Here is a 54,637-nt window from a genome sequence, read left to right as displayed (position 1 = left end):
GTAGCGCGGGTGCGGCTCTTATGCTCGCCGCGTGTGCTGGGCTATGTTTTCAACCCGATATCGCTCTACCTCGCCGACGATGCGGACGGGAACACACTTGCCGTCATCTATCAGGTTCACAACACGTTCGGCGATGCCCATGCCTATGTAGCGCCGCTCACTGGCCGGATGCCGGCGCGCCACTGCGCGCAGAAACGTTTTCACGTCTCACCCTTCTTTCCCGTTACCGGGCGCTACGACTTCACCTTGCGCGATGGCGATGACCAGCTATCGCTCGTGATCAACAAGGTCGAGGCCTCCGGCAAGGACTTTCTGGCGACCATGCAGCTTCAGGCCCGTCCGGTGACCTCGGACAATCTACTCAGGCTCTTTGCGGCACAGCCCTTTTCCACGTTGAAGACGATTTCGGCGATTCACTGGGAAGCGCTGCGTCTGGTGTTCAAAGGCGCGCGATATCATCGCCGCCCCAAAGCGCCGCAGGACGATACAATTATCGACTCCGCCATGCATCCGGACCGGCAGTTTGAGCGTAAGCAGTAATAGGCGTAGAATTGGACCGGCAGTCAGCCGGAAGGATGGTTTTCCGAATGACCGACGCAGCTCTTTCCAGTTTCGACGCATCGCGGCCGCTGCGGGCGTGCCGCGAAACGATCGCGCGGCTGCAGGGCGTACCCCGCCTGTTCAAGGCCGGACTGACCCTGCTTTTGAAATTCGGCACCGGATCGCTGACCGTCGTGCTGCCTGATGGCAGAAGCCTGCGCTTTCAGGGCAAGGAGCCGGGCGCTGACGCCGTGATGGAGGTGCGCGACTACGCCATGGTCCGACGCGTCTTTGCGGGCGGCGATGTCGGTTTCGCGGAATCCTACATGGCGGGCCAGTGGACGACGCCGAACCTTGCCAAGGTGCTGGAGGTATTCTCCGCAAACCTCGATAGAATAAATGATATCGAGAAAGGCGGCCCCCTCACCCGGATGGCGCACTGGATATGGCATCGCCTGCGCGCCAACACGAAGACACAGGCCCGCAAGAATATCGAGGCGCACTACGATCTCGGCAATGCCTTCTACGAGCTGTGGCTCGACCCGTCCATGACCTACTCTGCCGCGCGCTTTACCGCGCCGGATCTGGGTCTGGAGGCCGCGCAGAAAGAAAAATACGCCAGTCTTGCCCGCCTGATCGGTTTGAAGCGGGACATGCATGTTCTGGAGATTGGTTGCGGCTGGGGCGGGTTTGCCGAATACGCGGCAGGCGAGATCGGCGCAAAGGTCACCTGCCTCACCTTGTCGCCTGCACAGCGGGAATACGCCCTTGAACGGATGGAGCGTGCGGGGCTGTCGGACAAGGTCGAGATCAAGCTGCAGGACTATCGCGACGAGACCGGAAGCTATGATGCGGTCGCATCGATCGAGATGTTCGAGGCGGTCGGTGAGGAATACTGGCCGTCCTACTTTGCCAAGGTGCGCGACAGCCTGAAGCCCGGCGGCAAGGCCGGCTTGCAGATCATTACCATCCGAGACGATCTGTTCGACAGCTACCGCAAGCGTACCGACTTCATCCAGCGTTACATCTTCCCCGGCGGCATCCTGCCGAGCGTGGAGCGCCTTAACGGCGAGTTTTCCAAGGCTGAACTGAAGCCCGTAACGGCCGAGATGTTCGGCGTCGATTACGCTGATACGCTGGCACAATGGATGGAGCGCTTCCAGGCCGCCTGGCCACAGATCGAGCCGATGGGCTTTGATCTGCGCTTCCGGCGCATGTGGGAGTTTTACCTCGCCTATTGCGAGGCGGGCTTCCGCACCGGCCGCATCGATGTTGGCCAGTTCGTGCTCGAGCGGTAACGGGGTTGCGTTATCAGACCGGCTTGTCCCAGCCGGTCTGCTTTCTCACCAGTCCCAGCGACCAGCTGTATGGCAGGGCGTAGATGCCTTTCAGCGCCCAGGTGAAGCGGCGCGGGAAGGTGATCTCGAACCGTTTCGATTTCAGCCCGGACGCGATGCGCTTCGCGGCTGTTTCTGCGCTCACCATGAAGGGTTTGGGGAAGGCATTGTCGTCCTGTGCGGGCGTTTCCACAAAGCCCGGCGTGATGACCTGGCACAACACACCATAGCGGTGCAGTTCGATGCGCAGGCACCCCGCCATATTGACCAGAGCCGCCTTGCTGGCCCCGTAGGCGGACGATGTTGGCATGCCGCCAAAGGCCGTGGCGGATGAGACGATGGCGATCTGGCCTGATCGGCGATCGCTCATACGCGGTGTCAGCGCGCACAGGCACGCCGCAGTGCCCGACAGGTTCACATCAAATGTCTTTTTATAGTCCTCAAAGGACGGGTTCTCGGCATTGACCGAGAGGTATATGCCGGCATTCAGCACGGCGAGAGCAATGGCGCCGTGCGCCTCTTCAATTGCCGTCACGGCGTCTTCCACGCCTTGGCCGTCTGTCAGGTCAACCGCGTGCGCAATGATCCGGCCCCTGCCCGTGTAAGCCTTGGCGATGTCTTCCAGCTTCCCGGCGCTTCTGGCAGAGATCACGACGGTCCAGCCCTCGCCGGCGAGACGCCTTGCCAGCGCCTCCCCGATGCCGGAGCTGCCGCCTGTTACCCAGGCGATGCCGTCTGACGGTTTCATGGCGCGCGGCTTCATGATGCTTTCTTTCGTGGCTGGGAGATACCGATGGATTCGAAGAAGCGGCTGGCATCCTCGCGGATTTCGCGGCGGCGCTCATCGCTGAAACGGTTGAGGTTGGACAGGATCGGGCCGAGGCGGCGATTGCCCTTCAGCCTCACCTCATTCTCCATCATGAAATTCCAGTAGAGATAGTTGAACGGGCAGGCCTTTTCACCCGCCTTGGCCTTCACATCATAGCGGCAGCCCGCACAATGATCGCTCATCCGGTCAATATAGGCGCCGCTGGCCGCATAGGGCTTGGTCGCCATGATGCCGCCATCGGCGTAGAGCGCCATGCCATGCGTGTTGGGCGCTTCGACCCACTCATAGGCATCGGCGTAGACGGCCAGATACCACTCATTGACGGCTTTGGGATCAATCCCCGCCAGAAGCGCGAAATTGCCGGTAACCATCAGGCGCTGGATATGGTGAGCATAGGCATGCTTTCGCGTGGTGCTGACCACATCGGCGATGCAGGCCATTTCGGTATCTGCGGTCCAGTAGAAGTCCGGCAGCGGCCGCCTGCCCTCAAGAGCATTGCGCTCCAGATAGTCCGGCATGAAGTGCCAGTAGATACCCCGTACGTATTCGCGCCAGCCAATGATCTGGCGGATGAAACCTTCAACAGCGTTCAGCGGCGCCTTGCCATCGCGAAAGGCCGCTTCTGCCTCCCGGCACACCTCCATCGGGTCCAGCAGGCCACAATTGAGATAGAGCGACAGGACGGAGTGAAAGAGAAACGCCTCTCCGTCCTTCAGCGCATCCTGATAGTCACCGAACTTTGGAAGGGCGTGTTTGATGAACCAGCCCAGCTGTTCGAGCGCGCCTTGGCGGGTTACCGCATACCCGAATGGCTCAATATCGCCGAACCCGTCCGGGAAGCGCTCTCCGACTAGATCCATGACCTCTCGTGTGATCGCATCGGGCTGGACCCAGGCACGCTCCGGGATCGATACGTCATCCGGCAGTGCCTTGCGGTTCTGCGCATCGAAATTCCACTGGCCGCCTTCAGGCTCGTCCCCGTCCATCAGAAGGCCGGTCTCCCGGCGTATCTCACGGTAGAAATACTCCATGGTCAGACGCTGCTTGCCACTGGCCCAGCTTGCAAAGCGCTCATGGGAACAGATGAAGCGGTCATCACTACGCATCTCCACCGGCACGCCATAGCGGTCCGGCCATTCGCGCATGATCTCCAGCAGCCGGTATTCGCCGGGTTCTGTATGCACGATGCGCTCAAGGCCTGGCTCGTCCGCCAGCGCCCGTTCCACCTCGCCTTCCAGGCTGTGGGTGTTGCTCTCATCGTCCAGCCGGACATAGCGGACAGTCAGCCCTTCCTCGCGCAGGTCTTCGGCGAAATGGCGCATGGCCGAGAAGAGGAACGCAATCTTCTTGCGATGATGAGGCACATAGCTTGCCTCATCGTTCACTTCGGCAAGCAGCACGATGTCGCCGGGCTGCACGCCACGCAAGGCAGACAGTTTGCGGTTCAACTGGTCACCAAGGACGAGCCGCAGCGTGCGCATCAGGCGGCCGGATTGGCCTGACGGACATAGCGGATGCTCTGGCCGCGCGCCTCGAACTCACACCCCGCCCAGAAGCCGTTCTCGTCATACCAGAGGTCGACCGTGAGCGTGGCTTCAAGCCGTATGCGGCGCGCCTGGATCGTGCCGCCATCGGCCTCGATCTCCTCCATCCCCATATCGGTAATGGTAACCGGCATGGCATCGCCATGTTCGGTGTTCAGGATCCGGCCAAGGTCTTCCTCATAGCCACGCCAGTGGGAGGACGGGATGATATCACGCGGCAATTCCTCGGTATGGCGCTCGCCCTCGGGCAGAACACCTTCACTGACGATGCCCGATCCGTTGCGCGCGGCCTGGACCGGGAAGCGGTTTCCGTCTTTCAGTGTTTCGCCTTCGAGCGCGACAAGCTGCCCGTCACGCCAGCGCTCCACAGAGTCATGTTCATACCGGAATACGGTGACCGGCCCGAAGCCGGCGCGCAGACGCACGGACACTTCAGCGACAAGTTCCTCGCCATCGCGCTGGAAGCGGACCTCGTGCGTGCCGAACTCGGAATTGCCGCGATAGACGTTGAACTGGATCGTCTCTCCGCCACGCGGCTCGGCAGGAATGGCCGCATCAGCCAGGCCCGAAAACGCAATCAGCGAGCAGGTAGCAGCGAGGACAAGGCTTTTCATCGGTTTGCTCCATTGGCAGGCAATCGGGATACGCTGTTCAATGTTGGCGGCGGCGGGGACGCGTCAGCCATTCGACCACTGCATAAAGCGGATTGAGCGGCTTCCACTGCCCCATATTGACCGTCAGGCAGATGCAGGGTGTGCCGCCCTTCACGACGGGACGGTGACGCTTGCCCGGAACGGCGACACACACATCACCCGGCCCGTATAACGCGTGACCGTCGTGAAACGCTCCGCTGAGAACCAGCGTCAGCTCCTCCCCGCCATGATCATGGTGGGGAATGCCGCCGCCCGGCATGAGGCGAACAAGGCTTGCCTCGGCGTTTTCCTCACTGACGGCCTCAAGAAGGATTTCCTGCGAGCCGCCAATCCGGCGCGACCAGTCCAGCTCGCCAGACGCAGTCCGCTCAAGATAAGGGCTGAGCGGCCGGGGAAGACCGGTGACAGGGTCTATGCCGTCGAGAGCTTCATCCTGTGCCTCTCCGGCGCGGAGCATGACAGCCTGCAGGGCGTCTGCGGGCATTGCTGCTGGCGGAAGGCCAGCCAGCATGCCGCCATAACCGGCCTCTGCGCTCTGTACGCAGGTGTGTGCCTGCGCGTTGAGGACCGACTGACACTCAGTCAGCAGGCGCACGGCTGCGGGGCCCGCACCAGCGGCATAATCATACAGGTATGCGTCGTCCAGAGCAGGCACGGGGCAAAATCTCCATGAGGCGTTGTGAAAATCTATACGTCCGGCACACTTGACCGGATCATCCAGCACGCTAGCCAGAACACTGGCCTTTGCTGTCAGGAGATACGCCCATGCCTGCCTACACCCCTGCCCGTTCGGTTATTGATCTGATCGGCCATACCCCGCTGGTCCGGCTGAATGCGGCCAGTGATGCCACGGGCTGCGAAATCCTCGGCAAGGCAGAATTCCTGAACCCTGGCGGATCGGTGAAGGACCGGGCGGCGCTGGGCATTGTGCGGGCTGCTGAAAAGAGCGGCGCGCTGAAACCAGGCGGGACCATCGTTGAAGGCACGGCCGGCAATACCGGCATCGGACTGGCCATGGTGGCTTCGGCGCTCGGCTATCGGACGGTAATCGTCTTTCCGCGCACCCAGTCGAAGGAAAAGCGTGATGCGATCCTTCTGGCGGGCGCCGAGCTGATCGAGGTTGATGCCGTTCCTTACGCCAATCCAAACCATTATGCGCGCTATTCGGGACGCCTTGCCGAAGAGCTGAACGCCAGCGAGCCGAACGGTGCCATCTGGGCCAACCAGTTCGACAATGTCGCCAACCGGCAGGCCCATTTCAACACTACGGGTCCGGAGATATGGGAGCAGACCGGCGGGAAGGTCGATGGCTTTGTCGCGGCTGTGGGGTCGGGCGGCACGCTGGCGGGTGTCGGCATGTACCTCAAGTCAAAGAGCGACAAGGTGCAGATTGCGCTGGCGGATCCAGGCGGCGCGGCGCTGTACGGTTATTACGCCCATGGCGAGCTGAAGGCCGAGGGCAACTCCATCACCGAAGGCATCGGCCAGAGCCGGATCACGGCCAATCTGGAAGGTGCACCGGTAGACCACGCCTTCCGCATTCCCGACGAGGAAGCACTGGAAATCCTGTATGCGCTGATCGAGCATGAGGGGCTATGCCTTGGCGGCTCTGCGGGTATCAATATCGCCGGTGCCATACGCCTGGCCCGCAAGCTGGGCCCGGGCCACACAATCGTGACCATTCTGTGCGATCACGGCGCGCGCTATCAATCCAAGCTCTACAACCCGGAATTCCTGAAGCAGAAGGGTCTGCCCGTCCCGCCCTGGGCGAAGGGTTAGCGGAAAGGCCTGAGTGTAATATCTCAGGACGTTTTTTCATCCGGTCTGACTGCCGGGGCGCCAAAAGTGAGTGCGGCGTGCGCCTATGGCGTTGCGGTCCGCTCACTGTTCCTGCGAACCGTTGTGCTTACTGTAAAAACATGATTGGTAGGTAACCAACCAACTTTTGCAGTTGAGGTGATCCACATGAGTGTTCTCGTTATTGGCGGATATGGCCATGTTGGCGGTCAGGTGGCCGAAATTCTGGCCGAAGCGGGATATGATGTCCGGATCGGAGGCCGCAGCCTTGAAAAGGCAAAGCGGTTTGCCGCCAGGATCGGCGCAGAGGGCGTCTGTCTCGATGTGCATGACCCTACTGGTTGGGACGCGGCACTGGACGGAACCGGGATGGTCGTGGTTTGCATTGACCTGCCCGGCGACGCGCTGCCGCGCCGCGTATTGGCATCCGGTCTGCGCTATGTGGACATTTCCGCCGACGACCGGATCCTGGCTGCAATTGAACGCCTCGGCCCGGTAGCGCAGGAGCATGGTGGACGGGCGCTTCTTTCGGTCGGCCTCGCGCCGGGCCTGACCAATATGATGGCGAATGCCGTTGCACAAAGGGTTGGCGTTCCGCAGGAAATCTGTATCGCCGTCATGCTCGGCGCAGGAGATTCACATGGGGCAGCGGCTACAGACTGGATGATTGCCGAACTCGCGCAGCTAAACGGCCAGCCGCGCGTTTTCAAGTTCGCCCGCGACCAGCACCCGCGTAAAACGTGGCCCATGGGCTTCGCCGATCAACACGTACTGACGCGCGCAATGCCCGGCGTGCGAGTGCGAACCTATTTTGCGCTGGACAATCGTCTTCTCACCACCTGTCTCATGTCTGCCGGCGCGGCACTTGCCCGGCTGGTCTGGCTGCGGCCAGTTCTGCGGCGGGCGCTGATGACGGTCCGTATCGGTTCGCCGCGTACGGCAATCGCCGTAACGGCGACGGGCAGCGGAACGCAAGCCGTTGCTCGTTTCGAGGGCAGTGAGGAGGCGAAGCTGACGGCACTGATTGCCGCCCGGGCAGCCGTCCTTTTGATGACCGGAACGGTCGAACCCGGCGTTCACCACCTTGGGCCAGTGTTGGGACTTCATGATTTTGTGGATCTGTTCGAGCCGGGTGCGCTCAACCTTGAAATCCATGGGCAAGCGGAGACTACGGGATGAACCAAAAGGCGCGAAAAGTGGCTCGCCCTGACCGCCGCTCCGAAATACTGGGCGCAGCGCGCCGGATCGTACGCGACGAGGGCGCTGCCGCACTGACCCAGCCGCGGCTGGCCCGTTACACGGGACTGCGCCAGTCGCACATCACGTACTATTTCCCACGCAAGAGCGATCTCTATGCGGCGTTGCTGACGGAGTCGCACGAACAGGCGGGCTCACTCGCCGAACAGATGGATGACGATTGCTGCGAGGCGCTGGCGCGCATAACTTTCGATGCGGAATCGATGCGGTTTTATCTTTCCATGCTGTTGGCCAGCACCGGTTCAGAAGAGCTGCGCGCGGCGATCTCTATACACACACAGGCGGTCGAGGCCAAACTTGCCGTCTGGCTCGGGCGTGAGCCGGGGGACCGGTCTGTTTCGCACTTTGTCGACGAGTTGCGCGGGCTTGGGCTGCGGGCGCTCATCAAGCCGGACATCGCGCGGCCCGACATCCGGGAGTTGGCAACTCGGCACGGACTGGTTTTACCCCGGTAGCGGTCGAGTGAGAGAAGCTGCCTGTCGCGCCCTATGTGAAGGGTTAGGTGATCAAGCGCGCAGATCGCTCCGCATCGCGTCTACCAACCCAAAAAATGCTTTGTAACGTTCTGATCGCGGCCCTTCGTTCGTATCAACGACCATTTGGCCAAAAGTAATTACATCCTTCGGCCCAAGAAGCTGGCACTTCGTTTGCCATCGGGTTCACACTAGCGCCACCTACCTGAAAGGCGGTGCGTACATCAGCCCGCCCTCATTCCATTGCGCGTTGAGGCCCCGGCGGAGATTCAGGCCCGAGGTGGTGCCAAGATTGCGCTCGAACAATTCGCCATAATTGCCGCCAGCCTCGATCGCGCGCAGGGCAAATTGCGCATCGAGGAACAGGCCTTCGGCAAGGGGGCCGCCGGTGCCCAGCAAACGGCCGACTTCGGCGTTGGTGGAATTTTCTGCCAGTTCAGCCGCGTTTGCGGCCGTCACGCCGTACTCCTCGGCTGCAACCAGCGCATGGAGCACCCAGCGCACGGCATCGGCAAACTTCTGGTCGCGCGACGCAACAACGGCGCTCAGAGGCTCTTTCGAGATGACTTCCGGCAGGATCAGGTGCGCGTCTGGTTCCTCCAGTGTCATGCGCATGCCCGCAAGACCGGACAGATCATTGCTCAGCGCGTCGCACTGGCCCCGGCGGTAGGCGGTGATCCCGGCGCGGACCGTTGCCACCTCGACCAGCTGGAAGGTGAGATCATGGCTTTGTGCATAGTCAACGAGGTTCAGCGCGGTGGTGGTATTACGCAGCACGCAGATCCGGGCACCATCCAGTTCGCGCGCACTGGTGATGGCCAGATCGCGCGGCACGAGAAAGCCCTGCCCGTCATAGTAATATACACCCGCGAACGAGAAATCTGCCTGCGCGTCGCGTGTGAGCGTCCAGGTCGTGTTGCGCAGGAGGATGTCGACCTCTCCCTCACCTAGCGCTTCCAGCCTTTCCTGCGTAGTGAGCGGCACCAGTTGCATGCGATCCGGGCTGCCGAGGAAGGCTGCCGCGTAGGCCCGGCACAGATCAACTTCAAACCCGTTCCAGTTGCCGTCCTCGTCTTGCCGCGCAAACCCTTCCAGCCCGGTATCGACACCGCATCGCAGCGTGCCGCGTTCGCGCAACTCGTACATCTGCGTGCCAAGCTCGGCGGTCTGGCTTTGCGATACCGAGAAACCGAGTGCGAACGCAGTTGCAGCGCGCGCCAGGCGGCGCGGCATGAGAAAGTCGAAGAAAGCTGTTGGCGTCATGGTGCGGTCCGCCCTAAAGGCTGACAGAATGGTGGTTTAGCGAAGAGGAGCGCTGGCGTCGACATGAAACGCGATACGCGCATCATCCATTCCGGGCGCAGTGATGAGGGCGACGGCCTCGTCAACCCGGCAATCAAGCGCGCCTCCACCGTTCTGGCTCCTTCCACGTCGGAGCTATATGAACCCACAGGCTCGCGGCGTCATTATGGCCGCGGCGGCGTCGCTCCCAACAGGGAGCTTCGTGATGCGATTCGCGGGCTTTATGAGGCCGATCACTGTGCGTTGGCGCCCTCGGGGCTCGCCTCAGTGGTGCTGGCCATCCGCACTGCAATCAGGGGATCCGGCGAGGCGCTGATCAGCGATGGCGTGTACGGGCCGGTCCGGCGGTTCTGCGACGAGGAATTGCCGCGCCTCGGTGTGACGCCGGTCTATTACGACCCGCGCATCGGTGCGGGGATTGCGTCGCTCATTACCGCAAATACCGCCCTCATCGCGCTGGAATCACCCAGCTCCCTGACGTTTGAGCTTCAAGACGTGCCGGCAATCGCCAGCGCGGCCAAGGAGGCCGGGGTGCCGACCGTTGTCGACGATACCTGGACTGCCGGAATCCTCATGAACCCGCTGGAGATGGGTATCGACTACGCCGCGCAGGCCCTGACCAAATATGTCGGCGGCCATTCCGATTTCCTGATGGGGGCGGTTGCGGCCAGAGGCGATGCAGCCAAGCGGCTTGCTGACCGGGAAAAGCTATACGGGCTGCATGTCTCGCCCGACGATGCGTTTCTGGCACTGCGGGGGCTACGCACCCTGCCCTTGCGGCTGGAACGCGCTGAATCGGCATCGCTGGAGATCGCCCGGCGGCTTGAGGCGCACCCGAAGATCAGCCGCGTGCTGCACCCCGCTTTGCCCTCACACCCGGATCATGGGATCTACACCCGTGATTTCTCCGGTGCCGCAGGCTGTTTCTCGTTCATCCTGAAGGATATCAGCGCGCGCGAGGGTGAAGCGGTTGTGGACCGCCTCAAACTGTTCGGGATCGGATTCTCGTGGGGCGGGTACGAAAGCCTCGCGCTCTCCTGCGACCGCCAGATCAGGCGCACCGCCGTGCCGTGGAAGGCCGAAGGCGCGCTTTTGCGCCTGTCGATCGGGCTGGAGGATATCGAAGACCTCTGGGCCGACCTGGAGCAGGCGCTGATTACGCTATGACAAACATGTTCGCGAATCGGCTGATTGCATTTCTTGATATCCTTGGATTTTCGGCAATGCTCGAGAGTAGCCCTCTCGACGAAATTCATGAAAAATACTCAAAATTTATCGATTCAGCTAAACAAGAAACGTTCGGTGAGGCTATTGGCGACGGAGAAAAGAGGCCGAATTTTATATTTTCTCAATTCCTATTCGACTCAATAGTTCTTGTTTCAGGGGAAACTAATGATCCCTATAACATAGGCCACTTTATATTTGCAGTTTCTAATTTGTTGGAGCTGTCTGCAAAAGCAGGAATGCCACTGCGCGGCGCAGTAGCCTATGGCAACTTCCTCGCGGACGACGAAAGAAACATCTTCGTTAGTGAGGCATTCCCGCGCCTAGTGCGTTTTGAAGGCAGTCAGGAGTGGGCTGGATGCGTGATTATGAGTTGTGCCGAGGAAATAGTCGGCAATGGAGTAATTGGCGAAAAATTCAATGATCCAAAAAATCAAACACTAAACTCACCTATATTAAAGTTTAAAGTTCCACTAAAGAATGGCTTAGAGGAGGAATTATTTGCAATTAACTACTTGGTTTTTTTATCTAGCTCGGAGAGGGAAGCGCTATTTCAATATCTTTCGGGGCCAAAACGAGAAAATACGATCAAATTTTTTGAAAAAATAAAGGCATTGAATGCCAATTTCCAATACTTAGAGGACGCTTTTTATCCAGCAGTAAGGTTGCTACCTGTCGCCAGCAGGACGGGGGTTCGTCTTTTGTTCGCCGACGGCGATAATGAGCCTTGTTTGCCTGGAGTTTCTGACTTCACCATTAGAGCGGTTGGCCGTTGGTACTAACTCGTTAGATGTCGTCTACTTTCTTGATCAACGTATTTTGTGAATTGGTAGAAATTCCAATACCATGACAAAACGGGAAAGTGGTCGGAGCGGCGGGATTCGAACCCACGACCCCTTGTCCCCCAGACAAGTGCGCTACCGGGCTGCGCTACGCTCCGACTCTTTCGTGTTCCTTCGCAAGGGGGGTGGAGCAAAGGAGCGGTCTTATAGGCTGGCGATTACCGGCTTGGCAACACGGCTTTCCAGCCTGGACTAACCGCGTGCAGCCAGCGCGGCATCGAGCCGGGACTTGGCGTGCTCCACACGGGCAAGGGCCGCCTTCAGGGCGGAAAGAGAGCCCGCTGCGGGCTGTGAAGGTTCAGCCGAGGCACCCGTGCCGGTCTGGCCCGTGCCTTGGCTCTCGGCTACAGGGATTGCCACCTCTCCGCCCTCGCCCAGCGCCGCGACCGCCGCCACGCCGTTATCGCGCAGATATTTCTGCACGCCCTTGATGGTATAGCCTTCGGCATAGAGCAGACGGCGAAGCCCCTTGAGCAGGGTAACATCCTGCGGCCGGTAGAGCCTGCGCCCGCCCTTGTGCTTGACGGGTTTCAGCTGGGCGAACTTTGTTTCCCAGAAGCGCAAGACATGGGTGGGAAGGTCTACCTCGGCGGCAGCCTCAGAAATCGTCCGGTATGCGTCAGCGGACTTCGTCATTCCTGCCCTGCCTTATTTCGACAGCGCTGTATCGATGCGTTCTTTCAGAACCTGGGAAGGCTTGAATACCAGAACCCGGCGGGGGTCGATCGGCACCTCCTCGCCCGTCTTCGGATTGCGGCCGACACGGCCGTTCTTGTCACGCAGCTGGAATGAACCGAAGGAGGAGAGCTTGACGGTCTCTCCCTTGACGAGCGTGTCGGAAATCATGTCGAGCACTGCCTCGACCAGTTGCGCCGATTCCTGGCGCGAGACGCCGATATCCCGGTGGATGGCATCAGCCAGATCCGCGCGGGTAAGTGTCTTGCCCGTCATTGCATACTCCCCGGATTAAATTCGATAACAAACGTTATGCCCTAGCGGGCTCGGCGGTCAATGTTAACCATACGTTTACGGTCAATATCGCGCTAAGGCCGCACCCCATGTAAATCCGCCGCCCAGCGCCTCCATCAATACAAGATCGCCGCGCTTTATCCGGCCATCCTTCACGGCGGTGTCAAACGCCAGCGGGATTGAGGCCGCTGACGTGTTGCCGTGCTGGCCGACCGTGGAGATGACCTTCTCGACAGGTATGGAGAGGCGTTTGGCAACGCCTTCCAGAATGCGCTGGTTGGCCTGATGGGGCACAAACCAGTCGATATCGCTGATCGGAATACCCGCAAGCGCCGAGAGTTCCTCCATGGAACCGGCAATCTTGCCGACGGCATGGCGGAAAACCTGATTGCCCTGCATGCGCAAATGACCAACCGTTTTGGTGCGCGACGGGCCGCCATCCACGTAAAGCAGGTCGCAATACTGCCCGTCAGAGCGCAAATGCGTCTTGATGAGCCCTTCGCCTTCCGTGGCAGACGACAGAACCATTGCCCCAGCGCCATCGCCGAAGAGCACGCATGTGGTCCGGTCAGTCCAGTCCAGAATGCGCGAGAATGTCTCTGCGCCGATCACCAGGGCGTTTTTTGCCTGACCCGTTTTGATGAAATTGTCCGCTGTCGCGAGCGCGTAGAGAAATCCTGAGCACACGGCCTGGATGTCAAATGCCGCGCCCTGGCGGATACCCAGCTTTTCCTGCACCATCGTGGCCGTGGCCGGAAATGTCAGGTCCGGCGTCGCGGTTGCCAGGACGATCAGGTCGATCTCGCCTGCATCCATCCCGGCATGCGCCAGCGCTGCGCGCGAGGCATGGGTCGCCAGATCGGAGGTGAACTCACCGTCGGCCGCGATATGGCGCTGGCTGATCCCGGTGCGTTCACGGATCCATTCGTCGCTGGTCTCGACGAACCGGGCCATGTCCGCATTCAGCATGACGTGTTCTGGGAGATATGTGCCGATGCCGGCGATGCGGGATCTGATAGCGGTCACGCGGTCTCCTGCTGCCCTTCGGGCATTTGTGCCGCTGAGAGGCGCGCCTGAGCGGCCTCCAGCAATGTCAGGTTCTGCTCAATCTCATTCAAGAAGGCGCTGTCGGCCATTTCCAGCGCAATGCGCAGCGCGGTCGCATAACCGGCTGCATTTGTACCGCCATGGCTTTTGACCACCACACCGTTCAGGCCCAGAAACACCCCGCCATTGACATTATTGGGATCCATTTTCGACCGCAGCTGGTCGAGTGCTCCCAGCTGCAGAAGGCCGGCGGCGATCTTGGCAATGAAGGAGCTGGTCAGCGCCTCGCGCAGCCAGCCGGCAACCAGCCGGGCGGTCCCTTCCGCGGTTTTCAGGGCGACATTGCCCGTGAATCCGTCAGTCACGACCACATCAGTGGTGCCCAGGGAGATGTCATTGCCTTCGATATAGCCGCGATAGTCCATGTCGAGCCCGGCGGCGCGAATGAGCGCGTCTGCGTCGCGGACCACGTCATTACCCTTCAGCTCTTCCTGCCCCACATTGAGCAGCCCGACTGTGGGGCGCTCGCGGCGATGGACAGCCCGGTGGAAGGCCTCTCCCATGATCGCGAACTCAACGAGCTGGGCAGGTGAACATTCCACGTTCGCACCGACATCCAGGACAGTGCAGAAGCCCTTGGGCACAGGCCAGCTCGCCGCGATCGCCGGACGGTGCACACCGGGCTTCATGCGGAGGCACACCTTGGAGATCGCCATCAGCGCGCCGGTATTGCCGGCGGACACAGCGACTTGCGCCTCACCGTCACGCACGGACTGGACCGCATTCCACATGGATGAACCGCGCGATCTGCGCACTGCCTCTGACGGCTTGGCGGACATGTCCACCTCGCTGTCCGTGTGACGAATGTCGGCGATGGCGGCAAGCTCGGGGTGGGCTGCGATCAGCGGACGCAGCTGGACTTCGTCACCATGAAACAGCAGACGCACTTTTCTGCGCCGCCCCTTCAGGAAAGCGGCCGCGCCATCGACGACTATGCCCGGCGCGTGATCGCCGCCCATGGCATCAAGAGAAAGTACCAGCTCTGAACTCATAAAGGGATCCGGAAACGTAAATCCTGTCCCACTCCGGTTCCCAAAAAAGGTCCCAGCCGGAGCGAAGGCCCGCAACTTACCGATTGACCGGAGCGATGCAACATCGCCGCTCGGCTGTCAGGCGGCTGCGAGCGCCGTCAACCGGCCTTCGAGCAGTTCTTCTGCGGGCATGGCCTGAATCTGGCGGTCTGCCTCGAAGGCGTGCCCGGCGAGCGCTTCGGCGGCAGGTTCACCGTCCGGCGCGTCATCAAACAGGTTGCGCCAGAGGACGGCCTTCATCTGGCCGGAGTCCGCGGACTTTAGCGCAGCGTCATAGGCGGCCGCCCGGCCATAGAAGGCTTCAGCCATGGCCTTGATCTTCTTGCCAACGCTCATATCACCTATGCCCATTTCGCGCAGGGCCGCATCCATGTCGTCAAACAGCCTGCCGAACAGGGCCTGAGCCAGCTTCTGGCCGCTCTCGCCCTCGTCTCGCAGCCGGCGCATCACCAACGCAGCATGCAGAATGATCATGTCGAAACGGCCGTCGACAGTATCCGGCGCACCCAGATCCGCGTACAGGCGGGGCTTGCGCGCTTCGGTCAGAACGGCCTGGTAGAGCTGTGCTGCACGGGCCTTCACCGGATCGGGACGGAACAGATTCAGCGAAAATCGCATTTGGCACTCCCTGACGGCGGGACTAGACGCTAGGATGCGCGACAGTTAGGTCAAAAGGGACACGCGCGCCAGTAGGCGCTTGGACGCACCTGCAGGCAAGGCTATGGAGGCCAGAACGCTCATGAACCGCAAATCCATGCGAATGCTGACCGTCGCAGGCGTGACGCTCGGCGCGATCGTGCTGACGGCCTGCAATCCGACCCTGCGGACTCACGGCTATCGCTATACCGATGGCGAGGTCCCGGAAATCCAGGTCGGAGAAGACACCGAGGCCACGCTGCTGGCGACGCTCGGCAGCCCGTCCGTGCGCGGGACTTTTGAAGAGAATACCTGGTACTACATCACAGACACGCGCGAGTATCTCGCCTATCTGCGTCCCAACACGCTGGCCCGCCGGGTAATTGCGGTCCGGTTTGACGATGAAGGCACGGTGGCTGAAGTGACCGAGTACGACGTGTCCGATTCCCGGCAGGTGAATTATGTCGCCCGGACCACGCCAACACGTGGCCGCGAGCTGACGCTGCTGGAACAGGTGCTGGGCAATGTCGGCCGTCTGCCGACCGATCAGCTTGGCGGGCAGGAGAACCTGCCGGGCGGTGCCGGCGGACCGCGGCGCAACGACTAGACAGCAGACAGATTGTCAGGCTGCGCAGTATTTCCAACTCCATCGCGCACACAAAAAAGCCCCGGCATCGCTGCCGGGGCTTTTCATTTTCATGGGCTGATTTCCGTCAGGCTGCGCCTGCCAGAACGGCCAGGAGGAGCAAGGCCACGATGTTGGTGATCTTGATCATCGGGTTCACGGCAGGGCCTGCCGTGTCCTTGTAGGGATCGCCGACGGTATCACCGGTGACGGCCGCCTTGTGGGCCTCCGAGCCCTTGCCGCCATGATTGCCGTCTTCGATATACTTCTTGGCATTGTCCCAGGCCCCGCCGCCCGAGGTCATCGAGATGGCCACGAACAGGCCGGTCACGATCACGCCGAGAAGCATGGCGCCAACAGCGGCCAGCGCATCGGCTTTGCCCGCTTCGTTGAAGCCGAGCTCGGCACCGCCGACAAACCAGATCACGAAGAACAGCACGATGGGTGAGAGCACCGGAAGCAAGGACGGTACGATCATCTCACGGATGGCCGCACGGGTAAGCATGTCGACTGCCCGGCCATAGTCCGGCTTCGTCTCGAAGGTCATGATGCCCGGATTTTCGCGGAACTGGCGGCGCACCTCGGCCACCACCGCTTCGGCAGCCCGGCCCACGGCCATCATTGACATGCCGCCAAACAGGAAGGGCAGCAGCCCGCCGAAGAAGAGGCCCACAACGACATATGGGTTGGACAGGGCGAAATCGACAGCGACCCCGGCGAAGAACGGATATTCAGCCGGATTGGCGGCGAAATAGCTCAGATCCTCGGTGAAGGCGGCGAACAGCACCAGCGCACCCAGACCCGCCGAGCCAATGGCATAGCCCTTGGTGACAGCCTTGGTGGTGTTGCCGACCGCATCAAGCGTGTCGGTCGTGTCACGCACAGAGCTGTCCAGATCGGCCATCTCGGCGATGCCACCCGCATTGTCGGTAACCGGACCGAAAGCGTCGAGCGCCACGACCATGCCGGCAAGGGCGAGCATTGTCGTTACGGCAATCGCGATGCCGAACAGGCCGGCCAGGTTGAAGGTGACGAGAATGCCGACAATGATCGTCAGCGCGGGCAGAGCGGTCGATTCAAGCGAGACCGCCAGACCCTGGATAACGTTCGTCCCGTGACCGGACTCGGATGCCTTGGCCACCGACTTCACCGGGCGAAAATCGACGCCGGTATAGTACTCGGTGATCCAGACGATCGCGCCGGTAACCAGCAGGCCTGCGACGCCGCACAGGAAGAGGTCGAGGCCATTGAAGCTGACTCCGCCCGCGGTGGTGATGTCGGTATCAAAACCGATCATCGACCAGGTCACCACACCCACACCGACGAGTGACAGGACGGCAGAGGCGACGAAGCCCTTGTAGAGCGCGCCCATCACATTGCGCGAGCCTTTGCCCAGACGGACGAAATAGGTGGAGATGATCGAGGCGATGATGCACACGCCGCCAATGGCGAGCGGGTAGATCATCATCGTGTCGACGCCAACGTCGCCGGCCAGGCCGCGGAAGAAGATCGAGGCCAGCACCATGGTGGCAACCACTGTCACCGCATAGGTCTCGAACAGGTCGGCAGCCATGCCCGCGCAGTCGCCGACATTGTCGCCGACATTGTCGGCGATGGTGGCGGCGTTGCGGGGGTCGTCCTCGGGGATACCCGCTTCCACCTTGCCGACCATGTCGCCGCCGACATCTGCACCCTTGGTGAAGATGCCGCCGCCCAGACGGGCGAAGATGGAGATGAGTGAGGCACCAAAGCCAAGAGCGACGAGCGAGTCGATGACTGTGCGGCTAACAGGCTCGAATCCCATGACCCCGGTCAGCAGGAAGTAGTAGACGACCACTGACAGAAGGGCGAGACCGGCCACGAGCATGCCGGTTACGGCACCGGACTTGAAAGCCATGGACAGGCCAGCGGCGAGGCCGGTGCGCGACGCTTCCGTGGTGCGCACATTGGCCCGTACCGATACCAGCATGCCGATGAAGCCCGCCACGCCGGACAGGATCGCCCCGATCAGGAAGCCGACAGCAACCTGCCAGCCCAGCAGGAAGAAGACGGCGACGAAAACCACCGCGCCCACGATCGCAATCGTGGTGTACTGACGCTTCAGATAGGCATTTGCGCCTTCCTGGATTGCCTTTGCGATTTCCTGCATGCGTTCATTGCCCGGACTTGCGGACAGAATGGAGCGGACGGTCACCGCGCCATAGATCAGGGCCAGTATGCCGGCCCCGATGACCAGCCATAGCCACAGCTCAATGCTCATAATTGGTTTCCCCGTTTAGCGTTCTTTTTTGAGGGGGAATGGCCGCACATATGGCGAAAGCAACGAATCGCATCGCCCGCAGCCCCTCCCATTGACGGGCGGACTATGCCCAATGGGGTGGAGCGGCGCAATCGGTGTTAGGGGCTAGCGATATCGGCGCTGCAGCCGGATGCCGGCTGCCAGCGGTTCGAGTTCTGTGACCACCCCGTCGCCGAGCCGGGTATTGATTGCCTGATCCCAGCGCTCATAGGTGTCGCCGGTAGAAAAATCGTCGCGCGATATCAGCGTGAACGGATGGGCATGGGCCAGCGCGACCAGGTCGTGCATCAGAAAATGAAGCCGCTGGCGGATTTCGGGAATGCTTGTTTCATCATTCAGGTGCAGGCGGACATTCAGGAATGAATATCCGGCCAGACGACCGTTCTCCACGAGTGGAACGGTGATCGACGGCAAATCGAGATGCGGTGTGTCGGGCGGTGCCAGGCGCTCGCCGGCCTGTGTTGCCAGTTCGCGCAGATCATTGGGCACGACCAGGGCCGGCGCTTCGGTGTGTTCGGCCGGCGGTGCGGCCAGCGCCGAAGGCGAGAGGAGTGCAATCGAGGCAACGATGATGGCGAGGTATTTCATGGGGTCAGCATAATCGCTGACCTGTCAAAAATGCGTGAATCCGCCGGCTCCCGGCTCGACAATCGATCCATCCATGGCCACCGAAAACGAGCTGCCTGCCGAAAAGCGGCCGACGACGGTCGCGTCGACGCCTGTTTTACGGATATCGGCAAGGAAGGTGTCAACGCGTGCTTCGGGGATCGCACAGGCCAGCTCGTAATCATCCCCAAAGCTTGCCAGGGCCAGCCGGGCCGCCTGTGTATCATCCTGTTCGTCCAGCCAGCGGCCCGCGGCTGGCGACAGAGGCAGGGCATCAAGGTGGATGTCGAGCGACAAGCCGCTGGCCGTTGCCAGATGGCGGCAGTCGGCGACAAGGCCGTCGCTGATATCGATGGCTGCGTGCGCATGGGCGTGGAGCGCGTCGGCCAGCGCCAGGCGTGGGACCGGGAGCTGAAACCGTTCGAGCAGGTACGCCCGGTCAGTGGCATCGGGCTGGTAGTCACCGGTTTCCACCTTCAGTCCGAGCGCCGCATCCCCGATTGTGCCCGTGACGACAAGGCAGTCCCCGGGCCTGGCGCCTGACCGCGTGACCGCCTGACCGGCCGGCACCTCGCCAAAAGCGGTCACCGCGATCACCCAAGGCCCGTCGGCCGACGTTGTGTCGCCGCCTATCAGTGTTACACCGAACTCTTCCTGATCCCTCGCCAGACCGTCCGCGAAGCCATTGCGCAGCGCATCACCGGCATTGGCCGGCCAGACAATGCTGGTCATGTAGGCAACGGGCCTTGCCGCCATCGCCGCAAGATCAGACAGGTTCACGCGCAGCGCCTTGCGCGCTGCCAGAGCGGGATCGGTGCCGCCGGGAAAATGGCGTCCTTCAACCAGCGTGTCGGCGGTTATGACCAGTTCCCGGCCCGCGCGAACGGAGAGAAGGGCTGCATCATCGGCAAGCCCGAGCGCGCCCTTGAAGCCCGCCGCCAGCGGAGCAAGGCGGCTTTTGATATATCCGAACTCGCCATTCGCACTCATCAGCTGCCGGGCGCGGCATCGCCGCCCGGACGGGCGGCTTTGGCGAAGGCGTCCAGAGACGCATTGATGAAAGCCGGCTCCGGGCCTTCAAAGAAGGCGTGGGCAATGTCGACATATTCGTTGATGACAACCCGGGTTGGCACGTCGTCGCGCCGCAGGAGCTCATACCCCCCTGCCCGCAATATTGCCCGCACCGTGGCGTCCAGCCGCGACAGCTTCCAGCCTTCCTTCAGCGTAGATGCCGTCAGCTTGTCGACATCGTCCTGCGCGCGCACGACGCCAGCGAGAAGGTCTTCAAAGAAGTCCTCGTCCGCTTCGATATACTCTCCCGGCTCGCCATCATGACCGAAGCGATGATCGCGGAACTGTTTGACCACAGCGCGTGCGCCCGTACCCGACAGCTCCATCTGGTAGAGCGCCTGCACGGCAGATAGCCGGGCCGACCGGCGGAGGCGGGCACGCGTATCGGAAGACGTCTCGCTCATCTAACGCGACCCGAAACGCTGGGTGGCCGCGATCATGGCAAGGGCGGCCTCGGCGGCGTCCTTGCCCTTGTTCTTCTCGCTGACATGTGCGCGTACCCGGGCCTGACGGATATTCTCGACAGTCAGGATGCCATAGCCGAGCGGAACACCTGACAGGGACAGATCCATCAGGCCGCGCGCGGACTCGCCGCAAACATAGTCGTAATGGCTTGTCTCGCCGCGGATCACGCAGCCCAGTGCCACATAGCCGTCATAGGGATGCTTGCCGGCCTCGGCCATGGCGATCACGCCGGGAATCTCGAACGCGCCCGGCACCTCGATGATCTCGAACTCGGCGCCGGCCTCGCTCAGGGCCGCCGTCGCCCCTTCAACCAGCTGCTCGGTAATGTCCTCGTAGAACGGGGCCGCGATGATGAGGAGTTTCGGTCTAGCGGCCATCACGGCCTCCTTCTGGACAGGTCAATTCAACTAAGCTCGCGCTGGCTGGTGATTTCAAGGCCGTAACCATCCAGTGCCACGATTGTCTGGGGCGTTGTGGTCAGCAATTCCATCCGGCGAATGCCAAGGTCAATCAGGATCTGCGCGCCGAGGCCGTATTCGCGCAAGCGCCGCGCCTCGCGGGTATCCGGCGGATCGGACGGATTGGCGCCAAAGCGTTCGGTGATGGCCGAGGGGTTGGTCTCGCGGATGAACACCATCACGGCCGGCCCGTCATGCGCTGCCAGCTCGGCAATGGCGTGCTCAACCAGCCCTGCCCGGCCGCCAAGCGCGCCCAACACATCATCGGCGAAGCTGACCTTATGCATGCGCACCAGCGGGGTGTCTCCAGGACGGATATCGCCCTTTACCAGCGCGACGTGTTCCACCGCATCCACCAGTGAACGGTATACGATCAATTTGAACGGCCCGCCCTGGCGGGTTTCCACGGTGGTTTCCAACCGCCGCTCGATGAAGCGGTCATGCTGGCGGCGATAGGCGATCAGGTCCGCGATCGTGCCGATCTTCAGCTTGTGCGCGGCGGCAAACTCAACCAGCTGCGGCAGGCGGGCCATGGTCCCGTCCTCGTTCATGATCTCGCAGATCACGCCGGACGGATTGGCACCGGCCAGACGGGCGACGTCGACCGCTGCCTCGGTATGGCCTGCCCGCACGAGCACCCCTCCATCACGCGCGGTGATAGGAAAGATATGGCCGGGGCTGACAATGTCTTCCGGGCCGGTGGCGGGATCGATGGCCACCGCAACCGTGCGCGCCCGGTCATGGGCCGAGATGCCCGTGGTGATGCCTTCACGCGCCTCGATCGAGACGGTGAACGCTGTGGTGTGGCGTGAGCGGTTGCGCGGTGTCATCGGTTGCAGGTGCAGGGCCTCGGCACGCTCGCGCGTCAGCGTCAGGCAGATCAGGCCGCGCCCGTGCTTGGTCATGAAGTTGATGGCGTCAGGCGTCGCAAACTGCGCCGGGATGACGAGATCGCCTTCGTTCTCGCGATCTTCAGCGTCCACGAGGATGAACATCCGACCGTTACGGGCCTCTTCGATGATCTCCTCTGCCGAGGCCAGGTTGAACCCGTTTGATGACATCACTTCCCGTCCTTCGCGCCGTTTGTTGCGGCAAGGCGCGCGGCGTAGCGCGCCATGATGTCCACCTCAAGGTTTACCCGCATGCCCGGCTGCAGGCGCGAGAGCGTTGTTACCGCCGCCGTATGGGGGATGATCATCAGGTCAAATGCACTGCCATTGACGCCATTGACGGTGAGCGAGACGCCATCAACGGCGATTGAGCCCTTTTCCGCGATGAACGGAGCCAGTTCGGCGGGCGCCTCGACGGTCAATGCCATCCAGCCATCGGTGTCTGTGCGCGATGCTACGCTGCCGACGCCATCCACATGTCCTTGCACGATGTGCCCGCCGAGCTCGTCCCCAACTTTCAGCGGACGCTCCAGATTGATGCGTGAGCCGGGCTTCCAGTCACCGAGCGTCGTCCGGCGGAGTGTCTCTGGCGAAACCTCCACCTGGTAAAGTGCGCCCTGCCCTTGCGCCTGGATGTCCGTAACCGTCAGGCAGACCCCGTCATGGGCGATCGACGCACCCAATGCCAGGCCGGCAGCGGGCCATGGCCCGCGCACCGTGAAACGGCGCACCGGCCCGTCTTCGAGAGCGGTCAGCTCGCCGACGGCAGTGACAATTCCGGTGAACATGGGTCGGGGCCTGCCGTCAGTTGCCTTCGCGTTCGTAGCTTTCATGCAGATCGCGCCCGATGACGCGAACCGATGTGCGGCGGAATTGGGGTGCGCTGGCCAGATTGCCAAGCCCCAAAGCTGCAAACACGTCCATGCCGTCACCGCCAATGATCATCGGCGCGCGGAACCACTCAAGGCGGTGTACAAGCCCGGCCTTGAGGGCCGATGCCGCCAGCTTGCCGCCAGCCTCGATCAACACGCGCGCATGTCCTGCGGACGCGAGATAGCGCAAGGCGGCGCGCAGGTCCGCGTGCCCGTCGGCGCCCTTCTCGACCCGTACCAGACGCCCGCCCTTCGCGCTGAGGGCCTTGGCGCGGCCTTCATCATCAGATGCGTGGAAAATTATGGCGGGGCCTTCCTCGAAAAGCTTCGCGCCGGGCAGTATGCGAAGGCGGGTATCGAGAACCGCCCTCTCCGGCTGTTGGGCCGCCTTTACGCCACCCGGCCGCACGGTCAGGCGCGGATCGTCTGCGAGCACGGTGCCGATCCCGGTCATGATGACATCATGGCGTGCCCGAAGGGCGTGAACCGCGTCACGCGCCTCTACGCCCGTTATCCATTGCGACTGACCGGTCGATGTCGCGATCTTGCCATCAAGCGAGGTCGCCAGTTTCAATGTTACATGAACAAATCCCGCCATTACGCCTCGTCCTCGCCTTCGCCGAGCTCGTCACCCAGCTTTTCACCGCGAATAAACTCGGAGAAGTCCGCCACCTCACGGAAATCACGATAGACCGACGCGTAGCGTACATAGGCAACCGGATCGAGATTGCGCAGACCTTCCATCACGAGTTCGCCGATACGCCGCGAGGGTATGTCCGGCTCGCCGCTGCTTTCGAGACGCCGGATAATGCCGGAGATCATCTGTTCGATACGTTCACGGTCAATCGAGCTCTTGCGCGCAGCCAGAAGCACCGAGCGCATCAGCTTGTCGCGTTCGAACGGGACCCGCTTGCCATCGGACTTGATGACCTGAAGATCGCGCAACTGGACGCGTTCAAACGTTGTGAACCGCGCGCCACAGGACGGGCACTGGCGCCGCCTGCGGATCGCCTGTCCGTCCTCGGAAGGCCGGGAGTCCTTTACCTGCGTATCAGGATGGGAACAGAACGGGCAGCGCAAGACGCTCGCTCCTAGCCAAGTTCTGGATAGATCGGGAAGCGCCGGCACATGGCAATCACTTCCTCGCGGATGCGACCTTCCACCTCAGCATTGCCGTCGCGATTCTCCACCAGCGCATCGAGTACTTCGGCCATCATCTCGCCGATACGGCGGAACTCCGCCACACCGAAGCCCCGCGTCGTGCCGGCCGGTGCGCCTATCCGCAGGCCGGACGTTACCGTCGGCTTCTCCGGGTCAAACGGCACTCCGTTCTTGTTGCAGGTCATGTGAGCGCGCTCCAGCGCCGCCTCGGAGATGTCGCCCGTGAGCTTTTTCGGGCGCAGGTCGATCAGTGCCAGATGGCTGTCAGTGCCGCCTGAAACCAGCGCGTACCCGGCATCGGACAGAGCCCCCGCCATGGCGCGGCAGTTTTCCACCACGCTGGCGGCATACTGCCTGAACTCCGGGCGCAACGCTTCTCCAAACGCCACCGCCTTGCCGGCGATCACATGCATGAGCGGGCCGCCCTGCAGGCCGGGGAAGACGGCAGAATTGATCTTCTTGCCGATATCCGCATCACGCGAAAGTACCATGCCGCCGCGCGGGCCGCGCAGCGTCTTGTGGGTTGTGGTCGTAACCACATCAGCGTGCGGCACCGGATTGGGGTAAACGCCCGCAGCGGCAAGGCCGGCGAAATGGGCCATGTCGACGAGAAGCAGCGCGCCGGCCTCGTCGGCGATTGCACGGAATTTTTTGAAGTCGATATCGCGCGGGTAAGCCGAACCGCCGGCGATCAGCAATTGCGGGCGCAGCTCCAGAGCCTGCTCGCGCAGCTTGTCATAGTCGATCAGGGCATCGCTCTCGCGCACACCGTAATGGTGCGCCTCGAACCATTTGCCGGACATGTTGGGCCGGGCCCCGTGAGTGAGATGCCCGCCCGCGGAGAGATCAAGGCCGAGAATACGGTCGCCAGGCTTCAGCAGGGCCAGGAACACCGCCTGATTTGCCTGACTGCCCGAGTTGGGCTGGACATTGGCATAGGCTGCGCCGAACAGCTTTTTGGCCCGTTCAATCGCCAGTTCCTCGGCAATGTCGACAAACTCGCAGCCGCCATAATAGCGTTTGCCGGGATAGCCTTCTGCGTACTTGTTGGTGAGGGGCGAGCCTTGCGCCTCCAACACGGCGCGGCTGACGATATTCTCTGAGGCTATGAGCTCGATCTGATCCTGCTGCCGGCCGATCTCTTTGGCGATTGCGCTGGCAATCTCGGGATCGCGGCTGGCGAGCGTTTCGGTGAAAAAGCCATTGCTGGCGGCTTCCTGGGCTGCATCCGGCATCGGCGACTCCCTCGTTGCGGCTGGCCTGTTGCTTCTGAGATACGCGCTGGCGAAGCGCTTCACAACCACACACCGCCGCGCGGGGTGAAAAGCCGCACGCCGGAACCACACTGCCCTAGCGAAATGGTAAATACTTTTACTGCATAAACTTACTGGTATTGGCAGAACCTATACTTGTTAGGGCAACCAAACCGGTTTACACAAGTTACATAATGCGTCCCCTTAAACAGAAGCGAATGTCAGGTGATGAATATGACCGAAGACAACACTCCCCCGATCGACCAGGAAGAAGTACTGCGGATGACCACTGACATCGTGGCTTCCTATGTGGCCAACAACACCATTTCTGCTGACGGGGTGCCGGAAATCATCCGTCAGGTGCATGGCGCTCTGCGCGAGCTGAGCGGCGGCGAGGCTAAGCCCGAAGCCAAGGCGAAGCCGGCAGTTCCCGTTTCCCGCTCGGTCACGGACGACTACATCATTTGCCTTGAGGACGGCAAAAAGCTGAAAATGCTGAAGCGCTATCTGCGCTCCCAGTATGACATGTCGCCTGACGATTACCGCCGCAAGTGGGGCCTGCCGTCCGACTATCCGATGGTGGCGCCGGCCTATTCACGCCGCCGTTCCGATTTCGCCAAGGAAATCGGTCTTGGCCGCGGTGGCCGGAAAGCCCGCAAGTAAGTCCTCGCGACTAACGCTAGACGATAACGCCCCGGCCTTTCGGCCGGGGCTTTTTTTCGGATCCATCGGCATTAAGGCCCAGGCGCCGCGCCAGCTTGCGCAGGGCCACGCGTTCCAGATCGTGGCGCGCAGACCGGGCCGGGCCGAATACGACCACTTCGGTTCCGGTTGCCGCATCTATCGCCGCGAGGCGAACAGAGTCGGCGAGCCCCTGATATTCAAAGATGATTTCCCGGCCGGGCAGTCCGCCTCGGCCCACCATCACGCGACCCGGGCGTTCGCATACCGCGCAAAAACAGCCTGCAATGCGGTAACAAGCTGGTCGAACATCTCGTCGGTATGCAGAGGGGACGGCGTAAACCGCATCCGCTCGGTGCCTTTCGGCACGGTGGGGTAATTGATGGGCTGAACGTAGATGCCGTGCTCGTCCAGGAGCGCGTCCGTGATCCGCTTGCACAGCACCGGGTCACCCACATGAACCGGCACGATATGGGTCTCGGAGTCCATTACCGGCAAGCCGGCAGCTTTCAACCGGGCTTTCAGGGTCGCCGCGCGTTCCTGGTGCTGGTCACGCAGGTGTGCGGAGGATTTGAGGTATTCCACGCTGGCACGCGCGCCAGCGGCGAGCACCGGAGCAAGCGAGGTCGTAAAGATAAAGCCCGGCGCTGCCGAGCGCACGGCGTCGCAGATTACCGCATCAGCAGCGATATATCCGCCCATGACGCCGAACGCCTTGCCCAGTGTCCCTTCAATGATGTCGAAGCGATGCATCAACCCGTCGCGCTCGGCGATACCGGCACCGCGCATGCCGTAAAGGCCGACGGCGTGGACTTCATCAAGATAGGTCAGGGCATTGTACTTGTCGGCAAGATCACAGACCGCCTTCAGCGGACCGATATCACCGTCCATCGAATAGACAGACTCCAGCGCGATCAGCTTGGGCGCGTCCAGCGGCGCGGCGCGCAGCAGTTCTTCGAGGTGCTCCACATCATTGTGCCGCCAGACATGTTTCTCACATCCCGCCTGGCGTACGCCCTCGATCATTGAGGCATGGTTAAGGGCATCTGAATAGATGATGAGGCCCGGCAGGATCTTGCCCAGCGTGGCAAGTGTCGCCTGATTGGCAATGTAGCCCGAGGTGAAGAGCAGAGCCGATTCCTTCTGATGAAGGTCAGCGAGCGAGCGCTCCAGCTCGACATGGTAATGCGTCGTGCCGGAAATGTTGCGTGTGCCGCCGGAACCGGCGCCGACATCGTCGATCGCCTGCTTCATGGCTCCGGTAACGCACGCGCTCTGCCCCATGCCCAGATAGTCATTGGAGCACCAGACAGTCACTTCACGCATGCTGCCATCATCGGCGCGATAGCGTGCCTTGGGAAACTCACCCTTCTTGCGCAGCAGGTCGGCGAACACGCGGTAGCGGCCTTCGGCGCGGACCCGGGCGACCGACGCCTTGAATGCTGCTGCGTAATCCATGTCGTGTTCTCCTGACCGCTCTCGTGGCGGACTGTCGGGGCGGGGCTGCTACACGCGGTATATGGACCGGTTTCACCTATACCGGAAGGCGGACCGATTGTCGCGCCTTCTAGTTGAAACTGTTTCGCAATTTCACTCGGTTTTATTCGCGGCGATCATTTCGATGATCCCCGAGAAGTCTTTCTCACTGCCGCCGGATTCGGTGAACAATGTGTAGAGCTTCTCGGCATGGGCCCCCAGCGGAATAGCGGCGCCCGCGGACCGGGCGGTCTCCAGTGCCAGGCGCAGATCTTTAAGCATCATCGGGGCGGCAAACCCCGGCTTGTAGCCCCGGTTCGACGGCGCGGCCGGCACCGGACCGGGCACAGGGCAATAGCTCGTCATGGACCAGCTCTGTCCGGATGCTTTCGACGAAATATCGAAGAAGCGCTGCGGGTCGAGGCCCAGCTTCTGCGCGAGTACAAAGGCCTCGCACGTGCCGATCATGTGGATGCCGAGCAGCATGTTGTTGCAGATCTTGGCCGCCTGCCCTGCCCCGGCATCTCCAGCGCGGATAACCGCCTTGCCCATGTTCTCAAGATAAGGCTTTGCTGCCTCGAACGCGTCTTCCGGGCCACCGACCATGAAGGTCAAAGTGCCGCCCTCGGCAGCGGCGACACCACCGGACACGGGTGCATCCACGAATTTGATCCCGGCCTTTGCGGCCGCCTCGCCGACGGCGCGGGCGGAATCAACGTCAATTGTGGAGCAGTCCATCAGCACAGTGTCGGCGCCGGCATGGGCGATGATCCCCTCCTCGCCTTCATAAATGCCGCGGACGTGCTTGCCGGCGGGCAGCATGGTGACGACAGCGTCGGCGCCCCTGACCGCATCCAGCACGCTGGCAGCCGCCTTGCCGCCTTTGGCAGACAGTGCAGCGACCGCATCCTGATTGAGATCGAAGCCGCGCACCTCATGGCCGGCCTTGACCAGGTTCACGGCCATGCCGGAGCCCATGTTTCCCAGTCCAATAAAAGCAATCACGGCCATGATGTGTCCTCCGGCGATTAGGGTTGTTGTCTAGCCCAGAAAGCTTTGTTCGCGGTCTGATTCCAGCGGTGCGAACATGGCCTCTACGGCCTCAGACTGTATCTGCGGACCCCAATGGGGCGCATTGTCCTTGTCGATGATGACGGCGCGCACCCCCTCGTAGAAGTCTGAACCTTCGACCAGCAGCCGCATCGAAACGCGCAGGTCCTGCGCCATCACTTCGCGGAAATCGAGCTCAGCACCCTTGCGCAACGCAGCCAGGGTAATGGCGCACGAGCTGGGTGATTTGCTGTTCAGAATAGAGAGTTGCCTGGCTGACCAGGCGTCGCCCGCCGATTGCAGCCGTTCCTTGATCACGGCCAGCTCGTCACCGGAAAAGGCCGCATCGATCAGGCCGCCCAGATGAGCCAGTTCCGAATCGCCCGGATCGCCTGCGTGCGTCTCGAGTATGTCTTCCAGCGTCTCGCCATCATTGTCGAGATCAGCGCTTTCCAGTGCCGCGATGAGGGCTTCCTGCCGGTCTGACGGCACATAATGCGTGGCAACCCCGGCCGCCAGGCTGTCAGCGGCTTTGAGACGCGCGCCGGTCAGCCCCATCCACATGCCGGTTTCCCCCTTGAGGCGCGGCAGGAAATAGGCCCCGCCGACATCAGGATGGAAGCCGATACCCGTCTCCGGCATCGCAAACATGGTCCGGTCGCCCGCAACACGATGCGAGCCGTGGACCGAGATGCCGACCCCGCCACCCATCGTGATTCCATCAATAAGGGCGACATAGGGTTTGGGGTATTCAAAGATCAGCGTGTTGAGCTGGTATTCATCGCGCCAGAATTTCCATGCTTCCGCGCCGCCCTTCTTTCCGCTTTCGGCGAGCATGCGGATATCACCGCCGGCGCAAAACCCCTTCCCGCCGGCGCCATCCACGACAATCGCCTTCACCGCGTCATCCTCGCGCCAGTCGAGCAGCGCCTTGATCAGACCGTCCACCATCTCCTGATTGAGGGCGTTCAGCGCTTCGGGCCGGTTCAGCGTGATGCGGCCAACAGAGCCGGCTTTGCGGGCGTTTATGAGGGAGGTCATCGGGCCGGAATTCCTTGTCTTGCATCTAGCGGAGGTCGATGAAGGGCGCACCAAGCGCCCCGCAGGCTGCTAACAGCCCGCCATCCCGGCTGGCAAGTGGCGCGTCCAGCGTCACCGCCAGCGACAGGTAGGCGTAATCGAACAGGGAGAGGCCTGCCGCCAGTGCGCCGTGACCGCTCTCCAAAATGTCGTCGATCGAGGCCGGAGCGAAAAGGCGGATGCCTAATGCGTCCAGATTGTCCATTGCATCGCGGTATATCAGTCCCCGCCGTGCAAACCGGACGAACTGATTGCCCACTTCCCACACGAAGATGTAGGGCGCGGCCAGCTCGTAATCATCTGATTGCGCGAGCAGCTTTTGCGTTGCGGGTGTTGACTGCGAGGGCAGCACCCACGCAATCGCCACCGACGCATCGAGCACGAGAACACTCAAGAGCGGCCAAGCTCTTTAAGTTCTTCCCAGCTGAGCGCATCCTCCACCGGGTCTGGCCGGATGGTCGCGCCGAGGGCGCGAAAGCGCTCTACCAGCTCACGGGCTGGCACTTTTTCCCGGGGTTGCCGTGACGGAACCAGATCCGCCAGCGGCTTGCCGTGTCGGGTGATGGTGATGGGCTCGCCCGTCTTTTCCAGCTCGTCGAGCAGGCGGGAGAGATGGGTCTTCGCTTCAAGCACGCCGACATACTTCATTGTGGCACCCGTCAATTCTGACCAGAAGTCTGACCATAATAGCTGAGATTCTGGTCAGAATCCATTTGGGTTAGCGCAGCACATCCTTCGCGATGATGACGCGCATGATCTCGTTGGTGCCTTCAAGGATCTGGTGGACGCGCAAATCGCGTACGATGCGCTCGATCGGATAGTCCTTCAGATAGCCATAGCCGCCATGCAGTTGCAGCGCATCATTGGCGATCTTGAAGCCAAGATCGGTCGCGAAGCGCTTGGCCATGGCGCAGTATTTTGGCGCTGACGGATCATTCGCATCCAGAGCCGCCGCCGCGCGGTAGAGCATGAGGCGCGAGGCTTCCAACTCGGTTGCCATGTCGGCGAGCTTGAACTCGCTCGCCTGGAACGCCGCGACAGGCTTGCCAAACTGCTTGCGTTCTTTTGCGTAGGCTACCGAAAGATCAAAGGCTTCTGCTGCGCCACCAAGCGAACACGCGCCGATATTGATGCGTCCGCCATTGAGGCCCTTCATGGCGAGGGTAAAGCCCATTCCCTCGTCCGCGAGGCGGTTCTCCACCGGCACGCGGCAATCCTCAAACGTCACGACAGCTGTCGGCTGCGAGTTCCAGCCCATCTTCTTCTCGTTTGCGCCAAAGGAGAGCCCGGGCGTGCCCTTCTCCACCACGATTGTGGAAATCCCCTTTGGTCCGTCCTCGCCCGTGCGGCACATCACGACATAAAGGTCTGACACCCCGCCGCCGGAGATGAAGGCTTTCGCGCCGTTCAGCACATAATGGTCGCCATCTTTCACAGCTTTGGTACGCAGGCTGGCAGCGTCCGAACCGGCGCCCGGCTCGGTCAGGCAGTAGGAGCCGATAATCTCCATGGCGGTGAGGCGCGGGAGCCAGCGCTGGCGCTGTTCTTCCGTGCCCCAGCTATCGATCATCCAGCTGACCATGTTGTGGATGGAAATGAAGGCGGCCGTGGATACGCACCCGCGCGAGAGCTGTTCAAAGATCAGCGCGGCATCGACGCGGCTCATGCCCGAACCGCCGACATCATCGCGCGTATAAATGCCCGCAAAGCCCATCTCGGCGGCTTCCTTGAGCACGTCAACCGGGAAATGCTTTTCCTCGTCCCAGCGGGCGGCATTGGGTTTCAGCCGGTCGTCTGCAAACTTGCGCGCGGCGTCCTGAATCAGCGCCTGCTCTTCCGTCAGCTCGAAATTCACGGCAAACCTCCTGACAAGCTCTTACGGTCTTTGGCACGCGAGATAGACGAAATGGCCCTGTTTCCCAATACCCGCCTGCGGCGCACGCGCAGCCAGCCCTGGATCCGCGATCTGGTCCGCGAGACCCATTTGACCCCGCATGACCTTATCTGGACGATTGTCGTATCAGACAGCGCCGATCCTATCGAGCCGGTCGAGGCCATGCCCGGCACGGTGCGCATGAGCGTCGCCGAAGCGGCGAAAGCCGCGAAGCGTGCGCGTGACCTCGGCATCCCCGCGATTGCCGTATTTCCGCATATCGACCCTTCCCTGAAGGACAATGCCGGTACCGAAGCGCTCAATCGCGATGGCCTCGTCATGCGGGCGGTCAAGGCGATGAAGGATGCTGCGCCGGAAGTGGGCATAATCTGCGATGTAGCGCTCGACCCCTTTACCGATCATGGCCATGACGGGGTGATGGAGGACGGCGTCATCCTCAATGACGCCACCGTCGATCTGCTGGTCCAGCAGGGCCTGGCGCAGGTTGAGGCGGGCTGTGATGTGCTGGCCCCGTCCGACATGATGGATGGCCGCATCGGCGCGATCCGGGGTGCGCTGGAGGAGTCCGGCCATACCGATACGCTGATCCTGTCCTACGCGGCGAAATACGCCTCCGGCTTCTATGGGCCTTATCGCTCGGCCATCGGCTCGGCAAAGCTTCAAGGAGACAAGAAGACCTATCAGATGGACCCGGCCAATACCGATGAGGCCCTGCGCGAGGTCGCCATGGATATCGAGGAAGGCGCCGACATGGTGATGGTCAAGCCCGGCCTGCCCTATCTCGATATCGTTACCCGCGTGAAGGAGGCGTTCGGCGTGCCGACCTATGCCTTCCAGGTGTCCGGGGAGTACGCGATGATCATGGCGGCGGCGCAAAACGGCTGGATCGATGGCGAGCGGGTGATGATGGAGACGCTGACTTGCTTCAAGCGTGCCGGCGCGGACGGAATCCTCACCTATTTCGCGCCAGTGGCAGCGGAGATATTGGGGGAGTAGCTGCTTTAGTCGAAAACGGGCTTTATATCGCGATATATACCAGATATTCGCTGATCATCTTCAGCTCGCTTACGAAGCCAGCTGAGAATTCGGTCGTAAGTGACGATCTGAACTCCTGAATATCTGAATTCTCGCTGCCTCAACTCATTGAATTTCTCAGAAATCATTGACCTCCGGCCCACGTAGACTGTTTTCATTACAGCACCCAACTCGTCAATACCTAGGCCGCCTCTGTCGATGCTGTCCGTCAGTGTCCCCGGATTGCGGACTAGCCAATCATGCCAATCTCCGACTTGGGTCAGAGCTTTGCGTACTGACTTTGCGAACTGACCGTCTTTTGTCACTAGGGAAGCAACCGGCGACTCCAGCTCAACCAGTTCCACGAAAGTACCAGCTGAGCTTTCTTCCAAAACCACGAAATCTGCTCTGTAAGACGACCCAAAGCGAAATTCAGGGAAAACCTCGTTTCCATGCGGGTGCATAGCCGCCAAAACCCACGGACTCTGTGTAAAAAACCTCTGGATGGGACGCTCGCTTTTCGCGCCTTCTAGAACTTCTTCGAAACGATCAGCGGTAGCGCCAATCTCTCCAAAAGGAATACGTGTGTCGAACGGACCAAACATTACTCACTCCACCCGCCCAATCGGCGGCAGTGACCAGCCGAACTGGACCGACGCGCCGCGTATCACGAACGCCAGCAAAGCCGCGCCAATGGCCGCAATACTGGTCATCACGCCCAGCTGGATGGCTATGATGTAGGCGGAGGCACCCGCCAGTGCCGCGAGCGCATAAATCTCTGCGCGCAGGATCAGCGGCACCTCGTTGACGATGATATCGCGCAGCAGCCCACCAAAGGCCGCGCTCATCACGCCGGTCAGGGCCGCGATGGACCAGTGCGCCCCGGCGGCGAGACCCGCTTGCGCGCCGATCACACAAAAGACACTCAAACCCGCTGCATCAGCCCAGACCAGCGCTCTCATGCGGATGCCCTTGCCAGACGTAACGAGGGCGGAGCCGTAATAGCCGGCCACGCCGCCAATCAGCGCCAGGGCGAGATATTCCGGCGCATTGACCCAGTAGACCGGCAGGCTGCCGAGGATCATGTCGCGCAGCGTGCCGCCGCCCATGCCCGTGACTGCACCCAGAATGGCTGCGCCAAAAGGGTCCAGCCGGTTGCGCGCGGCGATGATCCCGCCCGACACGGCGAACAGGAACACGCCTGCATGGTCGAGAATGGAGAAGAGGAGCTCGACGCTCATTCTGAGGTAAGCCGCGCAATCAGGCTGGACGTATCCCAGCGCTTGCCACCCATGGCTTCCACTTCCGCGTAGAACTGGTCGACGAGTGCGGTAACGGGCAATTTGGCGCCATTGGCGCGCGCCTCTTCAAGTGCAATACGAAGATCCTTGCGCATCCATTCGACCGCAAAGCCAAAATCGAATTTGCCCTGCTCCATTGTCTGCCAGCGATTTTCCATCTGCCAGCTTTGCGCCGCGCCCTTGGAGACCGCGCGGATGACGGTTTCCACGTCCAGCCCGGCGGCCTGCGCGAAGTGAATGCCTTCGGACAATCCCTGCACCAGCCCGGCAATGCAGATCTGGTTGACCATCTTGGTCAGCTGGCCTGCCCCCGCCGGCCCGGCATGGACAATGGCCTTGGCATAGGCCTGCATCACAGGCTCGGCTTTCGCAAACACATCCGCATCGCCGCCGCACATGATGGAAAGCTGGCCATTTTCCGCGCCCGCCTGTCCGCCCGATACCGGCGCATCGACAAAGCCGATACCCTTCGCTGACGCCGCCTCGTGAAGTTCGCGCGCGAGCTGTGCCGACGCCGTGGTGTGATCGACGAGCACTGCGCCGGGTTTCATATGTTCCAGCAAAGGCAGTGCGATGGCGCGTACATCCGGGTCGTCACCCAGGCACATGAACACGATATCCGCCCCCCCGGCCGCATCCTGCGGGCTGGCTGAGGGCGTGCCGCCATGTTGGTCAGCCCAGGCCTTCGTCTTGGCGCCGGTCCGGTTCCAGACACGCACATCATGGCCGGCCGCTTTCAGATGCCCGGCCATCGGATAGCCCATCACGCCCAGTCCGAGAAAGGCGGCAATTGTCATGAATTCTTTCTCCCGAGGCGCTAATGCGCCGCTGCAAACACTGACCGGTGGAACACAAGGGCGGGCGCTGTGCGGGGCCGGTCGAACGCGGCTACCCGTCCAACGATGATGATGTGGTCGCCGCCCTCGTGCACGGCGTCCAGCGTACACTCGAACCGGGCGATCGCGTCCCTGACCAGCGGCACGCCGGTTTCACCTTCCGCCCACTGTCCGCCTACCCGTCCCAGATCATCATCGCGCGCGCAGGCCAGCGCCAGCGCTTCCTGATCGGCTCCCAGCACGTTGATCGCGAAGCGCGGTGCTGAAGAAAACTGGTCGTAGCGCAGGCTCCCCCTGTCCAGCGACCACAGAACCAGCGGCGGTTCCAGCGAGACGGAGGCAAAGGAGTTTATTGTGAGAGCCCGCGCGCGGCCGTTCTCCAGAACCGTGACCAGGGCCACGCCGGTTGGGTAACAGCCGAGAGCATCGCGAAAAGCGCGTGCAGTTTCCAAAATGTGCCTCCATACAGCGCTTCAACCCGCCCTTAACCCTGTTCGTGTAGCTTGGCGATACAACAACAAGCGTGCGGGTGGGATATGGCGTCCGGTCAACCGATCATCATCAAGAAAATCAAGAAAGCCGGACATGGTCATCATGGCGGCGCTTGGAAAGTGGCCTATGCAGATTTCGTCACGGCGATGATGGCCTTCTTCCTGCTGATGTGGCTGATCAACTCGGTCGATCAGGAACAGTTGCGCGGCGTGGCGGACTATTTCTCCCCCTCCACCGTCAGCACCGACAATACCGGCTCGGCGCCCTTGCGCCTGATGCCGCCGCGGGGCGACGAAGGCGTCTCCAGCCCGGATATGGCCTTTCTGGAGCGCAATCCGACGTCACATGCGCCTGGATCCGGATCAGACGAAACGCCCGACGATGGTGAAGGCAGCCCGCGCGACGTGGCACGCGACGCGCTGACCAGCGCGCTGGCGCGGCGTGAGCAGGCGGAGTTTGAAAGCGCCGAGATGTCGCTGCGTCAGGCCCTGCAGGAAATGCCGGAGCTTGCCGAGCTGTCGCGTCACCTGATCATCGATCAGACGCCCGAAGGCCTGCGCATCCAGCTTATAGACGAGGAAGGCCGCCCGATGTTCGACGCTGGCGCCACCCGTCCCAATGAACGGGCCATTGTCCTTCTGCGTGCCGTTGCCGATGTCGTGGAGCGGCTGCCGAACCGGATTACGATTTCCGGGCATACCGATGCATCTCCCGTGCCGCCTGATGCGCCGTCCAACTGGGAGCTGTCGTCGGCCCGCGCCAATGCGGCCCTGCGCATCCTGCAGGAGCGCGGCATTTCCGATGACCGGATTTCTGACGTGCGTGGCAAGGGGTCTGCCGAGCCGCTATTCCCCGATGATCCCTACATGGCTGGCAATCGCCGCCTGTCGATCGTCCTGCTGCGCGAAGCGCCGGTCCTGCCGCCCGGTGGTGCGCTGTAAGCGCCTGAAAACCGGCTGTTCCGGACAGCCCGCCGTAACGCTACACTGACTTCAACCCAGACGGGGATTCGCCGCCGGGATTGAGGGATCAGACCTGCCGTGACGCATCCGTTCACCACGCGCCAATTGCCGTTCTTCCTGACGGCACCGACGCCCTGCCCCTATCTGCCGGGGCAGCTCGAGCGCAAGGTGTTCACACGCGTGGATCCCGCCGATGGCCCGGGGCTGAACGACGCTCTGACCCATGCCGGGTTCCGCCGCTCCCAGTCCATCCTCTACCGTCCGGCCTGTGAACGGTGTTCAGCGTGCAAGTCGGTGCGGATTCCCGTCGCCGAGTTCACGTTCTCCCGCTCGCAGCGGCGCGTACTGAAGCGCAATGATGGCCTGATGGTGGATATCCGCCCGGCGGATGCCACCACCGAGCAGTTTGCGCTGATGAGCCGCTATCTGGAATCGCGCCACGGCGATGGCGACATGGCCGGCATGCATTTCCTTGATTACGTGGGCATGGTCGAGGACGGTATGCAACGTACCCACATCGCAGAGTATCGCGACCCAGCCGGCCAGCTGGCCGCTGCGGCGCTGGTGGATGAGCTCCCGGACGGGTTTTCTCTGATTTACAGCTTTTTTGATCCGGACCGCGCGGGGTCCAGCCCGGGCGCGTTCATGATCCTCGACCATGTGCGGCGGGCAAAAGCCGCCAGCCTCGCGCACGTCTATCTGGGCTACTGGGTCAAGGGCAGCGCGAAAATGGACTACAAGGCGCGATATTCGCCTCTGGAGGTCCTCGAACCCGCCGGCTGGCGGCGGTTAGAGGCTGGCGAGTAGCCTAAACCCTGCTATTGAAGGGGAAAGGGTCCGTCGGTGAATCGGGCCGATAGCGGCAATAACGCATTTCCGGGGGAGACAGACATGGATCGCAGGACATTCCTGAGCGGCGCAACCATTGCCACCGCAGCGGCAGCAACGGCATGTTCACAGGAAACACCCGGAGAGGTCGCCGCGCCAGCCGTAAACCGGCGCCGCACCCGCCGGCTGCGCATGGTCACCACATGGCCGGCGAATTTTCCCGGCCTTGGCACGGCAGCCGATACCACGGCACGCCTGATCGGTGAGATGTCTGGCGGTGAGCTTGAAGTACAGGTCTACGGCGCGGGCGAGATTGTCGGCGCGTTTGAGGTCTTTGACGCGGTTTCAAACGGCGTCGCGGACATGTATCACGCTGCCGAGTATTACTGGCAGGGCCGCTCTCCGGCCTATAATTTCTTCTGTGCGGTGCCGCTGGGCATGACGGCCATGGAAATCATGGCGTGGGTGGAATTCGGCGGCGGTCAGGCCTTGTGGGACGAACTCTCGGCCCAGTTCAACATCAAGCCCTTCCAGGCCGGCAATTCGGGCCACCAGATGGGCGGCTGGTTCAAGCGCGAGATCAATACACTCGAGGATTTCCGGGGCCTGCGCGTGCGCATGCCCGGCCTTGGCGGCGATGTCATCCGGGCGCTGGGCGGAGCTGCCGTCGCACTGTCGGGCGGCGAGATATATCAGGCGCTGCAGTCCGGCGCGATTGATGCCACCGAATGGGTTGGCCCGTGGAATGATCTCGCATTCGGCTTCTACCGCGAGGCACCGTTCTACTACGGCCCCGGCTTCCACGAGCCCGGTTCGTCGCTTGCACTCGGGATGAATCTGGGTGTCTGGGAGAGCCTGCCAGCCGACCAGAAGGCCATCGTGAAGGCGGCGGCCCATGCCGCCAATAATCTTTCCATCGCCGAATTCACGCACCATAACGGGATCGCGCTGCAGACCCTGATCGAGGAGCACGGCGTTCAGCTGCGCAATTTCTCTGACGAGATATGGCGCGAGCTGGGCCGGGTCAGCGAGGAAGTCGTCGCCAACGCCGCCAATGCAGACGCGATCTCCCGCCGCGTGTACAACAGCTATGTCCAGTCGCGCCGCCGGTCTCGCGAATGGGCGAATGTCTCCGAGACACCCTATCTGCAAAAACGCGAACTCGTGCTTGGCGGTTAAGGTCCTGTCCTCATAAAGGGTTTGCGGTGTGGTATGGCGCAAGATCGTTCAGTATTAGGAGCAGACCCGCAGGAAGGGCCGTCCTCTTTCAAGGGGATGCGACGACATAATGGGCGATCTTGCCCTAATCTTTTCAAGACGCGGCGGATTTGGCCCACGAAGGCGTCGATCCGTTCTTGTGGAGGGAGGTTCCACGGCGCACGTCTCTCCTGTTCAGAAGCCAAATCCCGCACGCGCCACAACCGGAACCTTTATGGGGACAGGACCTCGTGATGCGGGCGGGCGACTGGCTGCTGCTGACGCTTATCGCCTTGACGGTCATCGTCATGGCCGCCGACCGGCTGGCCGGTGGCAGCATTCAAGCCTGGATCGCATCCGATTTGCCGGCCACGGGCCGTGAGCTGGGCGTAGTTCTCGGCTGGGCAGGCTGGGGTCTGACCCCTCTGGTTATCCTGCCGCTTATCGCGGCGCTGTGGGCCGCCTTTGCGCCGCTGCCCGTCATTCTCACTATCGCCCTTGGCCGGACAGCCGCGGTCATTGATGCCATCAGCCGGATGATAGGCGATGCCGCGCGCTGGTTTGCGCTCGCACTGGTTCTTGTGACCAGTCTTGTCGTGATTCAGCGTTATGTTTTCGGCATTTCCATCACAAAGCTGCAGGAAAGCATCATATATCTGCATGCGCTTCTTTTCCTGCTTTCCAGCGCGATCACCCTGCTGACGGGCGGGCATGTCCGGGTCGACATCTTCTACGCGCGCCTGTCTGAACGGGCAAAGGCATGGACCGATATCGCCGGTGTCTACCTGGCTCTGATTCCCATGTGCTGGCTGATCCTGGATACGTCGCGTTCCTATGTAGGCGGCGCTTGGCGGATCATGGAGCGCTCACGCGAGAGCGACGGGCTGCCGCTTGTCTTTGCCCTGAAGACAGCCATACCGGTCTTTGCCGTCATGATGATCGCGCAAGGGGTCTCAATGGCCGCGAAGGCTGCGCTGACGATTGCCGGGCGGGCACAGGCGCCCAAAGCCGGCCAGGCGGGGACGCTCTAGATGGACCTGCTTCTCGTTGCCCTGCCCTTCCTGATGTTCGCGACAGCCGTGGCCGCACTGCTGCGCGGATTTCCCGTGGCGTTCACGCTGGCTGGCGTGGCGATACTCTTTGCCCTCATAGGGCTGGCGCTGGACGCGTTTGACCCGCTCCATCTGCGCGCCTTTCCCCAGCGCATCTATGGCAACATCATGGAGATGGACAAATCCATCCTCGTGGCCGTGCCGCTCTTCGTCTTCATGGGCGTGATGCTGGAAAAATCCCGCGTTGCGGAGGAGTTGCTCGAGGCGATGGGCGCACTCTTCGGATCGCTGCGTGGCGGGCTTGGCATTTCGGTCGTGATCGTGGGCGCGCTGCTCGCCGCCTCTACCGGCATTGTCGGGGCAACGGTCGTCACGATGGGGCTTCTGTCCCTGCCAACCATGCTGCGCCGCGGTTATGATCCGGCGCTGGCCAGCGGCTCGATTGCCGCTTCCGGTACGCTGGGCCAGATCATCCCGCCATCCATCGTGCTGATCCTGCTGGGAGACCAGCTCGGCTCGGCCTATGCGCGGGCGCAACGCGAACAAGGCATTTTCTCACCGGACATCCTGACGGTGGGGGACCTGTTTGCCGGCGCGCTGGTGCCGGGCCTGCTGCTGGTAGGCGCTTATATCGCCTACCAGATCGTCATAGCCGTCACCCGGCCCAAGGCCTCGCCGGCCATCCCGAAAGGGGAGCTTCACGCCGACTATTTCAAGATCATTCGGGCCCTGGTGCCGCCGCTGGCGCTGATCATAGCGGTACTCGGCTCGATCCTCTCCGGGCTTGCGACGCCAACCGAAGCTGCCGGTGTCGGTGCGCTGGGGGCGACTTTGCTTGCCGGTTTCCGCAATGCCGGTGCTGCGGCCAATCCGCGTGCCGGACGCTGGCTGGTTGCAATCGGCGCGCTAAGCCTGCTTGCCCTGATCGGCGCGGCGCTGGCTCTGAACCTGCGAGCCGGGGTCGAAGGCAGTGCACGCCTTCTCACCCTCACCCTTTCAGGCCTCGCCATAGCCGGAACGCTCTGGGCGCTGGTGCGCCTGTTCCGCTCCGGCGTGCTGGACGATGTGATGACGCAGACGGCGCGCATCTCCTCCATGGTGTTCGTGATCCTGATCGGCGCGTCGCTGTTTGCACTCGTCTTCCGGGAGCTTGGCGGTGATGGCAGCGTGCGCGCCATGCTGGAATCTGTGCCGGGCGGCGTCTTCGGCGCGGTGCTGGTGGTAATGCTCATCATGTTCGTGCTGGGCTTCTTCCTCGATTTCATCGAGATCACCTTCGTGGTCGTGCCTATTGTCGCGCCGATCCTGTTCCTGATGGGTGTGGACCCGATCTGGCTGGGCGTCTTGATGGCGCTGAACCTGCAGACCAGCTTCCTCACCCCGCCCTTCGGGTTTGCGCTGTTCTATCTGCGCGGCGTGGCACCGCCCTCCTTGCCGACAGGCGCCATCTATCGCGGCGCTATCCCCTTCGTTATCATTCAGCTTTTCGCAATAGCGCTGGTCGCGGCCCTGCCGTGGCTTGCCACCGCGCTGCCACGAGCACTTTATGGCTGAGCTACGCCCTGACGACTCCTCCGGCGGCCCGACACCGGCCGAACGCGCTGCCCTGCAGCGCTATGTGATCGTCGTTGCGGCGCTGGCGCTGACCGGTCTCTTTGTCTGGATGGTGAAGGACTATCTGGGCGCGGTCTTCCTGGCCGCCGTGCTGGCTCTCATGCTGACCGCGGCCCAGAACGGCCTGACCGCCAGGTTGGGAGATCGACCGCGCGTGTCCGCCGCTCTGGTGATGGTGTCCGTCATCCTTATCGGGCTTGTGCCGCTCAGCATCCTCGCCGTCATCGTCGTGCGCGAAGCGTTGCAGATCAGCGAGTCGCTCACCCCCTTCGTGCAGGACCAGGTCACTGCCTGGCGGGACGCCGGCGGCGGGGTGCCCGAGTGGGTCCCCTGGCGCGAGGAGGTCGTGCGCTATCAGGGTGAGATCGCGAGCCAGATCGGCAGTTTTGCCTCCACGGCAGGGCGCGTCTTCATCAATGCGATGACCTCTGCAGCCGGGTCCACGCTGGTCATCTTCCTGAACGTGATCGTGTTCCTGTACGCGCTCTATTTCTTCCTGGTGCATGGCCGCGCCATGACCGCGACCACGCTGCAACTCCTGCCCTTGCGTCCGCGCGACCGTATCCTGCTGGCCGGACGGGCGGTGTCGACGATACGCGCCACCATCAAGGGCACGCTGGTCATCGGCCTGGTCCAGGGCACGGTAACGGGGCTGGCGCTTGCCATAGCCGGCGTGCCCGGCGCAGCCTTCTGGGGTGCGCTGGCGGGCCTTTTGTCGGTCATCCCGGGTATCGGCACGCCACTGGTATGGGGACCGGCGGCCGCCTGGCTGATCTTTCATGACCAGATGATCGCCGGCATCGTGCTGGGCGTGTTCGGCTTCATTGTGATCATGAATATCGACAATTTCCTGCGCCCGCGCCTGGTCGGCAAGGATGCAAAGATGAGCGATCTCATGGTGCTTATCTCGACGCTGGGCGGCCTGACCCTGTTCGGCGCCATGGGCATCATTATCGGCCCGATGATCGCTGCCCTGTTCAGTGCCGTGTGGCACGTCTATGCGCGCGCCTATGCGCCGCTCTTGGGGATGCGTTAGACCGCAGGCACGGCTCCGGCGCGCGGTGTGGGCCTGTTGCCGCCTGCATAGCGCTCCAGCGCGGCGATGCGCTTGTCCATCGGCGGGTGGGTGGCAAACATGCCCGCAAAGCCGCTGGAACGATCATGCAGGAACATCTGGCGCACCTCGGCCGGCGCACCCTCCACATCCGGATTACCCGATACCTTCATCAGGGCCGAGATCATCGCATCCGGGTTTTTGGTCAGCTCCACCGCGCCCGCATCAGCCATGTATTCGCGTTTTCTCGACAGGGTGAAGCGGATCACCATGGCCAGCAGCCATGCGATAGCGGCCATCGCCATGGCCACCAGTATGAACACGCCCGCGTTCCCGCCCGAGCCGCGCCGTCCGCCGCCTGCCCGCCCCAGCGAACCATGCAGCAGACCGCGCACCATGATCTCCACGGTGAAGGAGATGATGCCGACAAAGATGATCGAAATGACCAGAAGGCGCACATCCCGGTTGATGATATGGGTCAGCTCGTGCGCGAGTACGGCCTCAAGCTCATCGCGATCGAGCTTTTCCATCAGGCCGCGCGTGACCGTCACCGCAGCCTGTTTCTCGGTCAGGCCGGACGCATAGGCGTTAAGCGCGGGTGTTTCGATGATCCGCAAGGCGGGCATCGTCAACCCGCGTGAAATGCACAGGTTTTCCAGTAGATTATAGAGTTCCGGCTCATCATTGCGCGAAACCTTCTTCGCGCCGGTGCTGGCATCGATGATCGCCTGATGGGACAACCACGCAATACCGAACCAGATGGCGACGCCCAGCAGTACCCAGGGCGTTACCATCGGCATGGCGTAGGCCGCTTCACCGGCGGCGCGGCCGAAATCGGCCTGCTCGCCCTCGCCCCAGGCGAAGAACAGCGCCGTCATGGCGTAGACGAGGCCGAGGATCAGGACCGGGAAACCGGCCAGCAGCAGGATGGATTTGAGGTTATTGTTCCAGATATGGCTGCGAAGGCCGGTCGCTGCGAGCATGACAGGCCTCCGCCCGCACCTATTCCTAGAACTTCACCGACGGCGCAGCGCGCTCGGATGCGGCAATCTCGAAGAACTCGCGGGACTTGAAGCCGAACGGGCCAGCCAGCACCACAGCCGGAAACTGCTCGATGGCCGTATTGTATTCGGACACCGCGTTGTTGAAGAAGCGGCGGGCGGCGGCGATCTTGTTTTCAAGGTCGGCCAGCTCACGCTGCAGTGACAGGAAATTCTGGTTGGCTTTCAGGTCCGGATAGGCTTCCGACAGCGCGAAAAGCTGGCGCAGGGCGCCCGTCAGCATGTTTTCGGCGGCAGCGAGGTCTTTCAGGCCCGTGGCATCAATGGCCTGCTGGCGCGCCTTGATGACGTTTTCCAGCGTTTCTTTCTCATGGCTGGCATAGCCCTTCACCGTCTCGACGAGGTTGGGCACCAGATCATAGCGCTGCTTCATCTGCACATCGATATCGCCCCAGGCCTGATTGGTCGTCTGACGCAGCGCCACGAGGCGGTTGTAGATGAGGATGATGGCAAGGCCGATAACGGCAAGGATGACGAGGATGATGACAAATTCCATGGAATTATCCTTCCCGTGAGGAGTTGGCAGGGCTTGAGCCTGTGATGATTAAACGCAAGCGGGCTTTCCGCCAAGGGTGTTGGGCGTCAGGGCGTAGAGGGAGTGTTTCGCCCTCTCCCCTGAAATCCCGGCCAAGCGTAGCGCGAGCCGGGACCTGTTGCAGGAGAAGCGGAGAGAGGCCCCGGATACCGCTTCGCGGTTCCGGGGTTTCAGTGAGATCCCTAAACCTGCCCTCTCGGCGCAAAACGGCCAGCGCGGGAAAAGCCCTTGGGCGCCAGACGGCCTGCCTGTGCGCGCTTGCCGAGGAAGAGCTTCCAGTCTTCCACCGGATGCTTGCGCCCTGCTCCGTCGGTCCAGGTCAAGCCCTCTTCAGCGGCAAACACCGTGACATCGCTGACCTCCCCGCCCTTGCCGCCGAGCAGGCGCACGCCCTTTCCGCGCGTCATTTCCGGGATTTCCTCCAGCGCGAAGACGAGCAGCTTGCGGTTCTCTCCGATCACGGCGGCATGGTCGCCGCTGGCTTCTGTCACAACGATCACTTCGGCGCCTTCGACCAGATTTACCAGCTGGCGGCCCGCGCGCTTGATCGCCGGCAGTTCAGCTTCCGGCACAACGAAGCCATGGCCGGAGCTCGACGCAATCAGCAGCTTGCGGGCCGGATCGTGCTTCACGAGCGCCAGCGGGGCTGAACTTTCATCGAGATCGATCTGCAGGCGCACCGGCTCGCCAAAGCCGCGCCCGCCGGGCAGTTTCGAGGCATCCAGCGTGAACACCCGGCCATCGGTGGCAAATAGCAACAGCTTGTCTGTCGTCTCGCAGCGCACCGCGAAGGCCGTCTCGTCGCCATCCTTGTGCTTCAAGGCCGAAAGGTCGTCGACATGGCCCTTGAGAGCCCGGATCCAGCCCTTTTCGGAAAGCACGACCGTGACCGGCTCGCGCACCACCAGCGCTTCCTCCACGCGGTCCGCCAGATCATCAGCCGGCGCATCGGCAAAATGGGTGCGGCGGCGGCCCAAAGGCGTGCGGGGGCCGAAGCTCTCGCGCACGGCAGCAATCTCGCCATCGACCTTCGCCCATTGCTGCTCGTCGCTGGCCAGCAGCGCCTTCAACTCGGCCCGCTCGCCATCCAGCCGTTCGGACTCCGCGCGCAGTTCCATCTCCTCCAGCTTTCGCAAGGAGCGCAGGCGCATATTGAGGATCGCCTCGGCCTGCCGCTCGGACAGCTGGAACTCGGCCATCAGCTCAGGCTTGGGCTCATCGCTTTCGCGGATGATGGCGATCACCCGGTCCAGATTGAGGAAGCAGATGATATAGCCCGCCAGCACTTCGAGCCGGTCTTCGACCTGCGCCAGACGCCGTGTGGCCCGGCGCACCACCACTTCGCGGCGATGGTCCAGCCATATCTGCAAGACCTCTTTCAGGCTCATCACGCGCGGCGCGCCCTTCGGGTCCAGCACGTTGAGGTTCAGGGGAAAGCGCACTTCCAGATCGGTCGCGCGGAACATGGATTCCATCAGCACGGCCGGATCAACCGTGCGCGCGCGCGGCTCCAGCACGAGGCGGACATCCTCCGCGCTTTCATCCATCACATCGGCCAGAAGCGGCAGCTTCTTGGCCTCCATCAGGCTGGCGATGCGCTCCACAAGGCGCGCTTTCTGGACCAGATAGGGAATCTCCGTGACGACGATGCGCCAGGTGCCGCGGCCCTGATCCTCCACCTCCCATTTGGCGCGCAGGCGAAACCCGCCCCTGCCCGTTTCGTAGGCTTCCAGGATCGAGGCGGCTGGCTCCACACAGATGCCGCCCGTGGGAAAGTCCGGCCCTTTGACGAATTTGGCCAGCGCACGCACCTCTGCGTCCGGTTTTGCGATCAGATGACGGGCGGCATCGCAGATCTCGGCGGCATTATGGGGCGGAATGCTGGTCGCCATGCCGACCGCGATCCCCGTCGCGCCATTGGCGAGCAGGTTCGGAAAGGCACCCGGCAGCACGACCGGTTCTTCCTCCGACCCGTCATAGGTCTTGCGGAAATCAACCGTGTCCTCGTCCATGTCGGCCAGCAGCAGGCGTGCCGCTTCGGTCAGGCGCGCCTCGGTATAGCGCATGGCCGCCGCGCTATCGCCGTCCACATTGCCGAAATTGCCCTGACCCTCAATCAGCGGGTAGCGTGCGGCAAAGTCCTGCGCCAGGCGCACCAGCGCATCATAGACGGACTGGTCGCCATGCGGGTGGTATTTACCGATCACATCGCCGACCACGCGCGCGGACTTCTTGAATGCGGCGTCGGGATCAAGCTTTAGAAGGCGCATCGCGTGCAGCAGCCGCCGATGAACGGGCTTCAGCCCGTCACGGGCATCGGGCAGTGCGCGCTGGGTGATGGTGGAAAGCGCATAGGCGAGATAGCGCGAGGACAGAGCATCCTCGAAGCGCTCAGGGAAAATGCGCCCTGCCTCTCCAACCGGTTCGTGTCCCATGCCTCGCCTCTGTCACTGATTCTGCTAGCCAGCAGTATAGGGCGTTCAGCCTAAAGTCTGCCCGCCGATTCCAGCCGCTCGATCATGCGGGCGCGGGCTTCGGGCAATACCTTGTCAGTGGGCCATAGCACGCGCCGCTCGATGAAGTGGGCGGTCAGTTTCAGCCCGGCAGCGATGTCGCCCGGCGAGACTTCGCCAGAGCCTGCCATGAAGCCCGGCAGGGCCAGCAGCCGGTCAGCATATTCCGCGCCCGCTTCGGCGCAGACGGCGCGCCCCGTGCGCGGGCTGACATATCTGAGATCATGGGTTTGCCCGGTAGCGGCGCACTTCTTTAGATCCATGCCATAGCCAAGATCAGCCAGCAGGCCCGCCTCCCAGCTGATGTAAAGCGCCGGCCAGATATCGATATCGTTCAGGGATGATATCAGCACTTCAAAGGCGCCATAAACCGCCGGGTGTGCCTCGCGTTCGGGCAAGGCCAGCACCGCCATCGCGCAGGCGGCATTAAGGCCCGACAGGGCCAGCGGATCGTCCATCAGCGCGCCGGCATCCAGCGAGTCCGCTTCCAGCGCGTAATTGCCCAGATGCTCGTCCAGCCTTGCCCGCCAGACCGCCCGCACCGAATTGCCCGGCTGCAATATGGGCCGCATGGCCTTCGAGCGCCCGCCGCGTACGAGGCCCGGATGGCGGCCATGCTCCGGGGTCAGCAGCTCCACAATGGCGCTGGTCTCGCCATAATTGCGCACGGCGATGATGCGTCCGGTGTCAGTCCATTCCATGGGGGTGCCACTCCCCGCCGATACCAGCCAACATCTCCGCCAACGCCAGCTTCACCAACAGCGTTTTCCCGGCGAAAGCCGGGATCCAGAAAAAGTCTGGGCACCGGCGTTCGCCGGTGAAACGCGGATAAATGGTTGAATGAGGAAATCTCCTCACGCATCAAACTCCAGGCCGAGCGCAGAGTAGCGGGCGCGCTCCTCGCTCCAGCCGGGACGCACCTTCACGTGCAGGAACAGGTGGACCTCACGCTCCAGGTCGGCGGACAGCTCCTTGCGGGCGAGCTCGCCAATGATTTTCAGCGTCTGACCGCCCTTGCCGATGACCATCGGCTTGTGGCCTTCGCGCTCGACATAGATCGTCTGCTCGATGCGCACCGAGCCGTCCTTGCGGTCCTGCCAGCTATCGGTCTCCACCATGAGGCCATAGGGCAACTCGTCATGCACGCGCAGGAACAGTTTTTCGCGCGTCACCTCTGCGGCCAGCAGGCGCATGGGCAGGTCGGCGATCTGGTCCTCATCATAGAAGAACTCGCCTTCCGGCATCAGGGCGCACAGCCGCGCACCCAGGTCCTTCACGCCGCTTCCATTGCTCGCAGATATCATGAAGACTTCGCTATAAGCACCTGTTTCATAGAAGCTTTGGGCGAGCGCAAGAAGCTCGTCACGCTTGATCAGATCAATCTTGTTCAGCGCCAGAATGGCGGTGCGGCCTGCCGCCCTCAGCCCGTCAATCACACGGCGCGTATCTTCATCGGCCCGGCCATCCTGCCCGCCCGTGCGGCCTTTCAGGACGCGTGAAGCGGCAGCCGCATCAACCACATGCACGATGGCGTCCGCCTCGTCGGCGCCAGCCCAGGCGGCTGCCACCATTGCCCGGTCGAGGCGGCGGCGCGGGGCGAACACGCCGGGCGTATCAACCAGCACCACCTGGGTGCGATCCTGCATCATCACGCCGCGTATCTGGAAGCGCGTGGTCTGCACCTTGTGGGTGACGATGGAGACCTTCTGGCCCACCAGCGCATTCACAAGGCTGGATTTGCCGGCATTGGGCGCCCCCATCACGGCAACGAAGCCGGCGCGCGTGGTGTCCTTACTGGTCATGGGCGTGTTCCCGTTTGAGCATGGCTTCAGCGGCGGCGCGCTGCGCGGCCTGTTTGGTATTGCCTTCACCGATGGCCGGCTCCAGCCCGTCTATTCGCACCTCCACGGTAAAGTGGGGGCGGTGATCGGGCCCCTTGCGTGACAGTGTCTCGTAAGCTGGCGCAGCCAGCCGCTTGCGCGCAGCCCACTCCTGCAAGTGGGATTTGGCATCCTTTGTCTGGCGCTTGAGCTGCGCCAGTTCCTTCTCCCATGCGCTGGCGAAAAAGGCACGTGCCGCACTCAGCCCGCCATCAAGATAGATCGCGCCGATCAGAGCCTCGCAAGCATCGCCCAGAATGGATTCCTTGTCGCGTCCGCCTAGCCGGTCCTCGCCTGGAGAGAGTAGCAGCGCATCACCCAACCCGATGGAGCGGGCCACGCGCGCGCAGGCGCCCTTGTTGACGAGGGCATTGAGCCGGTGCGCCAGGCCGCCTTCGCTAAGGCCTTCAAACATGGCGTAGAGCTGCTCGGAGACCAGCAAGCCCAGCACGCGGTCGCCCAGAAACTCCATGCGCTCGTTGGAATCGGTGCGGCGGCGCCCATCGCCGTGGCTGGCATGCGTCAGAGCGGTTTCCAGCAGGACCGGGTCGGAGAACTGATAGCCGATAGCGTCTTCAAGCCGCTTGATCCGGTTGGTCATGCGTCCGGCTCCGGACTGGGGATAGCCTCGAGGATCGCAAAGGCCTGCGCCCATGGGTAGTCGTCGGTCAAAGTGAGGTGGACGGTGAAATCCATGCCGTCCGGCGTCAGCGCGCGCGCACGCTCCAGCGCCTTGCCGGAAAGGTTCATGGTCGGCTTGCCGCCCTTCAGATTGATGACTTCAAGATCACGCCAGATCACGCCCCGATATATGCCCGTGCCCAAAGCCTTGGCGGTTGCTTCCTTGGCGGCAAAGCGCTTGGCGTAGGTGTCAACCTCGCGCAGGCGGCTTTCGGCCTTGGCGCGCTCGCCTGCGCTGAAGACCCGGTTCTTGAAGCGGTCCCCGAAGCGTTCAATCGACCGCTCAATGCGGCGGATATCGATAATGTCGGTGCCGATGCCGATTATCACGCCGCCTGCTCCGCGCGTGCTTCATCCATCAGGGCGCGCATGCGCTTCACGGCTGTATCCAGCCCGGTGAAGATGGCCTCGCCGATCAGGAAATGGCCAATATTCAGCTCGGCAATCTCGGGGATGGCGGCAACAGGCTTCACATTGTCGAAGGTCAGGCCATGGCCAGCATGGGGCTCGATCCCGCGCCGGACGGCCTCTTTGGCGGCTTCCTGCAGGCGTTCCAGCTCGCGCGCGACGCTGGCCTCATCGCCTTCAAGCCAAAGTTCAGCGTAGCGGCCGGTATGCAGTTCCACGACCGGCGCGCCCAGCACCTCTGCTACCGCGATCTGGACCGGATCCGGCTCGATGAAGAGCGATACACGGCAGCCCGCCTCCTTGAGACGGCGAACGACAGGCGCGATGGTGTTATGGAGGCCGGCAACGTCCAGCCCGCCCTCGGTCGTGCGCTCCTCGCGCTTTTCCGGGACGAGGCAGGCGGCATGGGGCTTAAAACGCTCGGCAATAACCGTCATCTCCTCGGTGGCGGCCATCTCCAGGTTGATCGGCAGGCGCGTCGCTGCGCGGATCGCGTCCAGATCTCCGTCACGGATATGGCGCCGGTCTTCGCGCAAATGGATGGTGATGCCATCTGCGCCCGCTGATTGCGCTATCTCTGCAGCCCGCACCGGATCGGGATGCGCCCCGCCGCGTGCGTTACGGATGGTCGCCACATGGTCGATATTGAGCCCAAGCCGCAGCATTTCGTGCCCTAAGCCTCCAGCCCCCGGCTTCCGGGCTTGATGGCCGGAATGCGCTCCAGCTCCGGCGGCAGATCGTCTTCGGCATAGGCCGGGAAGGCCACTGTCGCGAGCGCGATCAGCGGCACACCCACGTCCGCGCGCCCGCCGGAACGATCCACCAGGCAGCACTCGGCCACCACTTTCGCGCCTGTCTTGCTGATTGCGGCAATGCATTCACGTGATGACAGGCCGGTTGTGACGATGTCTTCCACCACCAGCACACGGTCAGCGGCGGTCAGCTGGAAGCCGCGCCGGAGACGAAACTCACCCTCCTCGCGTTCGACGAACACGAATGGCAGGCCTAGTTGGCGGGCCGTTTCATAGCCCGGGATAATCCCGCCGAGCGCAGGTGAGACGATGGCCGTGATCGGCTCCTTCACCTGCGCGCGTACCGCTTCGGCCATGGCCTTGCACAGTTTTTCGGTGCGGGCCGGCTCCCGGAAGACCAGCGCCTTTTGAAGAAAGACCGGGCTGCGCAGCCCGGAGGACAGGATGAAATGCCCCTCCAGCAAGGCGCCCGCCTCGCGAAACTCGTCCAGCACGTCATCTGCGGTCATCATGTCCGGCCTCCCGATAAAACGCGGCGCTACTCGTAGCGGGCGCGCTCGGCACTGACTACCCGGTCACACGTCTTCAGCGCAGCCACGATATTGGACAAGTGGCGCACGTCCACCACCTCGATATCGAAGGCCATGTCGAAGAAGTCGCGTGAGCGTGACAGCGTCTTGATATTCGTAATGTTTCCGCGTGCCTCTCCGACCGCGCCGGCTATTTCGGCCAGCACGCCGGGCTCATTACGCACTGTGGCGAGCACGCGTCCCACCGAAACGGCATTCGACCGCGCTTCGGGCGTCCATTTGAGATCAATCCAGTTCTCGCCCGAGGACGGATCGTCCTCTTCCAGGGCGGCCAGCCGTTCGCAGTCGATCGTGTGGACTTCAACGCCTGAACCCTCGCGGAGTATCCCCACAATCCGGTCTCCGGGCAGCGGTGAGCAGCATGCTGCAAAGTGCAGGGACACGCCCGGTGTCAGCCCGCTGCCGTGCACGTAGAGAGCGCCCTTTTCATCATCAATCAGCTCACGCTGGCTGGGATCATTGGTATTCTTTTCCCTCTGGCCGGGAAAGACGGCGTCAAATAGCTGCGTCGAGGTGACCTGCCCCCGGCCCAGTGACTGATACAGCTCCTGTGCCGATTTGAGATCCAGGCGCGCCAGCGCCTCGCTCAGCATGTTTTCCTTGAAAGCCTTCCCCTCGCGCTGGAAGGCGTGCTCGGCGATCACCTTTCCCAGGCGCTCAAACTCCTGCAGCTGGGTTTCCCGGATCAGCTTGCGGATCGCAGCCTTGGCACGGCCGGTGACAACAAGGTCTTCCCAGCCGGCAGGCGGTTGACGCACCCCGCCCTTGATGATCTCCACCGTGTCACCATTGCGCAGGCGGGTACGCAAGGGACGTTCGCGGCCATTGATGCGCACGCCGACCGCCCCCGCGCCGAGCTCGGTGTGGACGGCGAAGGCAAAATCCAGCGGCGTTGCGCCTTGCGGCAGGGCTATAAGCTCGCCCTTGGGTGTGAAGGCGTAAACCTGGTCGGTCAGCATCTCCAGCTTGGCATGTTCGAGAAACTCGTCCGGGTCGCCGCCCTGTTCGAGAATCTCAACGAACGCCCGCAACCGGCTGAGCGGATCGCCGCCAGCCTCCCGGGCTGACTTGGCATCGTAGCCATACCGGCCCGCCTTGTAGCGCCAGTGCGCGGCAACCCCCGTCTCGGCCACGGCCTCCATCGCCTCGGTGCGGATCTGCAGCTCCATGCGTACATTGTGCGGACCGACAATGGTGGTGTGCAAGGAGCGGTAATTATTGGGCTTGGGCGTGGAAATGTAATCGTGGAAACGCTCAGGCACCGACCGCCAGTTCTGGTGGATCACGCCGAGGGTGCGGTAACATTCATCCGGCGTGCTCACGATCACGCGAAAGGCGTAAATATCGGCGATATCGTCAAATGACGTGCCCTTGCGCTCCAGCTTGCGCCAGATCGAATAGGGCCGCTTCTCGCGCCCGAACACGCGGCACTCGATGCCCGCCTCTTCCAGGCGCTGGGATAGCAGCGAGGACATGGCGGCAATGGCCGAGGCCCGTGTGGCACGCAGCGCGGCCAGCCGGCGGGTGATGGATTCATACGCATCCGGATTGATATTGCGGAAGGCGAGGTCTTCCAGCTCGACGCAAATCCTGTTCACGCCGATACGCCGCGCCAGCGGTGCGTAAATCTCCAGCGTCTCGCGGGCAATCCGCTCACGCTTTTCCGGCTTCGGCATGAAATGCAGCGTGCGCATATTGTGCAGCCGGTCGCACAGCTTCACCAGCAGCACGCGGACATCATCGGTGATGGCCAGGACGAGTTTCTGGAAGTTTTCCGCCTGCCGCGTACGCTTGTTGATGAGCTCCATCTGGCTGAGCTTGGTCTCGCCATCAACGAGCCGGGCAACATCTTCGCCAAAAAGTTCCGTTATTTCTTCAAGCGTTGCGTCTGTATCTTCAACTGTATCATGAAGAAGCCCGGTGCAGACTGTCGCCACATCGAGATGAAGATCGGCCAGCAGCATCGCCACGGCGACCGTATGCCCGTAATAGGGCTCGCCGGAATGACGCTTCTGGTGAGCGTGCTTGTCGCGTGAATAGTCATAGGCGCGCCGTAAAAGCCCCTCATCCGCATTGGGATGATAGGCCTTTACACGCGAAATGAGGTCGTCGGCGCTTGGGATCGTTCCCGGCGCATCGGCGGACGCGCTGAGCGCTACCCCGCCCAACGCTTACAGACGGCCGTCTGCCGGCCCGTCCCGATCGCTCTGAAGGGCGCGAAGCATGGCTGCTTCATCCATCTCCGGAGCAGGCAGGGCGCGCGGAGCGTCCGCCGTTTCATGGCGCGCGTCTTCTTCATCGTCATCCGCAGGGATGACACGCTCCAGCCCGGCGACAAGGCTTTCCGCCAATGCATCAAGATCGAGCTTTTCGTCTGCCACTTCGCGCAGCGCCACGACCGGATTCTTGTCGTTATCCCGGTCAATCTGAAGCTGCGAACCGGCCGCGATATTGCGGGCGCGATGCGCAGACAGGAGGACCAGCCGGAAACGGTTGGGGATTTTTTCGATGCAATCTTCGACAGTAACGCGAGCCATGAGCGTGGACGCTCCCAAATGCAAACAGGGGGTCGGGGGTAATAGCGAACCTTCCTGATACCTTAGTGCGGCCCCGGCTTCAAGCACGGCGCTGCGCTGCACAAAGCATCAGCCTGCCGCGGTAAACGCCGCAACCGTCCTTGTCGCCGCAATGTCATCGCCTGCCAGCGCGTCTATCAGCGCTGCCACCCCCTCTCCGGTTAACGGATGAGTCCAGCCGGGCGCGATCTCCTGCAACGGCGCCAGTACAAAGGCGCGTTGATGGGCTCGCGGATGGGGAAGGATCAGGCCATCACCATCATTTAACACTAACCCATTGAAATCGATCAGGTCGAGATCCAGCGTACGGGGCGCATTGCGCTGCCCGCGCGCACGGCCGAACCGGGCCTCCACGGCATGCAGGCATTGCAGCAGCTGTTCGGGAGACTGGCTTGTCTCCACTGCCGCCACGGCGTTGATATAGGGGGGATCTGCCGGATCGGGCCAGGCAGGTGAACGCCACAAGGAGGACCGGGCCACAAGCCGGACACCCGCCTCCTCCAGGGCGTCAGCAGCCTGCCCGATCAGCTCCCGGGGCGTTATGCGTCCAAGGGCTTGGTTTGAACCAAAAGCGATGTAGATATTCAACGCAGTGCCTATTTTAGCCAGCCATAAGCCCCATAAGGAGCCCCATGACTTTTTATCCCAATGAGCGCATCGGCCTTTTTATCGACGGTGCCAATCTGTATTCCGCCGCCCGCGCCCTCGATTTTGACATCGACTACCGCAAGCTTCTGGAAGAGTTCAAGAAACGCGGCCGGCTCGTGCGCGCAAACTATTACACCGCCCTTCTGGAAAATGACGATTACACACCCATTCGGCCGCTCGTCGACTGGCTGGACTATAACGGGTTTTCCATCGTCACAAAGGCAGCACGCGAATATACCGATGAAAACGGTCGCCGCCGCATCAAGGGCGATATGGATGTCGAGATCGCGGTGGATGTCATGGAAGCTGCTGGCTATCTCGACCATATCATCCTGTTCTCCGGTGATGGTGATTTCCGCAAGGTCGTCGAGGCTGTGCAGCGCCGCGGCGTACGGGTTTCGGTCGTGTCCACGCTGAAATCGCAGCCGCCCATGATCGCTGATGATCTGCGCCGTCAGGCCGACAATTTCATAGAACTGGCAGAGCTTGGCCGGCTGGTTGGCCGCGAGCGGCGCGCCCGGGAAGACTTTACGCCCGCTGCCGCTGCCGAAGACGATGACGCTTGAGGTCCCGGCAGAGCCCCGGCCCGACTGCCCGCTCTGCCCGCGGCTTGTCGCCTATCGAGAGGAAAATGCGCGTCAGGAACCGGGCTGGTTCAATGGCGCCGTGCCCTCGTTCGGGGATGATAATGCCCGCCTGCTGATCGTTGGGCTGGCGCCGGGGCGCACCGGGGCCAACCGGACTGCACGGCCCTTCACCGGCGACTGGGCCGGTGATCTGCTCTACGCGACGCTGGAGCGGTACGGATTTTCCGAAGGCACCTACCGGGCCGATCCGGGCGATGGGCTGACGCTGCATGATGCGATGATCACCAATGCCGTGCGCTGCGCGCCGCCACAGAACAAACCCATCGGCGCCGAGATGGCCAATTGCCGCCCCTTCCTGGCCGCGCGTATCGCGGCGCTGCCCAAGCTGAAAGTGATGATCGCGCTGGGGCGCATCGCGCATGAGAACACGCTGCGCGCTCTGGGACTGCGTCCTGCGGCATTCAAGTTCGCCCACAGCGCTGAGCACTTGGTTGAGGGCCCGCAAGGCCCCCTCACCCTGATCGATAGCTATCACTGCTCCCGCTACAACACGAATACGGGCCGGCTTACCGAACCGATGTTCCATGATGTGTTCGAGAAAGCGAAGGCGCGACTCTAGCGCCCGCCCTCTGCC

The 54,637-nt window shown here is 62.2% G+C and carries 62 protein-coding genes and 1 tRNA gene (2 of these 63 only partly in view); 18 read left to right on the top strand and 45 right to left on the bottom strand.

Going from position 1 to position 54,637, the window contains the following annotated elements; genetic code table 11:
- Together IEV75_RS02855 and IEV75_RS02850 are read left to right on the top strand one after the other, a co-directional pair.
- Window positions 1-540, top strand: the 3' portion of a protein-coding gene (locus IEV75_RS02855) for a DUF1365 domain-containing protein (protein WP_188451044.1). It extends 264 nt beyond the left edge of the window; the window shows 540 of its 804 coding nt (coding positions 265-804); the start codon falls outside the window, past its left edge; its stop codon occupies window positions 538-540.
- A gap of 47 nt (window positions 541-587) precedes the next feature.
- Window positions 588-1,838: an SAM-dependent methyltransferase gene (locus tag IEV75_RS02850; protein WP_188451043.1), complete on the top strand. Its 1,251-nt coding sequence runs from the start codon at window positions 588-590 to the stop codon at window positions 1,836-1,838.
- A 13-nt stretch (window positions 1,839-1,851) separates the two neighbouring features.
- Here IEV75_RS02850 and IEV75_RS02845 read toward each other — a convergent pair whose 3' ends face one another.
- From IEV75_RS02845 to IEV75_RS02830, 4 genes are read right to left on the bottom strand one after another with little or no spacing between them, the layout of a single operon-like run.
- Window positions 1,852-2,640, bottom strand: coding sequence for an SDR family NAD(P)-dependent oxidoreductase (locus IEV75_RS02845; protein ID WP_188451042.1), 789 nt, complete (start codon window positions 2,638-2,640; stop codon window positions 1,852-1,854).
- Window positions 2,637-4,187 carry a cryptochrome/photolyase family protein gene (locus tag IEV75_RS02840; RefSeq protein WP_188451041.1) on the bottom strand — a complete coding sequence of 517 codons (1,551 nt, stop codon included), beginning with the start codon at window positions 4,185-4,187 and terminating at the stop codon, window positions 2,637-2,639. The genes IEV75_RS02845 and IEV75_RS02840 overlap by 4 nt, the downstream gene beginning before the upstream one ends.
- Window positions 4,187-4,864, bottom strand: a complete 678-nt coding sequence (locus IEV75_RS02835; RefSeq protein ID WP_188451040.1) for a DUF6134 family protein — start codon at window positions 4,862-4,864, stop codon at window positions 4,187-4,189. The genes IEV75_RS02840 and IEV75_RS02835 overlap by 1 nt, the downstream gene beginning before the upstream one ends.
- Before the next feature lie 37 nt (window positions 4,865-4,901).
- Window positions 4,902-5,558 (bottom strand): cupin domain-containing protein, encoded by a 657-nt coding sequence (locus tag IEV75_RS02830; protein ID WP_188451039.1) that lies wholly within the window; start codon window positions 5,556-5,558, stop codon window positions 4,902-4,904.
- A gap of 110 nt (window positions 5,559-5,668) precedes the next feature.
- Here IEV75_RS02830 and IEV75_RS02825 point away from each other — a divergent pair, with 110 nt between their 5' ends.
- From IEV75_RS02825 to IEV75_RS02815, 3 genes are all read left to right on the top strand, one after another.
- On the top strand, window positions 5,669-6,682 hold the full coding sequence (locus IEV75_RS02825; protein WP_188451038.1) for a cysteine synthase A: 1,014 nt from the start codon (window positions 5,669-5,671) through the stop codon (window positions 6,680-6,682).
- Window positions 6,683-6,868: 186 nt separating this feature from the next.
- Window positions 6,869-7,879, top strand: a complete 1,011-nt coding sequence (locus tag IEV75_RS02820) for an NAD(P)H-binding protein (protein ID WP_267905764.1) — start codon at window positions 6,869-6,871, stop codon at window positions 7,877-7,879.
- Window positions 7,880-7,896: 17 nt separating this feature from the next.
- Complete coding sequence (locus tag IEV75_RS02815) at window positions 7,897-8,412, top strand: TetR family transcriptional regulator (RefSeq protein ID WP_233351725.1); 516 nt, start codon at window positions 7,897-7,899, stop codon at window positions 8,410-8,412.
- A 219-nt stretch (window positions 8,413-8,631) separates the two neighbouring features.
- Here the strand turns inward: IEV75_RS02815 and IEV75_RS02810 are convergent, their stop codons facing one another.
- A complete protein-coding gene (locus tag IEV75_RS02810; RefSeq protein WP_188451035.1) occupies window positions 8,632-9,693 on the bottom strand; it encodes an amino acid ABC transporter substrate-binding protein in 1,062 nt (353 codons plus the stop codon).
- Between the two features lie 63 nt (window positions 9,694-9,756).
- Between IEV75_RS02810 and metC the strand changes: the two genes are divergently transcribed.
- A complete protein-coding gene (gene metC, locus IEV75_RS02805; protein ID WP_188451034.1) occupies window positions 9,757-10,899 on the top strand; it encodes a cystathionine beta-lyase in 1,143 nt (380 codons plus the stop codon).
- On the top strand, window positions 10,896-11,738 hold the full coding sequence (locus IEV75_RS02800) for a hypothetical protein (protein WP_188451033.1): 843 nt from the start codon (window positions 10,896-10,898) through the stop codon (window positions 11,736-11,738). Before metC ends, IEV75_RS02800 begins: the two co-directional genes overlap by 4 nt.
- Window positions 11,739-11,819: 81 nt before the next feature.
- On the opposite strand, the gene IEV75_RS02795 is transcribed toward IEV75_RS02800, so the two are convergent.
- From IEV75_RS02795 to IEV75_RS02770, 6 genes are all read right to left on the bottom strand, one after another.
- Window positions 11,820-11,896, bottom strand: a tRNA-Pro gene (locus IEV75_RS02795).
- Window positions 11,897-11,990: 94 nt separating this feature from the next.
- Window positions 11,991-12,434 carry a MerR family transcriptional regulator gene (locus IEV75_RS02790; protein ID WP_188451032.1) on the bottom strand — a complete coding sequence of 148 codons (444 nt, stop codon included), beginning with the start codon at window positions 12,432-12,434 and terminating at the stop codon, window positions 11,991-11,993.
- 12 nt (window positions 12,435-12,446) lie between these two features.
- Window positions 12,447-12,749, bottom strand: coding sequence for an integration host factor subunit alpha (locus IEV75_RS02785; RefSeq protein ID WP_127566928.1), 303 nt, complete (start codon window positions 12,747-12,749; stop codon window positions 12,447-12,449).
- Between the two features lie 81 nt (window positions 12,750-12,830).
- Entirely contained in the window at window positions 12,831-13,793 is a 963-nt protein-coding gene (locus tag IEV75_RS02780; protein WP_188451031.1) for a beta-ketoacyl-ACP synthase III, read from the bottom strand.
- Window positions 13,790-14,866, bottom strand: coding sequence for a phosphate acyltransferase PlsX (plsX, locus tag IEV75_RS02775; protein ID WP_188451030.1), 1,077 nt, complete (start codon window positions 14,864-14,866; stop codon window positions 13,790-13,792). Before plsX ends, IEV75_RS02780 begins: the two co-directional genes overlap by 4 nt.
- Before the next feature lie 117 nt (window positions 14,867-14,983).
- The gene (locus IEV75_RS02770) at window positions 14,984-15,523 is read right to left on the bottom strand and encodes a ubiquinol-cytochrome C chaperone family protein (RefSeq protein ID WP_188451029.1); all 540 of its coding nucleotides are present in this window, start codon (window positions 15,521-15,523) and stop codon (window positions 14,984-14,986) included.
- A gap of 121 nt (window positions 15,524-15,644) precedes the next feature.
- On the opposite strand from IEV75_RS02770, the gene IEV75_RS02765 reads away from it, so the two are divergent.
- A complete protein-coding gene (locus tag IEV75_RS02765; RefSeq protein WP_188451028.1) occupies window positions 15,645-16,148 on the top strand; it encodes an outer membrane protein assembly factor BamE in 504 nt (167 codons plus the stop codon).
- Between the two features lie 106 nt (window positions 16,149-16,254).
- Here IEV75_RS02765 and IEV75_RS02760 read toward each other — a convergent pair whose 3' ends face one another.
- From IEV75_RS02760 to glyA, 10 genes are all read right to left on the bottom strand, one after another.
- Window positions 16,255-18,426, bottom strand: coding sequence for a sodium-translocating pyrophosphatase (locus tag IEV75_RS02760; protein WP_188451027.1), 2,172 nt, complete (start codon window positions 18,424-18,426; stop codon window positions 16,255-16,257).
- Window positions 18,427-18,570: 144 nt separating this feature from the next.
- On the bottom strand, window positions 18,571-19,053 hold the full coding sequence (locus tag IEV75_RS02755; RefSeq protein ID WP_188451026.1) for a hypothetical protein: 483 nt from the start codon (window positions 19,051-19,053) through the stop codon (window positions 18,571-18,573).
- Between the two features lie 24 nt (window positions 19,054-19,077).
- Window positions 19,078-20,061, bottom strand: a complete 984-nt coding sequence (gene thiL, locus IEV75_RS02750) for a thiamine-phosphate kinase (protein ID WP_188451025.1) — start codon at window positions 20,059-20,061, stop codon at window positions 19,078-19,080.
- Entirely contained in the window at window positions 20,061-20,546 is a 486-nt protein-coding gene (gene nusB / locus IEV75_RS02745) for a transcription antitermination factor NusB (RefSeq protein WP_188451024.1), read from the bottom strand. The genes thiL and nusB overlap by 1 nt, the downstream gene beginning before the upstream one ends.
- Window positions 20,547-20,984, bottom strand: coding sequence for a 6,7-dimethyl-8-ribityllumazine synthase (locus IEV75_RS02740; RefSeq protein WP_188451023.1), 438 nt, complete (start codon window positions 20,982-20,984; stop codon window positions 20,547-20,549).
- Between the two features lie 26 nt (window positions 20,985-21,010).
- Entirely contained in the window at window positions 21,011-22,126 is a 1,116-nt protein-coding gene (gene ribB / locus IEV75_RS02735; RefSeq protein ID WP_188451022.1) for a 3,4-dihydroxy-2-butanone-4-phosphate synthase, read from the bottom strand.
- Window positions 22,126-22,743 carry a riboflavin synthase gene (locus IEV75_RS02730; protein WP_188451021.1) on the bottom strand — a complete coding sequence of 206 codons (618 nt, stop codon included), beginning with the start codon at window positions 22,741-22,743 and terminating at the stop codon, window positions 22,126-22,128. The genes ribB and IEV75_RS02730 overlap by 1 nt, the downstream gene beginning before the upstream one ends.
- Before the next feature lie 16 nt (window positions 22,744-22,759).
- On the bottom strand, window positions 22,760-23,425 hold the full coding sequence (locus IEV75_RS02725) for a RibD family protein (RefSeq protein WP_188451020.1): 666 nt from the start codon (window positions 23,423-23,425) through the stop codon (window positions 22,760-22,762).
- The gene (gene nrdR, locus IEV75_RS02720; protein ID WP_127566954.1) at window positions 23,425-23,907 is read right to left on the bottom strand and encodes a transcriptional regulator NrdR; all 483 of its coding nucleotides are present in this window, start codon (window positions 23,905-23,907) and stop codon (window positions 23,425-23,427) included. The genes IEV75_RS02725 and nrdR overlap by 1 nt, the downstream gene beginning before the upstream one ends.
- An 11-nt stretch (window positions 23,908-23,918) precedes the next feature.
- A complete protein-coding gene (glyA, locus tag IEV75_RS02715; RefSeq protein WP_188451019.1) occupies window positions 23,919-25,223 on the bottom strand; it encodes a serine hydroxymethyltransferase in 1,305 nt (434 codons plus the stop codon).
- A 252-nt stretch (window positions 25,224-25,475) separates the two neighbouring features.
- Between glyA and IEV75_RS02710 the strand changes: the two genes are divergently transcribed.
- Window positions 25,476-25,904 carry a Ros/MucR family transcriptional regulator gene (locus IEV75_RS02710; RefSeq protein WP_188451018.1) on the top strand — a complete coding sequence of 143 codons (429 nt, stop codon included), beginning with the start codon at window positions 25,476-25,478 and terminating at the stop codon, window positions 25,902-25,904.
- A gap of 16 nt (window positions 25,905-25,920) precedes the next feature.
- Here the strand turns inward: IEV75_RS02710 and IEV75_RS02705 are convergent, their stop codons facing one another.
- The 7 genes from IEV75_RS02705 to IEV75_RS02675 all read right to left on the bottom strand — a co-directional run bounded on the left by IEV75_RS02705 (window position 25,921) and on the right by IEV75_RS02675 (window position 31,383).
- Window positions 25,921-26,166 (bottom strand): DUF6898 family protein, encoded by a 246-nt coding sequence (locus IEV75_RS02705; RefSeq protein ID WP_373290502.1) that lies wholly within the window; start codon window positions 26,164-26,166, stop codon window positions 25,921-25,923.
- Window positions 26,166-27,380 (bottom strand): 5-aminolevulinate synthase, encoded by a 1,215-nt coding sequence (gene hemA / locus IEV75_RS02700; RefSeq protein ID WP_188451017.1) that lies wholly within the window; start codon window positions 27,378-27,380, stop codon window positions 26,166-26,168. The genes IEV75_RS02705 and hemA overlap by 1 nt, the downstream gene beginning before the upstream one ends.
- 132 nt (window positions 27,381-27,512) lie before the next feature.
- Window positions 27,513-28,409 carry a 3-hydroxyisobutyrate dehydrogenase gene (mmsB, locus tag IEV75_RS02695; RefSeq protein WP_188451016.1) on the bottom strand — a complete coding sequence of 299 codons (897 nt, stop codon included), beginning with the start codon at window positions 28,407-28,409 and terminating at the stop codon, window positions 27,513-27,515.
- A 30-nt stretch (window positions 28,410-28,439) separates the two neighbouring features.
- The gene (locus tag IEV75_RS02690) at window positions 28,440-29,489 is read right to left on the bottom strand and encodes an enoyl-CoA hydratase/isomerase family protein (RefSeq protein WP_188451015.1); all 1,050 of its coding nucleotides are present in this window, start codon (window positions 29,487-29,489) and stop codon (window positions 28,440-28,442) included.
- 25 nt (window positions 29,490-29,514) lie between these two features.
- A complete protein-coding gene (locus IEV75_RS02685; protein WP_188451014.1) occupies window positions 29,515-29,922 on the bottom strand; it encodes a type II toxin-antitoxin system VapC family toxin in 408 nt (135 codons plus the stop codon).
- Window positions 29,919-30,176, bottom strand: a complete 258-nt coding sequence (locus IEV75_RS02680; protein ID WP_188451013.1) for a type II toxin-antitoxin system Phd/YefM family antitoxin — start codon at window positions 30,174-30,176, stop codon at window positions 29,919-29,921. The genes IEV75_RS02685 and IEV75_RS02680 overlap by 4 nt, the downstream gene beginning before the upstream one ends.
- A gap of 70 nt (window positions 30,177-30,246) precedes the next feature.
- Window positions 30,247-31,383, bottom strand: a complete 1,137-nt coding sequence (locus tag IEV75_RS02675; RefSeq protein WP_188451012.1) for an isobutyryl-CoA dehydrogenase — start codon at window positions 31,381-31,383, stop codon at window positions 30,247-30,249.
- Window positions 31,384-31,434: 51 nt separating this feature from the next.
- Between IEV75_RS02675 and hemB the strand changes: the two genes are divergently transcribed.
- Window positions 31,435-32,418 carry a porphobilinogen synthase gene (gene hemB, locus IEV75_RS02670; RefSeq protein WP_188451011.1) on the top strand — a complete coding sequence of 328 codons (984 nt, stop codon included), beginning with the start codon at window positions 31,435-31,437 and terminating at the stop codon, window positions 32,416-32,418.
- A 5-nt stretch (window positions 32,419-32,423) separates the two neighbouring features.
- Here hemB and IEV75_RS02665 read toward each other — a convergent pair whose 3' ends face one another.
- Genes IEV75_RS02665 through IEV75_RS02650 form a run of 4 tightly spaced genes read right to left on the bottom strand, consistent with a single transcriptional unit; the run spans window position 32,424 to window position 35,025 of the window.
- Window positions 32,424-33,041: a Shedu anti-phage system protein SduA domain-containing protein gene (locus IEV75_RS02665; RefSeq protein WP_188451010.1), complete on the bottom strand. Its 618-nt coding sequence runs from the start codon at window positions 33,039-33,041 to the stop codon at window positions 32,424-32,426.
- A 3-nt stretch (window positions 33,042-33,044) separates the two neighbouring features.
- Entirely contained in the window at window positions 33,045-33,677 is a 633-nt protein-coding gene (locus tag IEV75_RS02660) for a trimeric intracellular cation channel family protein (RefSeq protein ID WP_188451009.1), read from the bottom strand.
- On the bottom strand, window positions 33,674-34,534 hold the full coding sequence (locus tag IEV75_RS02655) for an NAD(P)-dependent oxidoreductase (protein WP_188451008.1): 861 nt from the start codon (window positions 34,532-34,534) through the stop codon (window positions 33,674-33,676). Before IEV75_RS02655 ends, IEV75_RS02660 begins: the two co-directional genes overlap by 4 nt.
- 20 nt (window positions 34,535-34,554) lie before the next feature.
- On the bottom strand, window positions 34,555-35,025 hold the full coding sequence (locus IEV75_RS02650) for a flavin reductase family protein (RefSeq protein WP_188451007.1): 471 nt from the start codon (window positions 35,023-35,025) through the stop codon (window positions 34,555-34,557).
- Window positions 35,026-35,109: 84 nt separating this feature from the next.
- Between IEV75_RS02650 and IEV75_RS02645 the strand changes: the two genes are divergently transcribed.
- The 6 genes from IEV75_RS02645 (at window position 35,110) to IEV75_RS02620 (ending at window position 41,754) form a co-directional block, all read left to right on the top strand.
- Entirely contained in the window at window positions 35,110-36,006 is an 897-nt protein-coding gene (locus tag IEV75_RS02645) for a flagellar motor protein MotB (protein ID WP_188451006.1), read from the top strand.
- 99 nt (window positions 36,007-36,105) lie between these two features.
- Entirely contained in the window at window positions 36,106-36,834 is a 729-nt protein-coding gene (locus IEV75_RS02640; protein ID WP_188451005.1) for an arginyltransferase, read from the top strand.
- Between the two features lie 84 nt (window positions 36,835-36,918).
- Window positions 36,919-38,034: a TRAP transporter substrate-binding protein gene (locus IEV75_RS02635; RefSeq protein WP_188451004.1), complete on the top strand. Its 1,116-nt coding sequence runs from the start codon at window positions 36,919-36,921 to the stop codon at window positions 38,032-38,034.
- Between the two features lie 272 nt (window positions 38,035-38,306).
- Entirely contained in the window at window positions 38,307-39,083 is a 777-nt protein-coding gene (locus IEV75_RS02630; protein WP_188451003.1) for a TRAP transporter small permease subunit, read from the top strand.
- Window positions 39,084-40,658, top strand: coding sequence for a TRAP transporter large permease (locus IEV75_RS02625; protein WP_188451002.1), 1,575 nt, complete (start codon window positions 39,084-39,086; stop codon window positions 40,656-40,658).
- Window positions 40,651-41,754: an AI-2E family transporter gene (locus IEV75_RS02620; protein WP_188451001.1), complete on the top strand. Its 1,104-nt coding sequence runs from the start codon at window positions 40,651-40,653 to the stop codon at window positions 41,752-41,754. Before IEV75_RS02625 ends, IEV75_RS02620 begins: the two co-directional genes overlap by 8 nt.
- Here IEV75_RS02620 and IEV75_RS02615 read toward each other — a convergent pair.
- The 12 genes from IEV75_RS02615 to folK all read right to left on the bottom strand — a co-directional run bounded on the left by IEV75_RS02615 (window position 41,751) and on the right by folK (window position 53,356).
- Window positions 41,751-42,755 carry a M48 family metallopeptidase gene (locus IEV75_RS02615; RefSeq protein WP_188451000.1) on the bottom strand — a complete coding sequence of 335 codons (1,005 nt, stop codon included), beginning with the start codon at window positions 42,753-42,755 and terminating at the stop codon, window positions 41,751-41,753. The two genes, IEV75_RS02620 and IEV75_RS02615, sit on opposite strands and share 4 nt — an antisense overlap.
- Before the next feature lie 25 nt (window positions 42,756-42,780).
- Window positions 42,781-43,329 (bottom strand): LemA family protein, encoded by a 549-nt coding sequence (locus tag IEV75_RS02610; RefSeq protein ID WP_188450999.1) that lies wholly within the window; start codon window positions 43,327-43,329, stop codon window positions 42,781-42,783.
- Window positions 43,330-43,550: 221 nt separating this feature from the next.
- Window positions 43,551-45,803 carry a DNA topoisomerase IV subunit A gene (gene parC / locus IEV75_RS02605; protein WP_188450998.1) on the bottom strand — a complete coding sequence of 751 codons (2,253 nt, stop codon included), beginning with the start codon at window positions 45,801-45,803 and terminating at the stop codon, window positions 43,551-43,553.
- A gap of 50 nt (window positions 45,804-45,853) precedes the next feature.
- Entirely contained in the window at window positions 45,854-46,582 is a 729-nt protein-coding gene (recO, locus tag IEV75_RS02600) for a DNA repair protein RecO (protein ID WP_188450997.1), read from the bottom strand.
- 153 nt (window positions 46,583-46,735) lie between these two features.
- Complete coding sequence (era, locus tag IEV75_RS02595; RefSeq protein WP_188450996.1) at window positions 46,736-47,683, bottom strand: GTPase Era; 948 nt, start codon at window positions 47,681-47,683, stop codon at window positions 46,736-46,738.
- The gene (rnc, locus tag IEV75_RS02590; protein ID WP_188450995.1) at window positions 47,673-48,362 is read right to left on the bottom strand and encodes a ribonuclease III; all 690 of its coding nucleotides are present in this window, start codon (window positions 48,360-48,362) and stop codon (window positions 47,673-47,675) included. Before rnc ends, era begins: the two co-directional genes overlap by 11 nt.
- Entirely contained in the window at window positions 48,359-48,772 is a 414-nt protein-coding gene (gene acpS / locus IEV75_RS02585) for a holo-ACP synthase (protein ID WP_188450994.1), read from the bottom strand. Before acpS ends, rnc begins: the two co-directional genes overlap by 4 nt.
- Window positions 48,769-49,515, bottom strand: a complete 747-nt coding sequence (locus IEV75_RS02580) for a pyridoxine 5'-phosphate synthase (RefSeq protein WP_188450993.1) — start codon at window positions 49,513-49,515, stop codon at window positions 48,769-48,771. The genes acpS and IEV75_RS02580 overlap by 4 nt, the downstream gene beginning before the upstream one ends.
- A gap of 8 nt (window positions 49,516-49,523) precedes the next feature.
- Window positions 49,524-50,111 (bottom strand): orotate phosphoribosyltransferase, encoded by a 588-nt coding sequence (pyrE, locus tag IEV75_RS02575; RefSeq protein ID WP_188451249.1) that lies wholly within the window; start codon window positions 50,109-50,111, stop codon window positions 49,524-49,526.
- A gap of 29 nt (window positions 50,112-50,140) precedes the next feature.
- On the bottom strand, window positions 50,141-52,360 hold the full coding sequence (locus IEV75_RS02570; protein ID WP_188450992.1) for a RelA/SpoT family protein: 2,220 nt from the start codon (window positions 52,358-52,360) through the stop codon (window positions 50,141-50,143).
- Window positions 52,361-52,363: 3 nt separating this feature from the next.
- On the bottom strand, window positions 52,364-52,729 hold the full coding sequence (gene rpoZ, locus IEV75_RS02565; protein WP_188450991.1) for a DNA-directed RNA polymerase subunit omega: 366 nt from the start codon (window positions 52,727-52,729) through the stop codon (window positions 52,364-52,366).
- Window positions 52,730-52,837: 108 nt separating this feature from the next.
- Window positions 52,838-53,356: a 2-amino-4-hydroxy-6-hydroxymethyldihydropteridine diphosphokinase gene (gene folK / locus IEV75_RS02560; RefSeq protein ID WP_217979736.1), complete on the bottom strand. Its 519-nt coding sequence runs from the start codon at window positions 53,354-53,356 to the stop codon at window positions 52,838-52,840.
- A gap of 44 nt (window positions 53,357-53,400) precedes the next feature.
- On the opposite strand from folK, the gene IEV75_RS02555 reads away from it, so the two are divergent.
- Both IEV75_RS02555 and IEV75_RS02550 read left to right on the top strand, forming a co-directional pair.
- Window positions 53,401-53,982 (top strand): LabA-like NYN domain-containing protein, encoded by a 582-nt coding sequence (locus IEV75_RS02555; protein ID WP_188450990.1) that lies wholly within the window; start codon window positions 53,401-53,403, stop codon window positions 53,980-53,982.
- Window positions 53,972-54,622: a uracil-DNA glycosylase gene (locus IEV75_RS02550; protein WP_188450989.1), complete on the top strand. Its 651-nt coding sequence runs from the start codon at window positions 53,972-53,974 to the stop codon at window positions 54,620-54,622. Before IEV75_RS02555 ends, IEV75_RS02550 begins: the two co-directional genes overlap by 11 nt.
- Here IEV75_RS02550 and IEV75_RS02545 read toward each other — a convergent pair.
- Window positions 54,619-54,637 carry the 3' end of an aspartyl protease family protein gene (locus IEV75_RS02545; RefSeq protein ID WP_188450988.1) on the bottom strand. Its footprint extends 1,133 nt past the window's final position, so the window shows 19 of its 1,152 coding nt (coding positions 1,134-1,152); the start codon falls outside the window, past its right edge; the stop codon is at window positions 54,619-54,621. The two genes, IEV75_RS02550 and IEV75_RS02545, sit on opposite strands and share 4 nt — an antisense overlap.

Origin of the sequence: Glycocaulis albus, from assembly GCF_014639075.1 — a bacterium.
GTDB lineage: Bacteria > Pseudomonadota > Alphaproteobacteria > Caulobacterales > Maricaulaceae > Glycocaulis > Glycocaulis albus.
The sequence above is the reverse complement of the archived record's forward strand: the minus strand, read 5'-3'. Positions and strand labels throughout refer to the sequence as shown.

What these genes read in the sequence shown, in the direction of transcription:
- IEV75_RS02850 (WP_188451043.1), top strand. Translation starts at nt 588, where the DNA reads ATGACCGACGCAGCTCTTTCCAGTTTCGACGCATCGCGGCCGCTGCGG.
- IEV75_RS02845 (WP_188451042.1), bottom strand. Translation starts at nt 2,640, where the DNA reads ATGAAGCCGCGCGCCATGAAACCGTCAGACGGCATCGCCTGGGTAACA.
- IEV75_RS02840 (WP_188451041.1), bottom strand. Translation starts at nt 4,187, where the DNA reads ATGCGCACGCTGCGGCTCGTCCTTGGTGACCAGTTGAACCGCAAACTG.
- IEV75_RS02835 (WP_188451040.1), bottom strand. Translation starts at nt 4,864, where the DNA reads ATGAAAAGCCTTGTCCTCGCTGCTACCTGCTCGCTGATTGCGTTTTCG.
- IEV75_RS02825 (WP_188451038.1), top strand. Translation starts at nt 5,669, where the DNA reads ATGCCTGCCTACACCCCTGCCCGTTCGGTTATTGATCTGATCGGCCAT.
- IEV75_RS02820 (WP_267905764.1), top strand. Translation starts at nt 6,869, where the DNA reads ATGAGTGTTCTCGTTATTGGCGGATATGGCCATGTTGGCGGTCAGGTG.
- IEV75_RS02810 (WP_188451035.1), bottom strand. Translation starts at nt 9,693, where the DNA reads ATGACGCCAACAGCTTTCTTCGACTTTCTCATGCCGCGCCGCCTGGCG.
- metC (WP_188451034.1), top strand. Translation starts at nt 9,757, where the DNA reads ATGAAACGCGATACGCGCATCATCCATTCCGGGCGCAGTGATGAGGGC.
- IEV75_RS02800 (WP_188451033.1), top strand. Translation starts at nt 10,896, where the DNA reads ATGACAAACATGTTCGCGAATCGGCTGATTGCATTTCTTGATATCCTT.
- IEV75_RS02790 (WP_188451032.1), bottom strand. Translation starts at nt 12,434, where the DNA reads ATGACGAAGTCCGCTGACGCATACCGGACGATTTCTGAGGCTGCCGCC.
- IEV75_RS02785 (WP_127566928.1), bottom strand. Translation starts at nt 12,749, where the DNA reads ATGACGGGCAAGACACTTACCCGCGCGGATCTGGCTGATGCCATCCAC.
- plsX (WP_188451030.1), bottom strand. Translation starts at nt 14,866, where the DNA reads ATGAGTTCAGAGCTGGTACTTTCTCTTGATGCCATGGGCGGCGATCAC.
- IEV75_RS02770 (WP_188451029.1), bottom strand. Translation starts at nt 15,523, where the DNA reads ATGCGATTTTCGCTGAATCTGTTCCGTCCCGATCCGGTGAAGGCCCGT.
- IEV75_RS02765 (WP_188451028.1), top strand. Translation starts at nt 15,645, where the DNA reads ATGAACCGCAAATCCATGCGAATGCTGACCGTCGCAGGCGTGACGCTC.
- IEV75_RS02760 (WP_188451027.1), bottom strand. Translation starts at nt 18,426, where the DNA reads ATGAGCATTGAGCTGTGGCTATGGCTGGTCATCGGGGCCGGCATACTG.
- IEV75_RS02755 (WP_188451026.1), bottom strand. Translation starts at nt 19,053, where the DNA reads ATGAAATACCTCGCCATCATCGTTGCCTCGATTGCACTCCTCTCGCCT.
- thiL (WP_188451025.1), bottom strand. Translation starts at nt 20,061, where the DNA reads ATGAGTGCGAATGGCGAGTTCGGATATATCAAAAGCCGCCTTGCTCCG.
- nusB (WP_188451024.1), bottom strand. Translation starts at nt 20,546, where the DNA reads ATGAGCGAGACGTCTTCCGATACGCGTGCCCGCCTCCGCCGGTCGGCC.
- IEV75_RS02740 (WP_188451023.1), bottom strand. Translation starts at nt 20,984, where the DNA reads ATGGCCGCTAGACCGAAACTCCTCATCATCGCGGCCCCGTTCTACGAG.
- ribB (WP_188451022.1), bottom strand. Translation starts at nt 22,126, where the DNA reads ATGTCATCAAACGGGTTCAACCTGGCCTCGGCAGAGGAGATCATCGAA.
- IEV75_RS02730 (WP_188451021.1), bottom strand. Translation starts at nt 22,743, where the DNA reads ATGTTCACCGGAATTGTCACTGCCGTCGGCGAGCTGACCGCTCTCGAA.
- IEV75_RS02725 (WP_188451020.1), bottom strand. Translation starts at nt 23,425, where the DNA reads ATGGCGGGATTTGTTCATGTAACATTGAAACTGGCGACCTCGCTTGAT.
- glyA (WP_188451019.1), bottom strand. Translation starts at nt 25,223, where the DNA reads ATGCCGGATGCAGCCCAGGAAGCCGCCAGCAATGGCTTTTTCACCGAA.
- IEV75_RS02710 (WP_188451018.1), top strand. Translation starts at nt 25,476, where the DNA reads ATGACCGAAGACAACACTCCCCCGATCGACCAGGAAGAAGTACTGCGG.
- IEV75_RS02705 (WP_373290502.1), bottom strand. Translation starts at nt 26,166, where the DNA reads ATGGTGGGCCGAGGCGGACTGCCCGGCCGGGAAATCATCTTTGAATAT.
- hemA (WP_188451017.1), bottom strand. Translation starts at nt 27,380, where the DNA reads ATGGATTACGCAGCAGCATTCAAGGCGTCGGTCGCCCGGGTCCGCGCC.
- mmsB (WP_188451016.1), bottom strand. Translation starts at nt 28,409, where the DNA reads ATGGCCGTGATTGCTTTTATTGGACTGGGAAACATGGGCTCCGGCATG.
- IEV75_RS02690 (WP_188451015.1), bottom strand. Translation starts at nt 29,489, where the DNA reads ATGACCTCCCTCATAAACGCCCGCAAAGCCGGCTCTGTTGGCCGCATC.
- IEV75_RS02680 (WP_188451013.1), bottom strand. Translation starts at nt 30,176, where the DNA reads ATGAAGTATGTCGGCGTGCTTGAAGCGAAGACCCATCTCTCCCGCCTG.
- hemB (WP_188451011.1), top strand. Translation starts at nt 31,435, where the DNA reads ATGGCCCTGTTTCCCAATACCCGCCTGCGGCGCACGCGCAGCCAGCCC.
- IEV75_RS02665 (WP_188451010.1), bottom strand. Translation starts at nt 33,041, where the DNA reads ATGTTTGGTCCGTTCGACACACGTATTCCTTTTGGAGAGATTGGCGCT.
- IEV75_RS02660 (WP_188451009.1), bottom strand. Translation starts at nt 33,677, where the DNA reads ATGAGCGTCGAGCTCCTCTTCTCCATTCTCGACCATGCAGGCGTGTTC.
- IEV75_RS02655 (WP_188451008.1), bottom strand. Translation starts at nt 34,534, where the DNA reads ATGACAATTGCCGCCTTTCTCGGACTGGGCGTGATGGGCTATCCGATG.
- IEV75_RS02645 (WP_188451006.1), top strand. Translation starts at nt 35,110, where the DNA reads ATGGCGTCCGGTCAACCGATCATCATCAAGAAAATCAAGAAAGCCGGA.
- IEV75_RS02635 (WP_188451004.1), top strand. Translation starts at nt 36,919, where the DNA reads ATGGATCGCAGGACATTCCTGAGCGGCGCAACCATTGCCACCGCAGCG.
- IEV75_RS02630 (WP_188451003.1), top strand. Translation starts at nt 38,307, where the DNA reads ATGCGGGCGGGCGACTGGCTGCTGCTGACGCTTATCGCCTTGACGGTC.
- IEV75_RS02625 (WP_188451002.1), top strand. Translation starts at nt 39,084, where the DNA reads ATGGACCTGCTTCTCGTTGCCCTGCCCTTCCTGATGTTCGCGACAGCC.
- IEV75_RS02620 (WP_188451001.1), top strand. Translation starts at nt 40,651, where the DNA reads ATGGCTGAGCTACGCCCTGACGACTCCTCCGGCGGCCCGACACCGGCC.
- IEV75_RS02615 (WP_188451000.1), bottom strand. Translation starts at nt 42,755, where the DNA reads ATGCTCGCAGCGACCGGCCTTCGCAGCCATATCTGGAACAATAACCTC.
- IEV75_RS02610 (WP_188450999.1), bottom strand. Translation starts at nt 43,329, where the DNA reads ATGGAATTTGTCATCATCCTCGTCATCCTTGCCGTTATCGGCCTTGCC.
- parC (WP_188450998.1), bottom strand. Translation starts at nt 45,803, where the DNA reads ATGGGACACGAACCGGTTGGAGAGGCAGGGCGCATTTTCCCTGAGCGC.
- recO (WP_188450997.1), bottom strand. Translation starts at nt 46,582, where the DNA reads ATGGAATGGACTGACACCGGACGCATCATCGCCGTGCGCAATTATGGC.
- era (WP_188450996.1), bottom strand. Translation starts at nt 47,683, where the DNA reads ATGACCAGTAAGGACACCACGCGCGCCGGCTTCGTTGCCGTGATGGGG.
- rnc (WP_188450995.1), bottom strand. Translation starts at nt 48,362, where the DNA reads ATGACCAACCGGATCAAGCGGCTTGAAGACGCTATCGGCTATCAGTTC.
- IEV75_RS02580 (WP_188450993.1), bottom strand. Translation starts at nt 49,515, where the DNA reads ATGCTGCGGCTTGGGCTCAATATCGACCATGTGGCGACCATCCGTAAC.
- pyrE (WP_188451249.1), bottom strand. Translation starts at nt 50,111, where the DNA reads ATGACCGCAGATGACGTGCTGGACGAGTTTCGCGAGGCGGGCGCCTTG.
- rpoZ (WP_188450991.1), bottom strand. Translation starts at nt 52,729, where the DNA reads ATGGCTCGCGTTACTGTCGAAGATTGCATCGAAAAAATCCCCAACCGT.
- IEV75_RS02555 (WP_188450990.1), top strand. Translation starts at nt 53,401, where the DNA reads ATGACTTTTTATCCCAATGAGCGCATCGGCCTTTTTATCGACGGTGCC.
- IEV75_RS02550 (WP_188450989.1), top strand. Translation starts at nt 53,972, where the DNA reads ATGACGCTTGAGGTCCCGGCAGAGCCCCGGCCCGACTGCCCGCTCTGC.